58 protein-coding genes (2 of these 58 running past the window's edge) are annotated in these 56,709 nt (G+C 71.2%); 17 read left to right on the top strand and 41 right to left on the bottom strand.

Annotated elements, in window-relative coordinates:
• The 5 genes from pheA to OHB44_RS00530 all read right to left on the bottom strand — a co-directional run.
• A protein-coding gene (pheA, locus tag OHB44_RS00550) for a prephenate dehydratase (protein ID WP_238687576.1) crosses the window boundary here: on the bottom strand, positions 1–458 show its 5' portion. The gene continues 496 nt to the left of window position 1, outside the view; only the first 458 of its 954 coding nucleotides appear in the window; the start codon lies at positions 456–458; its stop codon lies off the left edge, out of view.
• 10 nt (positions 459–468) lie between these two features.
• Positions 469–963 carry a hypothetical protein gene (locus OHB44_RS00545; protein ID WP_266304135.1) on the bottom strand — a complete coding sequence of 165 codons (495 nt, stop codon included), beginning with the start codon at positions 961–963 and terminating at the stop codon, positions 469–471.
• A gap of 207 nt (positions 964–1,170) precedes the next feature.
• The gene (locus tag OHB44_RS00540) at positions 1,171–1,560 is read right to left on the bottom strand and encodes an ACT domain-containing protein (protein ID WP_238687574.1); all 390 of its coding nucleotides are present in this window, start codon (positions 1,558–1,560) and stop codon (positions 1,171–1,173) included.
• Positions 1,561–1,635: 75 nt separating this feature from the next.
• A complete protein-coding gene (locus OHB44_RS00535; RefSeq protein WP_112583869.1) occupies positions 1,636–2,094 on the bottom strand; it encodes a hypothetical protein in 459 nt (152 codons plus the stop codon).
• A 168-nt stretch (positions 2,095–2,262) separates the two neighbouring features.
• Positions 2,263–3,000: a hypothetical protein gene (locus OHB44_RS00530; protein WP_112583868.1), complete on the bottom strand. Its 738-nt coding sequence runs from the start codon at positions 2,998–3,000 to the stop codon at positions 2,263–2,265.
• Between the two features lie 163 nt (positions 3,001–3,163).
• On the opposite strand from OHB44_RS00530, the gene OHB44_RS00525 reads away from it, so the two are divergent.
• A complete protein-coding gene (locus tag OHB44_RS00525; protein ID WP_330439338.1) occupies positions 3,164–4,381 on the top strand; it encodes an arginine deiminase in 1,218 nt (405 codons plus the stop codon).
• 93 nt (positions 4,382–4,474) lie between these two features.
• Here OHB44_RS00525 and OHB44_RS00520 read toward each other — a convergent pair whose 3' ends face one another.
• The 12 genes from OHB44_RS00520 to OHB44_RS00465 form a co-directional block, all read right to left on the bottom strand.
• The gene (locus tag OHB44_RS00520; protein WP_330439337.1) at positions 4,475–5,362 is read right to left on the bottom strand and encodes a DUF5926 family protein; all 888 of its coding nucleotides are present in this window, start codon (positions 5,360–5,362) and stop codon (positions 4,475–4,477) included.
• 59 nt (positions 5,363–5,421) lie between these two features.
• Positions 5,422–5,841 carry an ATP-binding protein gene (locus OHB44_RS00515; protein ID WP_238687571.1) on the bottom strand — a complete coding sequence of 140 codons (420 nt, stop codon included), beginning with the start codon at positions 5,839–5,841 and terminating at the stop codon, positions 5,422–5,424.
• Between the two features lie 61 nt (positions 5,842–5,902).
• Complete coding sequence (locus OHB44_RS00510; RefSeq protein WP_238687570.1) at positions 5,903–7,357, bottom strand: PAS domain-containing sensor histidine kinase; 1,455 nt, start codon at positions 7,355–7,357, stop codon at positions 5,903–5,905.
• A gap of 54 nt (positions 7,358–7,411) precedes the next feature.
• Positions 7,412–8,200: a glycerophosphodiester phosphodiesterase gene (locus OHB44_RS00505; RefSeq protein ID WP_238687569.1), complete on the bottom strand. Its 789-nt coding sequence runs from the start codon at positions 8,198–8,200 to the stop codon at positions 7,412–7,414.
• Between the two features lie 10 nt (positions 8,201–8,210).
• Entirely contained in the window at positions 8,211–8,546 is a 336-nt protein-coding gene (locus OHB44_RS00500) for a rhodanese-like domain-containing protein (RefSeq protein WP_266304137.1), read from the bottom strand.
• Between the two features lie 58 nt (positions 8,547–8,604).
• Complete coding sequence (locus OHB44_RS00495; protein WP_266304138.1) at positions 8,605–9,522, bottom strand: LCP family protein; 918 nt, start codon at positions 9,520–9,522, stop codon at positions 8,605–8,607.
• Between the two features lie 220 nt (positions 9,523–9,742).
• A complete protein-coding gene (locus OHB44_RS00490) occupies positions 9,743–10,774 on the bottom strand; it encodes an LCP family protein (protein ID WP_238687697.1) in 1,032 nt (343 codons plus the stop codon).
• Positions 10,775–11,173: 399 nt separating this feature from the next.
• The gene (locus OHB44_RS00485) at positions 11,174–12,400 is read right to left on the bottom strand and encodes an LCP family protein (protein ID WP_330439332.1); all 1,227 of its coding nucleotides are present in this window, start codon (positions 12,398–12,400) and stop codon (positions 11,174–11,176) included.
• Positions 12,401–12,476: 76 nt separating this feature from the next.
• The gene (locus OHB44_RS00480; protein ID WP_238687566.1) at positions 12,477–13,454 is read right to left on the bottom strand and encodes an NAD-dependent epimerase/dehydratase family protein; all 978 of its coding nucleotides are present in this window, start codon (positions 13,452–13,454) and stop codon (positions 12,477–12,479) included.
• Between the two features lie 89 nt (positions 13,455–13,543).
• On the bottom strand, positions 13,544–15,235 hold the full coding sequence (locus OHB44_RS00475; RefSeq protein ID WP_238687565.1) for a solute symporter family protein: 1,692 nt from the start codon (positions 15,233–15,235) through the stop codon (positions 13,544–13,546).
• Positions 15,213–15,578: a DUF485 domain-containing protein gene (locus OHB44_RS00470; protein WP_088950720.1), complete on the bottom strand. Its 366-nt coding sequence runs from the start codon at positions 15,576–15,578 to the stop codon at positions 15,213–15,215. Before OHB44_RS00470 ends, OHB44_RS00475 begins: the two co-directional genes overlap by 23 nt.
• Positions 15,579–15,752: 174 nt before the next feature.
• Complete coding sequence (locus tag OHB44_RS00465; RefSeq protein WP_238687564.1) at positions 15,753–16,385, bottom strand: flavin reductase family protein; 633 nt, start codon at positions 16,383–16,385, stop codon at positions 15,753–15,755.
• 472 nt (positions 16,386–16,857) lie between these two features.
• On the opposite strand from OHB44_RS00465, the gene OHB44_RS00460 reads away from it, so the two are divergent.
• Positions 16,858–17,064, top strand: a complete 207-nt coding sequence (locus OHB44_RS00460) for a DUF397 domain-containing protein (protein WP_238687957.1) — start codon at positions 16,858–16,860, stop codon at positions 17,062–17,064.
• Here OHB44_RS00460 and OHB44_RS00455 read toward each other — a convergent pair.
• Entirely contained in the window at positions 17,061–18,764 is a 1,704-nt protein-coding gene (locus OHB44_RS00455) for an ABC transporter permease (protein WP_442932645.1), read from the bottom strand. The genes OHB44_RS00460 and OHB44_RS00455 overlap by 4 nt on opposite strands.
• Positions 18,749–19,513, bottom strand: a complete 765-nt coding sequence (locus OHB44_RS00450) for an ABC transporter ATP-binding protein (RefSeq protein ID WP_151497138.1) — start codon at positions 19,511–19,513, stop codon at positions 18,749–18,751. Before OHB44_RS00450 ends, OHB44_RS00455 begins: the two co-directional genes overlap by 16 nt.
• Positions 19,514–19,768: 255 nt before the next feature.
• On the opposite strand from OHB44_RS00450, the gene OHB44_RS00445 reads away from it, so the two are divergent.
• Both OHB44_RS00445 and OHB44_RS00440 read left to right on the top strand, forming a co-directional pair.
• Positions 19,769–20,269: a SigE family RNA polymerase sigma factor gene (locus OHB44_RS00445; RefSeq protein WP_238687562.1), complete on the top strand. Its 501-nt coding sequence runs from the start codon at positions 19,769–19,771 to the stop codon at positions 20,267–20,269.
• Positions 20,262–21,119 carry a hypothetical protein gene (locus tag OHB44_RS00440; protein ID WP_330439331.1) on the top strand — a complete coding sequence of 286 codons (858 nt, stop codon included), beginning with the start codon at positions 20,262–20,264 and terminating at the stop codon, positions 21,117–21,119. Before OHB44_RS00445 ends, OHB44_RS00440 begins: the two co-directional genes overlap by 8 nt.
• Positions 21,120–21,138: 19 nt before the next feature.
• Here the strand turns inward: OHB44_RS00440 and OHB44_RS00435 are convergent, their stop codons facing one another.
• The 11 genes from OHB44_RS00435 to OHB44_RS00385 all read right to left on the bottom strand — a co-directional run bounded on the left by OHB44_RS00435 (position 21,139) and on the right by OHB44_RS00385 (position 34,584).
• Positions 21,139–22,782, bottom strand: a complete 1,644-nt coding sequence (locus tag OHB44_RS00435; RefSeq protein ID WP_091396835.1) for a sodium/solute symporter — start codon at positions 22,780–22,782, stop codon at positions 21,139–21,141.
• Entirely contained in the window at positions 22,783–23,196 is a 414-nt protein-coding gene (locus tag OHB44_RS00430) for a hypothetical protein (RefSeq protein ID WP_330439329.1), read from the bottom strand. It abuts the gene before it with no gap.
• Positions 23,197–23,234: 38 nt separating this feature from the next.
• Positions 23,235–24,740: a DUF4153 domain-containing protein gene (locus OHB44_RS00425; RefSeq protein ID WP_330439328.1), complete on the bottom strand. Its 1,506-nt coding sequence runs from the start codon at positions 24,738–24,740 to the stop codon at positions 23,235–23,237.
• Between the two features lie 185 nt (positions 24,741–24,925).
• Entirely contained in the window at positions 24,926–26,008 is a 1,083-nt protein-coding gene (locus tag OHB44_RS00420) for a sensor histidine kinase (RefSeq protein ID WP_238687558.1), read from the bottom strand.
• The gene (locus tag OHB44_RS00415; protein ID WP_238687557.1) at positions 26,005–26,685 is read right to left on the bottom strand and encodes a response regulator transcription factor; all 681 of its coding nucleotides are present in this window, start codon (positions 26,683–26,685) and stop codon (positions 26,005–26,007) included. The genes OHB44_RS00420 and OHB44_RS00415 overlap by 4 nt, the downstream gene beginning before the upstream one ends.
• A gap of 192 nt (positions 26,686–26,877) precedes the next feature.
• On the bottom strand, positions 26,878–28,908 hold the full coding sequence (locus OHB44_RS00410) for a carboxypeptidase regulatory-like domain-containing protein (protein ID WP_330439327.1): 2,031 nt from the start codon (positions 28,906–28,908) through the stop codon (positions 26,878–26,880).
• Positions 28,909–29,106: 198 nt separating this feature from the next.
• Positions 29,107–29,769, bottom strand: a complete 663-nt coding sequence (locus tag OHB44_RS00405) for a DUF5701 family protein (protein ID WP_330439326.1) — start codon at positions 29,767–29,769, stop codon at positions 29,107–29,109.
• A gap of 67 nt (positions 29,770–29,836) precedes the next feature.
• Complete coding sequence (locus OHB44_RS00400; RefSeq protein WP_238687695.1) at positions 29,837–30,598, bottom strand: LytR/AlgR family response regulator transcription factor; 762 nt, start codon at positions 30,596–30,598, stop codon at positions 29,837–29,839.
• 23 nt (positions 30,599–30,621) lie between these two features.
• On the bottom strand, positions 30,622–31,848 hold the full coding sequence (locus OHB44_RS00395; RefSeq protein ID WP_238687554.1) for a sensor histidine kinase: 1,227 nt from the start codon (positions 31,846–31,848) through the stop codon (positions 30,622–30,624).
• Positions 31,849–31,887: 39 nt separating this feature from the next.
• Positions 31,888–33,459 (bottom strand): sugar transferase, encoded by a 1,572-nt coding sequence (locus tag OHB44_RS00390; RefSeq protein WP_238687694.1) that lies wholly within the window; start codon positions 33,457–33,459, stop codon positions 31,888–31,890.
• Positions 33,460–33,723: 264 nt separating this feature from the next.
• On the bottom strand, positions 33,724–34,584 hold the full coding sequence (locus OHB44_RS00385; protein ID WP_238687553.1) for an Fpg/Nei family DNA glycosylase: 861 nt from the start codon (positions 34,582–34,584) through the stop codon (positions 33,724–33,726).
• An 80-nt stretch (positions 34,585–34,664) separates the two neighbouring features.
• Here OHB44_RS00385 and OHB44_RS00380 point away from each other — a divergent pair, with 80 nt between their 5' ends.
• Entirely contained in the window at positions 34,665–35,936 is a 1,272-nt protein-coding gene (locus tag OHB44_RS00380; protein ID WP_330439324.1) for a glycosyltransferase, read from the top strand.
• 180 nt (positions 35,937–36,116) lie between these two features.
• On the opposite strand, the gene OHB44_RS00375 is transcribed toward OHB44_RS00380, so the two are convergent.
• From OHB44_RS00375 to OHB44_RS00355, 5 genes are all read right to left on the bottom strand, one after another.
• The gene (locus tag OHB44_RS00375) at positions 36,117–36,839 is read right to left on the bottom strand and encodes a CDP-alcohol phosphatidyltransferase family protein (protein ID WP_330439323.1); all 723 of its coding nucleotides are present in this window, start codon (positions 36,837–36,839) and stop codon (positions 36,117–36,119) included.
• The gene (locus tag OHB44_RS00370; RefSeq protein ID WP_179781433.1) at positions 36,814–37,881 is read right to left on the bottom strand and encodes an iron-containing alcohol dehydrogenase family protein; all 1,068 of its coding nucleotides are present in this window, start codon (positions 37,879–37,881) and stop codon (positions 36,814–36,816) included. The genes OHB44_RS00375 and OHB44_RS00370 overlap by 26 nt, the downstream gene beginning before the upstream one ends.
• Positions 37,869–38,600: a phosphocholine cytidylyltransferase family protein gene (locus tag OHB44_RS00365; RefSeq protein ID WP_124854040.1), complete on the bottom strand. Its 732-nt coding sequence runs from the start codon at positions 38,598–38,600 to the stop codon at positions 37,869–37,871. The genes OHB44_RS00370 and OHB44_RS00365 overlap by 13 nt, the downstream gene beginning before the upstream one ends.
• A 78-nt stretch (positions 38,601–38,678) precedes the next feature.
• Positions 38,679–39,446, bottom strand: a complete 768-nt coding sequence (locus OHB44_RS00360; RefSeq protein ID WP_330439322.1) for a hypothetical protein — start codon at positions 39,444–39,446, stop codon at positions 38,679–38,681.
• The gene (locus OHB44_RS00355; protein ID WP_238687545.1) at positions 39,443–39,895 is read right to left on the bottom strand and encodes an NUDIX domain-containing protein; all 453 of its coding nucleotides are present in this window, start codon (positions 39,893–39,895) and stop codon (positions 39,443–39,445) included. Before OHB44_RS00355 ends, OHB44_RS00360 begins: the two co-directional genes overlap by 4 nt.
• 109 nt (positions 39,896–40,004) lie before the next feature.
• Between OHB44_RS00355 and OHB44_RS00350 the strand changes: the two genes are divergently transcribed.
• The 4 genes from OHB44_RS00350 (at position 40,005) to corA (ending at position 43,618) form a co-directional block, all read left to right on the top strand.
• Positions 40,005–40,397 (top strand): CBS domain-containing protein, encoded by a 393-nt coding sequence (locus OHB44_RS00350; protein WP_030487774.1) that lies wholly within the window; start codon positions 40,005–40,007, stop codon positions 40,395–40,397.
• 83 nt (positions 40,398–40,480) lie between these two features.
• Positions 40,481–40,939, top strand: a complete 459-nt coding sequence (locus tag OHB44_RS00345; RefSeq protein WP_238687544.1) for an ester cyclase — start codon at positions 40,481–40,483, stop codon at positions 40,937–40,939.
• A 106-nt stretch (positions 40,940–41,045) separates the two neighbouring features.
• Entirely contained in the window at positions 41,046–42,140 is a 1,095-nt protein-coding gene (locus OHB44_RS00340; RefSeq protein ID WP_238687543.1) for an aminotransferase-like domain-containing protein, read from the top strand.
• A gap of 323 nt (positions 42,141–42,463) precedes the next feature.
• Complete coding sequence (gene corA / locus OHB44_RS00335) at positions 42,464–43,618, top strand: magnesium/cobalt transporter CorA (RefSeq protein WP_330439321.1); 1,155 nt, start codon at positions 42,464–42,466, stop codon at positions 43,616–43,618.
• A gap of 81 nt (positions 43,619–43,699) precedes the next feature.
• Here corA and OHB44_RS00330 read toward each other — a convergent pair whose 3' ends face one another.
• Positions 43,700–44,476 (bottom strand): hypothetical protein, encoded by a 777-nt coding sequence (locus OHB44_RS00330; protein WP_330439320.1) that lies wholly within the window; start codon positions 44,474–44,476, stop codon positions 43,700–43,702.
• 84 nt (positions 44,477–44,560) lie between these two features.
• Between OHB44_RS00330 and OHB44_RS00325 the strand changes: the two genes are divergently transcribed.
• Both OHB44_RS00325 and OHB44_RS00320 read left to right on the top strand, forming a co-directional pair.
• On the top strand, positions 44,561–45,091 hold the full coding sequence (locus OHB44_RS00325; RefSeq protein ID WP_238687540.1) for a peptidylprolyl isomerase: 531 nt from the start codon (positions 44,561–44,563) through the stop codon (positions 45,089–45,091).
• A gap of 94 nt (positions 45,092–45,185) precedes the next feature.
• Positions 45,186–46,097, top strand: a complete 912-nt coding sequence (locus OHB44_RS00320) for a rhomboid family intramembrane serine protease (RefSeq protein ID WP_238687539.1) — start codon at positions 45,186–45,188, stop codon at positions 46,095–46,097.
• On the opposite strand, the gene OHB44_RS00315 is transcribed toward OHB44_RS00320, so the two are convergent.
• Complete coding sequence (locus OHB44_RS00315; protein WP_238687538.1) at positions 46,090–46,518, bottom strand: PH domain-containing protein; 429 nt, start codon at positions 46,516–46,518, stop codon at positions 46,090–46,092. The genes OHB44_RS00320 and OHB44_RS00315 overlap by 8 nt on opposite strands.
• 112 nt (positions 46,519–46,630) lie before the next feature.
• On the opposite strand from OHB44_RS00315, the gene OHB44_RS00310 reads away from it, so the two are divergent.
• Positions 46,631–47,803 (top strand): thiolase family protein, encoded by a 1,173-nt coding sequence (locus tag OHB44_RS00310; protein WP_238687537.1) that lies wholly within the window; start codon positions 46,631–46,633, stop codon positions 47,801–47,803.
• Between the two features lie 31 nt (positions 47,804–47,834).
• Here the strand turns inward: OHB44_RS00310 and OHB44_RS00305 are convergent, their stop codons facing one another.
• Both OHB44_RS00305 and OHB44_RS00300 read right to left on the bottom strand, forming a co-directional pair.
• Positions 47,835–48,725, bottom strand: a complete 891-nt coding sequence (locus OHB44_RS00305) for a maleylpyruvate isomerase N-terminal domain-containing protein (RefSeq protein WP_330439319.1) — start codon at positions 48,723–48,725, stop codon at positions 47,835–47,837.
• Positions 48,726–48,799: 74 nt separating this feature from the next.
• Positions 48,800–49,738, bottom strand: coding sequence for a hypothetical protein (locus OHB44_RS00300; RefSeq protein ID WP_238687535.1), 939 nt, complete (start codon positions 49,736–49,738; stop codon positions 48,800–48,802).
• Positions 49,739–49,930: 192 nt separating this feature from the next.
• Here OHB44_RS00300 and OHB44_RS00295 point away from each other — a divergent pair, with 192 nt between their 5' ends.
• The 5 genes from OHB44_RS00295 to OHB44_RS00275 all read left to right on the top strand — a co-directional run bounded on the left by OHB44_RS00295 (position 49,931) and on the right by OHB44_RS00275 (position 54,452).
• A complete protein-coding gene (locus tag OHB44_RS00295; protein WP_330439318.1) occupies positions 49,931–50,938 on the top strand; it encodes an aminoglycoside phosphotransferase family protein in 1,008 nt (335 codons plus the stop codon).
• Between the two features lie 111 nt (positions 50,939–51,049).
• Positions 51,050–51,556, top strand: a complete 507-nt coding sequence (locus OHB44_RS00290; protein ID WP_112675276.1) for a hypothetical protein — start codon at positions 51,050–51,052, stop codon at positions 51,554–51,556.
• An 88-nt stretch (positions 51,557–51,644) separates the two neighbouring features.
• The gene (locus OHB44_RS00285) at positions 51,645–52,337 is read left to right on the top strand and encodes a response regulator transcription factor (RefSeq protein ID WP_330439315.1); all 693 of its coding nucleotides are present in this window, start codon (positions 51,645–51,647) and stop codon (positions 52,335–52,337) included.
• The gene (locus OHB44_RS00280) at positions 52,330–53,796 is read left to right on the top strand and encodes a HAMP domain-containing sensor histidine kinase (RefSeq protein WP_330439314.1); all 1,467 of its coding nucleotides are present in this window, start codon (positions 52,330–52,332) and stop codon (positions 53,794–53,796) included. The genes OHB44_RS00285 and OHB44_RS00280 overlap by 8 nt, the downstream gene beginning before the upstream one ends.
• Positions 53,797–53,852: 56 nt before the next feature.
• Positions 53,853–54,452, top strand: coding sequence for a hypothetical protein (locus tag OHB44_RS00275; protein ID WP_266304151.1), 600 nt, complete (start codon positions 53,853–53,855; stop codon positions 54,450–54,452).
• A gap of 39 nt (positions 54,453–54,491) precedes the next feature.
• On the opposite strand, the gene OHB44_RS00270 is transcribed toward OHB44_RS00275, so the two are convergent.
• Positions 54,492–56,087, bottom strand: coding sequence for a ricin-type beta-trefoil lectin domain protein (locus tag OHB44_RS00270; protein ID WP_330439313.1), 1,596 nt, complete (start codon positions 56,085–56,087; stop codon positions 54,492–54,494).
• Between the two features lie 246 nt (positions 56,088–56,333).
• A protein-coding gene (locus OHB44_RS00265) for a glycosyltransferase family 39 protein (RefSeq protein ID WP_330439312.1) crosses the window boundary here: on the bottom strand, positions 56,334–56,709 show its final stretch. It continues 1,841 nt past the right edge of the window; the window shows 376 of its 2,217 coding nt (coding positions 1,842–2,217); its start codon lies off the right edge, out of view — the gene reads right to left on this strand; the stop codon is at positions 56,334–56,336.

Raw genomic sequence — 56,709 nt, 5'->3', positions numbered from 1 at the left:
ATCGCCGCGTCGTACTCGCCCGTGCCGGCACCGGCGGCGGCCGCGCCGTTGGAGAGCACGTCGACCACCACGGCGTCGGGTAGGTGGTTGCGCAACCAGCCCCGGCACTGGGTGGACGCCTGTGGATGGGCCGCCACGGTGCGGATCGAGGTCAGCGGGGTGTCGGGCCGTGCGGCGAGCACGAACTGCACCGACAGGATCACCTCCCGGGTGATCACCAGCGGCTCGCCCTCGGCCATCTCGTCCAGCGTGACGCCCACCGCGCCGCCGATCGAGTTCTCCAGTGGCACCAGCGCGGCGTCGGCGTCGCCGGCGCGGACGCCGTCCAGCGCTTCTCCGACGCTGCGGGCGGGCGTTCGGGTGCCGCGCTCGGCAGCGGGTATGGAGCGCAGGGCCTGCTCGGCGAAGGTGCCCTCCGGCCCGAGGAAGACGAAACGCGTCGGCGGTGTTCCCGGCATGCCGATCAGCCTACGCACCCGGCCCGTTGGCCGGGCCGGCGTCGCAGGCGAGGGCGCGAATCCCGGCCGGGCTGGTGGCGCGTACCTCGATGGTGCAGACGTCCGTGCCGGCGGTGACCAGCGCCGGGGCACCGGGCTCGCCCCGGGTGACCACCTGGAGTTCCTCGTGCCCGGTCACCGTCAGCACTGTGAACTGCCAGTCACCGGCGCAGAGCGGCCCGGTGCGGACCTGGACCCGAACATTCGCCGGCAGCACTCCGGCCCTGCCGCGCAACAGTTGCAGCACCCGCTGGCCGGTCGGCCCGTTGCGGCAGGCCGTCGCGACCAACCCGGCGTCCGGGGTGGGCGTGACCGTACCGGGAGACGGCGCGGTGGTGGGCGGGGTGGCCGGTGCGATGCTCGGGCCGGACGGTGTCGGGGCCGCGGTGTGGGTGGGAACGCTGGTCGGCTCCCCCAGCCCGGGTGGGGCGCCACAGCCGGCCAGCGCCGCGACGGCGAGCGCCATCGGCAGGACTCGGGCGAGGCCCCGCGCTGGAGCGCGATCGGCTGCCCGGCCAGGCGCCGCCAGTGGAGGGTGGATCGTCGACCGCGGTGAGGGGGACGCGGGCGGGGGTGGGGTGAACGGCACGGGCCGATCCTCGGGACATCGGAGAATTCGTCGCGGCCGGGGTGGCCGAGCCCATCGTAGGGTGAGCGGCCGGTCGGGTGAAGGTCAGCCGGTGACGCGATGCCCGGCGCGTTGGAGCGCGGCCGTGCCCTCGGTCAGCCGGACGGTCGGCACCAGCAGATAGTCGGTGTCGAACGTGGAGAACGTGACGGCACTGACCCGTGCCTCGGCGAGCGGGTCGACCAGCGCGGCCAGGCTGCCGGTGCCGGCCAGCGCCGCCGGGGCGGTGACCCGTAGGCAGCGCCAGGTCGTCTCCACCACGGCCTGCGCCGGCGCACGCTCGGTCGGGCAGATCACGGAGATCCCGTCGGAGGTCCAGCTCACCGTCACCACGTCCGCGCCGCGCAACCCGCTCGACAGCGCGTACGGCACTGTGGTGCCGGCGGCCAGCCGGCACACAGCGTATTCCCCCGGCAGTAGAGCGATATCGAGCATGAGGGCACCCTACGGCCTTCGTGTGGACCCACCCGGGCAACGCCGCGTGCGGCGAAGGACACACTGCGCCGCTGGTCAGACCTCGGAGAAGAAGGTGAGTGAGCCGGCGACGGTGCCGTCGGTGAGCACCGGGGTGGAGATCGCGTCAACTGTCGCGTCGGAGCTGTTCGCCGAGGCGGCCTGCACCCTGAGTAGCCCACGGGCGAGTCGGCCGGAGGAGAGCGCAAGCAGGGGCGGAATCTTGTCGATCTCGGCTTCGGTCAGCTCGCCCCGGTTGGCGGTGAAGTCGAGCAGGCGCAGCCCGCCATCGAGCAACGGTCGCCCGATCAGCCCGGCCGGCTCACCGAGACAGAGCAGCTCGCAACCGGCCGTGGAGATCGCCACCACCCGGGTGTCGGCGTCGATCAGCAGGCACGGCTCGTCGGCCCGGGAGACTGTCGACGACCATTGGCCGACGTTGTCGGACTCCGGCTCTGTCGAGGCCCGCGCCGCCGGCACGAACGCTTCCGAGAGCGAAAGTTCGACGTGGGCCACCGCGCCTCCTATGTGCACCGATCGACTGTCCACGCTAGCGGGTCGCCGACGGAATCACCGAGCGCACCGGGTCACCGGGCGCGCAGCGTGAACCGAGGCGACCGGTGACGGCGCGGAGACCGGTGAGGTGAACGGGGGGACCGGAGCCGCGTGGCGTCGCCGGTGACGTTACCGGCGGTGGGCCGGCTTGTCAGCGGCCGTTCGGCCCTCGTCGTACCACCGGTAGTCGGCGGTTGGACGGTATGTGCCGTTCAGCCAGGTGCCCGGGTGCTGTGCGACCCGGGAAAGCTTCTCGGCGGTGGCGGGGCTGATCCGGCTGCCGCCGGCCACGAGCAGCCGGTCCAGTTCCCGGTGGGTGGCCATCAGACAGTCCTTCGGAAGGCCGTAGACGCTGATCACGCCCGAACCGACGAAGGTCAGCACCGGCGTCACCGGAACGGGCAGCCCCACAGCCTCGGAGAGCGCCTTGCTGGCCCGCTTGGCGTCACGGCGGGACTCGGCCACGTACGGAGGCCGCTTGCCGTTGATCTGCACCACGTCTCCGGCGACGAGCACCCTGGCTCGGCCGTGGTCGGCGATGGTCACGGCAAACAGGCCACTCGGCCCGATGGCGAGGAACCCGGCTCGTTCGTCCTGACCGCGGTCGAGGACGTCTGTCACGTCGGTGCGCGGCCACTCGATCACGTGCCAGGCAGGCCCGAGGTGGTCGAGCTGGCCCAACGCCCGTGCCCCGGCCGCCTCCAGGCGGCGTGCACCCCGCTCGGCCCGACGGCGGCGGGCCCATTCGAGCGGTGTCGGACGGACCGGTTCGAGAACCCCCGGCGCCTCGACGCGGGGGTGTGGCACCGCGACGGGCGGCAGTGCCCGAGCGGACGGTACGGCTCGTCGTGCGGGAAAGACAGTCATCGCGACCTCCGGCAAAAGGTCCCTCGAAGTTATGTCCTCACTACCCTACGTCGCCACTACCGGTGTTCTGCAAGCCGGAGCGCCGGAGTGACTGTGGATGAATGCCATATTCATCCACAGTTCTTTTCTCGGATGCCGCTAAACCCTGCCCTACGCTGCGGGAGTGACCCACTACGTCGACAGTGAAGTCGGGCGGCTCGGCACCGTACTGCTGCACCGGCCCGGCCCCGAACTGGCCCGGCTCACCCCGCGCAACAACGACTCGCTCCTGTTCGACGCGATCCCCTGGGTGGGGCGCGCCCAGGAGGAGCACGACGCGTTCGCCGCCGCCCTGCGCGAGCGCGGCGTCGAGGTGCTCTACCTGGCCACCCTGCTGGCCGAGACGCTAGCCGTCGCTGACGCCCGGGCCGAACTCACCGAGCAGGTGCTGCGCTCCCGGCGGCTCGGTGACACGCTGCGCGCCCGCGTCGCCGACCACCTCTCCTACCTGGACCCGGCCGCGCTGGCCGACGTGCTCACCGCCGGGCTGGCCCACGAGGAGTTGCGGATCAGCTCCGAGCGACCGGGTGGGCTGGTCTACACGCTGATGGACCGACACGACTTCGTCATCGACCCGTTGCCCAACCTGCTCTTCACCCGCGACTCGTCGCTGTGGATCGGCGACCGGGTCGGTGTCACCAGCCTGGCCATGCCGGCCCGCCGCCGCGAGACCACCCTGACCGACGCCATCTACCGCCACCACCCCCGGTTCGTCGGCACCGAATTCGTCTACCGTCCCAGCCTCGAGCACCTGGAGGGCGGGGACGTGCTGCTGCTCGCGCCCGGGGTGCTGGCGGTCGGGGTGGGCGAGCGGACGACCCCGGCCGGCGCGGAACGCCTCGGTCGGCAGGTCTTCGCCGCCGGCCTGGCCCACACCATCCTTGTGGTGCCGATCGCCCAGAAGCGCGCCACCATGCACCTGGACACGGTGTGCACGATGGTCGACGTGGACGCCGTCCTGATGTACCCCAACATCGCGAGCACGCTGTCGGCGTACACGGTGATCGCCGGCGGGGACGGCGAGGACCCGCGGGTGGACGGGCCGGCGCCGTTCCTGCGGGCCGCCGCCGACGCGATGGACCTCGACCTGCTCCGGGTCATCGACACCGGGCTGGATCCGGTCACCGCGGAACGCGAGCAGTGGGACGACGGCAACAACACCCTCGCGCTGGCCCCCCGGCTCTGCGTCGGCTACGAGCGCAACACGGAGACCAACGCCCAACTGGAGCGGGCCGGCATCGAGGTGATCCCGATCGCCGGCTCCGAGTTGGGCTCCGGTCGGGGCGGACCGCGCTGCATGTCCTGCCCCATCACCCGCGCCCCGCTACCCGTCGCCGGCTGAGCACGACCGGCCCGTCACCCCGCTGAGCGGGACGACCTCGGCTGAGCGAGACGCCGCCTGAGCGCGCCCAGGGCTGAGCGAGACCGCCCCGGCTCAGCGCAGGGTGAGCTGGCGGCCGAGCAGCCCCTGACGGGCCCGGCGGCCGGCGGCGTCGAGTGGGTCGGTGACGGTGAGCGCCTCGGCGTACCGCTTGGCGAACTGCGCCACCGGCTCCTCCCACTCGGCGGCCGGGGTCTCCTCCGGCAGGTCCCAGACCGGCACGAGTCGACCGTGCGCGCGGAACATGCCGGCGAACTTGGTCTGCTCGCCGAGCGTCAACGTGCCGGCCGCGCCGAGTCGGGCCAGCGCGTCCAGGGCGGCGTCCTCGTCGTCCGGCAGCACCCAGCGCACGTGGGCCTTCTCCGGGACCTGACACCAGTAGGCGGCCTTGGCCGCGGTCAGCCGGACCGTCGGGTAGATGGCCGCGTTGGCCCGCTCCAGCGACGCCTGGACGGTCGGATCGTCGGCGGCTCCGGGGTCGAGCCAGAAGTCGAAACCGTCGTGCATGGTGATGTCCAGCGGACCGTCCACGAGGATGTCCTGCAGCCGGGGCCCGGGGCCGGGCAGTGGCGGCACTGTCACCTGGCCACCCGGCTCGGCACGCAGCGCGCTGAGCAGCGCGTCGGCCAGGTCCCGCGACACGTCACCGGACTGTTGGTGGCGCTGAAGACCGATGAGCACGCGGCCGTCCGGCTTGGTGATCGCCGGGGCGGCCATGGGCAGCACCGTGGCGAGCGTCGCCGCCCGGTCGCCGAATTCCTCGACCAGGGCGGGCGCGAGGCGCAGCGGGGCGGAGGCGGCGGGCACCAACTCGCGCAGCGCGATCCACTCGGACTCGTCGACCAGCCCGTCGAACGGACGCGGCACGAAGACGTCTCGCACCTTGTCGCGACGGGGGGTGGTGTCGGCGGCGGCGCGCTGGCTCTTTCGACGCTTACTCACGGCGTCACAGCCTAGAGCCCCGAGCGGCTCGCCGTGACCGGGACCCGCCCGAGCCGTCCTCAGCTCGCCGACACCAGGTCGGGTCGAGATGTCGGCGTCGGGTCGAACTCCGCCCAGACGCGCTGGCCCATGCCGTCCTGCTCGACGCCCCAACGGGTGGCCAGGCCGGCAACGATGTGCAGCCCGCGCCCGTCCGCCGCGTCCGGGTTGGCCGTCCGCAGCCGTGGCCCGGTGCTCGCGCTGCCGCCGTCGGTGACCCGCAGCTGGATCAGTGCGCCCTCGGCCGAGGGCCGCAGCTGCCAGGCAACCCGGATCACGCCGCCGGGCAGCGGTCTGGCGTGCCGCACCGCGTTGCCCACCAGTTCCGCGAGCACCGCGATCAGGTCCGCGAGGAGCGTCGGGGGTACGACGTCGGTCAGTTCGGCGGCGAGCCGGTGTCGGGCCAGCCGTGCCCCGCCCGGGTGGTGGGGAACCACCACGCACCACGCTCGATCCCTCGTTGCCGCTGCCACCGTCGCCTCCACGTCGCGCCACCCCTGGTCAACCGCGTGGTAGCCGCACCTCTGCGACCGTACCGCCGCCGGTCCTCGGACGTAGGGATACCCATCCATTCTGCTGTTCAACGATCCGGCGGACGAGATAGAGGCCGAGCCCGGCCCCCGGGTAGCCGCGACGGTCGCCGGACTCGCCCTGCCAGAACCGGTCGAACGCCCGTTCCACGTGCTCGGGTCGGATGCCGATGCCCTGGTCGCTGACCCGGAACGCCACCAGATGGCCGTCGCCCGAGGCGGTGATCTCGATGGGAGAACCAGGCGCCGAGTATTTACCGGCGTTGGTCGTCAACTCGGTCAGCACGGTGGCCAGGCTGGGCCGGTGACCGAGCGCCTTGGGCAGATCGCTCGGGAGGCGGAGCACCAGCCGGCGGCGCAGCTCCGCCGGCAGGTCGACGACGGCGGAGCGCAGCGCCTCGCCGAGGTCGAACGGGGTGGGAGGGTCGTCGCCCGGCCCCACCTCGGCCGCCGAGCTGAGCAGACGGTCGACCAGCCGGGCCAGCTCGTTGGCACGTTGCCCGATCACCCGGGCCGCCTGCCGTCGGTCGACGTCGGTCAGCGACTCCCAGTGGTCGGTGAGGGTGTCCGCGTACCCCTTGATGACGGTGACCGGGGTGCGCAGCTCGTGGCTGGTCACCGCGACGAAAAGCTCGCGGTCGTGGTCGCGGCGCTGCTGGTCGGTGATGTCGCGGAAGGTGACCACCCGTAACGTTCCCGGGCCGGGCAGGTCGCCGGAGGTGATCCGCAGCCAGCGGCCGTCCGGCATCCGGTGGTCCCGAACCTGCCCGGAGGGCGGCAGCGGGAACGGCAGCGGGCGGCTCAGCGCCTGCTCGACCGTCCGGCCGGTGACCTGGGCGGCGGCCGGGTTCCAGAGCCGGACGTGCCCGTCGCGGTCGACGACTGCCAGCCCGTCGGCGAGTGCCGCCACCACCGGGCCGTCGCCGTGCACCGGCAGGCCACTCTGGTCGCCGTACATGTGCCCGACGCAGGAGGCGAGGTAGGCGATCACCCCCTGCTGCTCGGCGCCCGGCTCGTCGTCACCCGGGTAGAGCGCGTGCAGGCTGCCGACGGTGTGACCGCCGATCTCGGCCCGGGAGACGACCATCCAGCGCAGGCCGCTGCCGGCCAGTTCGCCGGCCAACTTGCCGTTGAGGTCACTCACCCGCGCCTCGCGTACCCGTGGCCCGGAGAGCAGGCAGACGGTGTCCGGGTCGTCGGCCGCCAGTGGTCGGCCGAGGGCCCACTCCGCCGCGCCGGTCGCGGCGATGACGCGACCGCCGGTAGGACCGAACTCGACGAATGCCATCCCGGTCGCGCCGAGCGCCGGCTGGGCCACCCGGAGCAGTTGGGTGAGGACGGGCAGGCCCGCGTCCCCAGAGTTGATCATCTCGATCACGACGGTGTGGCCGGCGAGGAGAGCGGGGAAATCGATACGCTCCGGCATGTGCCGAGTCTGCCCCGCCGACCCGGTTTTGGGCACCCCCGCCCGGTCGATGGGTCAGCGGTCCAGCCGGGCGAGGGCGTACGCGGGCCGGTCGGTGATGATCCCGTCCACCCCGGCGGCCAGCACCAGCTCCAGGTCGGTCGGCTCGTTGACCGTCCAGACGTACACCTGGTTGCCGGCAGCGCGCAGTGCGGGCAGCAACTGCGGGCGGGCCCGGACCAGGCCGACGCCCGGCCCGGCGATCCGGGTGCCGAACGGCAGCCGACCCAACCGCAGCCAGCGCGGCAGCACCTCCAGCAACAGCACGGTGGGCAGCGTCGGTGCCAGCTCGCGCACCCGACGGACCGCCAGCGGGGAGAACGACATGACGGTGACCTGCACCCTGTCGTCCGGCGCGGGGTCGGCCAGCCCGTACCGGCGCAGCAGGTTGACCAGTCGCCGTTCCACGTTCGAGCCGTAGCGGGACGGGTGCTTCGTCTCCACCAGCAGTCGGACCGGTCGCCCGGCGGCGAGCACCGCGTCCAGGAGCCGGGCCAGGGTCAGCAGCCGGGTGTGTGACTCGTCCGGTGGCAGGTCGCCGTCCGGGGCGCTGCCCGGGTGCCACGAGCCGAAGTCCAGGGCGTCCAGTTCGGCGAGGGTACGCGCGCTGACCAGACCGCGACCGTTGCTGGTGCGGTCGAGTCGTCGGTCGTGCACGCAGACCAGGTGCCCGTCCCGGGTCAGCCGGACGTCGCACTCCAGGCCGTCGGCACCCTCGTCGAGGGCGCGCAGGTACGCGGCGAGGGTGTGCTCGGGTAGGTCGAACGAGGCGCCGCGGTGCGCGAAGACCAGTGGCCCGCCCATTGCGCCGGCCTCAGATGACCCGGCCGGGCTGCCCGTTCGCGTCGACCACCGGTCGGCCGACCGCAGCCCACTGACGCATCCCGCCGTCGGCGTTGCGCACCTGCTCCCAACCGTTGTTGATCAGGTAGGCGACGACCTGGGCGGAACGCCCGCCGGAACGGCAGACGACAGCCACCTCCCGGTCGGTGGGCACCTCGGCCAGCCGGGCCGGCAACTCCATCATTGGCAGGTGGTGGGCGGTGGGCGCGTGGCCGGCCGCCCACTCGTCGTCCTCCCGCACATCCAGCAGGTAGGTCTCGTCGGCGATCTCGGTCACGGGCACGGTGGGAACCTGGGGTCCGAACACAGGAAGCAACACTAGATCCTCATGGCCCGGTTCGGCACCGACCGGGCCGTCGGCACCGTCACAACCGGGTCACCCAGCGAGGGTTGGCCTGCGCCCAGGCCGGCACCCGGGTACCGCGGAGCGCCTCGAAGAGCCCGTTGCCGCCGTTGTCCAGCACCACGTACGAGACCTCGTCGATGGTCTGCGGCGAGGAGGGCACCTGGACGCCGCGCATCGCGTCGGGCGGCAGCGCGCGCAGCGCGAGGAGCAGGTCCTCCAGGGGTACGCCGTTGGTGTCGACGGTCAACGAGCCGCCGACCGCCCGGAGCACCTGGTCGAGTTTGACGGGGTTGCTCCGCAGGTCCGCCCTGCCGGCGCTGTCCAACATCGCCCGGAGCAGCTGCTGCTGGTGGTGCTGCCGGTCGTAGTCGCCGCCGGGCAGGTCGTAGCGCTGTCGGACGTAGTCAAGCGCCTGCGCGCCGTCCATCTGGTGGCAGCCGGTGGGGAAGACCCGGTTGGTGTGGATCGAGCGGACCTCGGTGTCCACGCACATCTCCACCCCGCCGAGCAGGTCGATGACCTTCCGGAAGCCGGAGAAGTCGATCAGCGCGGCGCCGTCGAACCGGATGCCGGTGAGCCGGTGCAGGGTGGCGGAGAGCAGCTGGGCGCCGGCCTGCCCGCCGCCGCCGTGCTCGTACGCGGCATTGATCTTGTCTTGACCGCCGCCGAAGCCGTTCGCGGGCGGGATGGCGACCAGCAGGTCCCGGGGAATGGAGACCAGGTACGCCTCCCGTTGCCCGGCGGGGACGTGCACGATGAGGATGGAGTCCGAGCGTTGGTCGGGGCCGCTGCCGCCCGGACGCCGGTCGGAGCCGACCAGGAGGTAGTTGAGCGGCCCGTCCAGGTCGGTGCGCTCGGTGCGGGCGTCGGCGTCGAGCAGTTGCTCCTTGGTCACCGTGCGGTCGTAGCGGTGGCTGAGCGTCTTGAGCCCGGCCACGGCGAGCCCCGCCAGCAGGACGAGAGCCAGGCCGATGCCGAGCAGGATCCGCGGCCAACGGGCGCGAGGCGACCGGTCGGACGGGGCCGCTCCGACCCGGTCCGCTGCGTTCCGTCCCCACCTGGACGTGACCGCCTCCCCGCAGCCGATACGTGAAACCTGCTCACGTCAGGCTACGGGCGGTGAGGGGGCCGTCGCTGGCTTTCCGCGACTCCCGGCCTCACTTGCGGCTGGAGATCACCTCGGGGTGGGTGAAGACGAACTCGGCGAGTTTGTCCTGCTTGACGGCCTGGAACATCGCCATCGTCTCTTCGCTCAAGCCCTCGGTGTTGTTGTTGTTGGCGTGGAAGGTGCCGTTGTTGGTCTTGAGCATGGTCAGCTCGTTGCCGGTGACCCCGCGCATGGTGAAGATGAAGTCCTCGATCGGCACGCCGCCGGTGTCCAGCACGAACGCCTTGCCCGCCGCCTTGATCAGGTTGTTCATCTTGGCCGGGTTGGACAACATCCCGCCCTCGGTGGCCTTCTTCGCCATCGCCTTGATCAGCTGCTGCTGGTTGGCCTGCCGGTCGTAGTCGCCGTTCTTGAGGGACTTGCGCTGCCGGGAGTAGTCGAGCGCGGCCCAACCCTCCATCTCCTGGCAGCCCTTCTTGTGCACCACAGGGGTCCGCTGCTTGCCGGTCTTCTTGGCGTCCGCGTTCCACATCGGCTTGCCGTCGACGTACGACATGTGCAGCGACTTGACCTCCTGGCTGACACAGATCCGCACAGTGCCCAGGGTGTCGATGACGTTCTTGAAGCCGCCGAAGTTGATGATCGCCGCGCCGTCGAAGCTGATCCCGGTGAGCCGCTTGATCGTCTGGGCCATCAGCTGGGCGCCACCCTCCCAGCCGCCACCATTTGCGGCACCGGCCTGGAACGCGGCGTTGATCTTTCCGGAGCCGCCGCCGTAGCCGTTCTTCTTGAACGCGGGGATCTGCGCCTCGGTGTCCCGGGGGATCGAGATCAGGTACGCCTGGTCGTGCGTGGCCGGAATGTGCAGGATGATGATGCTGTCCGAGCGGACGTCGTCGGCGGCCCAGCGCTCCCGCGCGTCCACGCCGAGCAGCAGCATGTCGATCGGGCCGTCCAGGCTCGCACCGCCCTCGGCGTCGGACTTGCCGGCATCACCCAGCAGATTGCCCTTCGCGATGCCGCCGGTCGCCTGCCCGATCAACGCCTTGCTGCCGACGATGGCCACCCCGCTGCTCAGCATCAGCACGGCACCGAAGACAACTGTCAGCCTGGCCCAGAGTGGGTCCTTGCGCTTGGTCCGCTTCTTCGACCCACCGCCACCCGGGCGGTCGCCGCCACCGCCGCCACCGCCGCTGCCGGGCGGACGCGAGCCCGGCCCGCCCCCCGAGGGGCGTGCCTGCGCGGGTATGGCCGCAGCGACTCGACCGCTGGGGGCGGCGGACCCGGAGGAAGAAGGGCGACGACTGGCCTGAACCGGCATGCGTGCTCCAGCTCGTGATCAGGAGGGGGCGGCACCACTGTACGTACATCAAATCGACTTGGCGAGTTCATCCCGGGTCAATCTGGACGTCGACTTTCGCAGACTCGGTCGATCGTCGTTTCTCGATGACCCGAACGGCTGGTGCCAGCCGGGCCGCGGTCAGCCGCCGTCGTTGCTCTTCGGCGGGTTCGCCTTGACCCAGTCGGCCATCGTGTCCGCGGACATGGCCTTGTACATCGCGAGTGCCTTCTCCCGGTCCGACACCACCACCGACTCGCCGTTGATGGTGTCGCTGCCCGAGTTCGGGCTGGTCACAAAGGTGAGGTTCTGGCCGCGCAGGTTACGGAACTGCAGCGCCATGTCTGTAACCGAGAAAGTCTGGTCGACGGTTACGGCTGCGGTCACCGACTTGAGGAAATCATTGAGCTTCTTCGGGTTCGCCAGCGTGCCGGTGCTGGCCGCCTTGTCCATCAGTGCCCGAAGGAACTCCTGCTGGTGCCGCATCCGGGCGAAGTCCCCGTCCGGGAACTGCTTGCGCTGCCGGATCCAGTCCAGCGCCTCCGCGCCGTCCATGTGGTTGGTGCCCTTGGTGAAGGTCCGGTACGGCTTGTGGATCGAGGTGATGGTGCGCTCCACCTTCAGGTCCACCCCACCGAGAGCGTCGGTGACCTCCTTGAAACCGCCGAAGTCGATCGCCATCACGTGGTCGATCCGCACGTCGGTGAAGCACTCCACGGTGCGTACCGCCAGCGGAAGCCCACCGAACGCGAACGCTGCGTTGATCTTCGCGCGCGAACCGGAGCCGCAGTCCGCGCCGGCGCTCTGCGGGATCGGCACGTACAGGTCCCGGGGGATGGAGACCAGGTAGGCCTCCTGGTGGTCGGCCGGGATGTGCATGACGATGATCGTGTCGGCGCGCCACTGACTCTTGCTGTCGACAGGCGCGTCCGGGTCCCGTGAGTCGCTGCCCACCAGCAGGATGTTCAGCGCGCCATCGACGGTCTTGGCGGGCCGGCCACCGGTGATCTCCGCGAACGGGTCGGTGCGAGCCAGGTCACTGTTGAGGTTGCGCGCGTACAACCAGGCGCCGACGCTGCCGAGCAGCGCCAACACCAGCACCGCGGCCCCGGCCACCAGGGCGATCCGACCCCAGCGCGGTCGCGGGCCGCGCCGCCCCGATCCGCCGGTGCCACCCGGGCCGCCGGGCCCGGTGGGCCCCGCCGGGCCGCCGGAGGGAGGCTGCTCCTCGTCGTACGACGGGTAGAAGCGCGCCTCGGTCGGACGGGCACGCCCGGAGGCGCCCCGATCGGGGCCGGGCACCGACGCGCGCCCGGCGCTGCGGTGCAGGTACGGATGCGGGACGCCGGCTGACGAGGTCGCGGACATGTAACTCAGGGTACGTAGCGGGAGCCACTGCCGCCTTCAGGCGACACTCAGCGGCAGGCGGTACGCGAAGATCTGGTTACCCTAGCCGCGACCGGAAGTACTCGATCGTGCGTCGCAGGCCATCTTCGGGCGCTACCGACGGCTCGTATCCGAGCAGTTCACGAGCGAGCGTGAGATCCGGTCGGCGCATCTCCGGGTCATCCGAGCTGCGGGTGACATAGGTCACCTTCGAGGTGCTGTCGGAGAGCGACACGATCAACTCGGCGAGTTGCCGCATGGTCAGCTCGTGCTCGGTGCCGCAGTTGACCGGGCCGGTCTCGGTCGAGTCGAGCAGCAGCAGGATGCCGCGCACCAGATCCTCGACGAAGCAGATGGACCGGGTCTGGTTGCCAGTGCCGTGCACGGTGATCGGCTCGCCGCGCAGCGCCTGGGAGATGAAGGTGGGGATGGCGCGGCCGTCGTCCGGGCGCATCCGCGGGCCGTACGTGTTGAAGATCCGGACGATCGCCGCGTCGAGCCCGCGGTAGCGGTGGTACGCCATCGTGGCGGCCTCGGAGAAGCGTTTGGCCTCGTCGTAGACGCTGCGGACCCCGATCGGGTTGACGTTGCCCCAGTACGTTTCCCGCTGCGGGTGCTCCTTCGGGTCTCCGTACGCCTCGGAGGTGGACGCCATCAGGAACCGGGCGCCGTCGGCGGCCGCGCGCTCCAGCAGGTGCAGGGTGCCGACCGAGCCGACCCGGAGGATCTCCACAGGCAACTGGGCGAAGTCGGTGGGGCTGGCCGGCGAGGCCATGTGCAGGATCGCGTCGAACCGCTCGGCCAGCGCCGGGTGGTGGGTCGGCAGACCGTCGGAGATGTCCGCTTCGACGAGGGTGAAGGTCGGTCGGTCCAGCAGGTGGGCGACGTTCTCCTTGGAGCCGGTCACGAAGTTGTCCAGCGCCACCACAGTGCAGCCTCGGGCGATCAGCGAGTCCACCAGGTGCGACGGAACGAAGCCAGCTCCGCCGGTGACGAGGACGCGGTGACCGGACCCAAAGCGCTCAGCAACCTTCATGCGGCTCAGCCTACCGACCGCCCAATTAGCGGAAGGGGTCCCCTGTTGACGTCGTACGTCAACCGGGGACCCCTCGACAGGTGCCGCGATCAGTGGGCGCCAGAGCCGGTGAGGGCGCGCACCTCCAGCTCCGCGTACTTCTCCTCGTCGTGCTCCTTGGAGATGACGGTGCCGATCCATCCGCAGAGGAAACCGAACGGGATGGAGAGGATGCCCGGGTTGGACAGCGGGAACCACTGCCAGTCGTGGTCCGGGAACATCGAGGTCGCCGCACCGGAGACCACCGGCGAGAAGAACACCAGCAGCACGGCCGAGATCAGCCCGCCGTAGATCGCCCACACCGCGCCGGAGGTGTTGAACCGCCGCCAGAAGAGGCTGTAGAGGATCGCCGGCAGGTTGCCCGAGGCGGCGACCGCGAAGGCCAGCGCCACCAGGAACGCCACGTTGAGATTCTGCGCGTAGATCGACAGGGCGATCGACACCGCGCCGATCCCCAGGGCGGAGATCCGGGCGACCCGCACTTCCTGCCGCTCCGACGCCTCACCCTTCTTCAGCACGTTCGCGTAGAAGTCGTGCGCCAGGCTGGACGACGAGGCCAACGTCAACCCGGCGACCACCGCGAGGATGGTGGCGAAGGCGACCGCCGCGATGATCGCCAGCAGAGCTGCCCCGCCCAGTTCACCGCCGAAGAAGTCGATGCCGAGCGCCTCGGCCAACTGCGGCGCGGCGGTGTTGCCGGCCTTGTCCTGCGCCGTGATCGCCTGGCTGCCGACCAGCGCCGCCGCACCGAAGCCGAGGGCCAGGGTGAGCAGGTAGAAGGTGCCGATGATGCCGATCGCCCAGAGCACGCTCTTACGGGCCGCCTTCGCGGTCGGCACCGTGTAGAAGCGGATCAGGATGTGCGGCAGACCGGCGGTGCCGAGCACCAGGGCGATGCCCAGGGACAGCAGGTCGACCTTGTTGTAGAACGTCTGCGTCGAGTTGCCGGCGACCTCGACGCCGTACCGGAGCCCGGGTTCGAGGAACGCGCTGCCCTTGCCGGACGCGGCGGCCGCCTGGCCGAGCAGCTCCGACAGGTTGAAGTTGAACTTCGCCAGCACCAGGATGGTCATCAACAGCGCGCCGCCCATGAGCAGGAACGCCTTGACGATCTGCACGTAGGTGGTGCCCTTCATGCCACCCACGGTCACGTAGATGATCATCAGCGTGCCGACCATGATGATGGTGGCCACCTTGGCGGTGTCCGCGTCCATGCCGAGGAAGGTCGTCCCCGGCCGGATGCCGAGCAGCAGCGCGACCAGCGCGCCCGCGCCAACCATCTGGGCGAGCAAGTAGAAGATCGACACCGTGATGGTGGAGACCGCCGCCGCCGTACGCACCGGACGCTGACGCATCCGGAAGGCCAGCACGTCCGCCATCGTGTACCGGCCCGAGTTCCGCAGCAGCTCCGCGACCAGCAGCAGGGCCACCAGCCAGGCGACCAGGAAGCCGATCGAGTAGAGGAAGCCGTCGTAGCCGTACAGCGCGATGATGCCGGCGATGCCGAGGAACGAGGCGGCCGACATGTAGTCGCCGCCGATCGCCATGCCGTTCTGGAAGCCGGAGAAGGACCGGCCGCCCGCGTAGAAGTCCGTCGCCGTCTTGGTCTGCCGGCTGGCCCAGATGGTGATGCCCAGGGTCACCGCCACGAAGACCAGGAAGAGCGTGATGGTCAGGTTGCGGGCGGTGTGATCGCCCGCCTCAGCCGCGAGGAACGTCTCAACCGCGTGAACCGTCTTCACGGGTCACCTCCCCGATCTCGGCGCGGATCCGGTCCGCGATGGGGTCGATCTTCCGGTCCGCGTACCGGGAGTAGAGCCAGGCGATCAGGAACGTGGAGACGAACTGGAGCAGGCCGAAGACCAGTGCGACGTTGATGTTGCTGCCGAACAGCTTCGTGCCCATGAAGTCCCGGGCGTACGCGGAGAGAATGACGTAGAGCGCATACCACAGGAAGAACGCGACGGTCATCGGGAAGACGAAGCCGCGCAGCGCACGCCGCAGCCCGGCGAACTCGTCCGACCGTTGTACGGCCAGGTACTTGTCCGACTGGGAAGCGGCCGGAGCGGGTGTGTCCGTGGACATCTGTGGATCACCACCTTCACAGGCGTCAGAGGAGTTTCGCGCACCGTAAAGAGCGCACTCCCCGCCAGGGAAGGCTGAGATCGACGCCGGTCGGCGAGTGCGCCGAGCGGTTGACTGGCTGCGCCAAGTGACTCAGGTCACTGCGGTGATCGGTCACCCTGGCGGGGCGTCCGTTCAGCTCGGCAGCTCGTGGTAGCGACCTCGGTAGTGCAGGAGCGGAGTGGCCTCGTCGGCCAGGTCGACCGCCTCGATCGTGGCCTCGACCAGCAGGCCCCAGCCGTACTCCCGGGCGGTGTCCAGCCGGCACCCGGCCCAGCCGCCGGCATCCGTCGGAACCGGCCCGTACGGCGTCTCGTTCCATCCGCCGGTGGCGAAGAGCCCGCCCGGGGCGGGGAAGAGGCCGGCGAACCGGTCGGCGAGTTGCCGGTGCGGCGGGCCGAGCGGCGTGACAGCGAACCGCCCCGACTCCTCGACGGCCGCCCAGAGGTCGGACTCCGGGTCGATCAGCCCGAGCAGCCGGTCCGGTTCCCCCTCGGCCACCAGGGTGGACGAGACGGTCAGCCCGGCCGGGCCGGGTGCCGTCCAGAGGGTCACCGGTGCGGCGAGGCGACCACGCAGCCGGCGTACCGGCGACCGTTGCCCGGTCGGCACCGCGAACGGATCGGTGTGGTGGATCTCGGCACCCGGCTCATGATTCACGTGAAACATTGTGCCGCCCCGACCCCTCGCCCAACCAAGGAAGCGCTCGTGCAGATCGGCGGGTCGTCCGCCGAGCCGGGCGAGCTGATCACCGGCCTCCGCCATCATCGTGGCCAGGTAGACCAGCAGCCCGGCTCACCAGCCGGGCCCGGCCTTCGCGATCGGCCGACCCCGTACGGTGGTCGAAGGGTCTCTCCGGTTTGAGCGATATACCTCTGAGGCATAAATATGACTCAGAGGTATATCGCTTGTGGTGGCGTGGCGCTCCCGGCCGGCGCAGCTCACCAGCGGCCACCGTTCGCGCGCCAGGTTTGCGCCGGGGTCAGCCAACCGGCCCGGCCTGGTCGCGGCAGGGCCACCGTCGGCCCGTTCGCCCACGCGGGTAATTGATTCGGCGGGCCTACCGACCGCTCCGATCCGTTCGCGCCCGGCACGGCCGCTGGTGCCGCAACTTACTACACAGCGCAGTCACGTATTTACCGGAGAGGTAAGGATGAACGTCGAGATGTGGGTGCGGGCGTTGAAGGCCGCCCGAGCCGGTGCCGAGGTGTCCCAGGAGGCTCTGGCCACGCTGACGGCCATGACCGTTCCTCAACCCCACTGGCGGACGTCGACCAGGTCCGGCGACACGGGTGGTGCCTGTGTCGAGGTGGCGGACAATCTGCCCGGCGTCGTTCTGGTCCGGGACAGCAAGGATCGCTCCGGCCCGACCCTCAGCTTCGCGCCAGCCGCTTGGCGTGGCTTCATCGCCGACGCCGCCCAGGACCCCAGCCGACGCGCTGACTAGCGGCGCGGGGTGACTGTGGCCAGCAGCTCCGGCTGGCGCCGGTCCAGGACGTCGCCGGCCAGGTACGCGCCCAGCAGCGCCGCGCCCAGCCCGTACGCGGCGCCGACCGGCAGGGCCAGCCAGAGCCACGCGTCACCGAGCAGCGCGGCGGCCACCACCATCGGCACCGCGGCGACCACCGAGGCGAGCATGGCCAGCAGGGTGAGCAGGCCCTTCGCCAGGCCCGCACCGCTGTTCATGGCGAACGGGTTGCTCGTCTCCGGCAGTGAGTACGCCCCGAGCACCGAGATCAGGCTGTTCACCGCCAGCCCGGCGCCGTAGGTGGCGACCAGGCCGCCGATGGTGAGCCCGATCCACTCCGGTCGACTGAGCAGAAACGACAACACCACAGCGACGACGCCCAACATGGGCAGCACGTACAGCGAGAAAGCCGTCATCCGGGCCCGCAACTCGACCCGGCCGGGCACCCCGGCGACCACGTTCGCCGCGTACGCGCTGCCGTCGAAGCCGAACTGGTTGGCCAGGGTGACAGCGGCGAGCACGCCCACGAGGAGCATGGAGATGGTGACCACCACCGGTGAGCTGTCGCTGGCAGCCGCCGTGAACCCGGCGCCGTCCTCGAACGCGAAGTCCCCGCCCGTAACGTTGATCAACACCGGTACGAAGATGCCGACCACAGCGATCGTGATCAGGTTGGCCCGGCGGCGCGCGTCCCGCCACCAGTAGCGGGCCTCCCGAGCGACCAGGGCACCGAACCGGTCCCGGCCGGCCCAGGTGGCGACCCGGGGAAACAGTTGGGCGACCGCGCCGCCGGTGACCCCACGCCGCACCGGGGCCTTACCGGCGCTCGCCGCACCCACCATCGCCGACTCGATCGACCGGGACCACCAGGCCAGCAGGGCACCGAGCGCCACCACGGTGATCAGCAACTTGACCGGTGCCGCCCACACCCGCCCCTGGGCCACGTCGATGCCGACGGTCCACGGAGCTCCCAAGGGCGTCCAACCGATCACGGTCGCCACGCCGGTCAACCGGGTCCAGTCCGCCTCGCGCAGCGCGGCGAGGCCGAAGACCTGCAACGGGCCGAGCAGCGCGGCCGTCACCGCCAGCAGCACGGCCGCCAGGTCGCGGACCCGTCGGGACCGCAACATCGTGGCGAAGGCGCTGGTCACCGCCCGGCTGGCCGCCACACACAGCAGCAACCCGGCGAGCACACCCACGACGGCGACCAACCCCGCTGACCAGCCGCCCAACGACCAGGAGGTCAGCACCAGCCCGGACGACGCGATGAGCACCGCCAGCACCGGCACGCTGATGAGGGCCGCCACGAACAGGCCGGTCACCAACGTGCGCCGGGGAAGCGGCAGCAGCGCGAACCGGGCCGGGTCCAGTGTCTCGTCCACGCCGAAGAAGACGAGCGGGAGAAGGAGCCAACCCAGCACCAGCAGCCCGCCACCGGCCGCCGCGATCAGCACCGCGTACCGGCCGTCGTCGGTCAGGCCCGGCGCGGCGAAGAGGAAGAACCCGGCGGCGGCGAACCAGAGCCCGAGCAACGCGCCGCCGACGAACAGGGCGATCCGCCAACCCTGGCCCCGAAAGTTGTTGCCCATCACCCGCAGCTTGAGCCGCACGAAGTGGCGAGCGGAGACAGCGCGTACGGGTGCGGCGGGGGTGGCGTCCGCGCTCACTGGGAGAGCCACGACAGCTCCTCGCCGGTCGCGGTGCGCCCGCCGACCACCTCGACGAAGACCTGCTCCAACGAGCGACCGCCGCGGACCTCGTCGATGGTCCCGACCCGCTTGATGGTGCCGCCGGCCAGGATCGCCACGTGCGAGCAGAGCCGCTCGACGACCTCCATGACGTGGCTGGAGAAGACCACGGTGCCGCCGCCGGCCGCGTACCGGGTGAGGATGTCCCGGATCAGCGCCGCGGAGACCGGGTCGACCGCCTCGAACGGCTCGTCCAACACCAACACCCGGGGGCCGTGCAGCAGCGCGCAGGCCAGGCCGATCTTCTTCTTCATGCCCGCCGAGTAGTCCACCACCAGCGTTCGACCGGCGTCACCGAGCGCCAGCACGTCCAGCAGCTCGGCAGCCCGTTGGTCGACCACCGTCGGGTCCATCCCCCGCAACAACCCGTTGTACGCCAGCAGCTCCGCGCCGGTCAGCCGGTCGAACAACCGGACCCCGTCGGGCATCACACCGAGCAGCCGCTTGGCGGTGACCGGGTCCTGCCAGACGTCGTGCCCGAGCACCCAGGCCGAGCCGGCGTCCGGTCGCAACAGCCCGACCGCCATCGACAGGGTGGTCGTCTTGCCGGCGCCGTTCGGGCCGAGCAGGCCGTAGAAGGAGCCGGCGGGGACGTCCAGGTCGACGCCGGCCACCGCGATCGTGCCGTCGAACCGCTTGGCCAGGCCACGCAGTGCGAGCGCGGGGTGCTCAACAGTCATGCGCCGACGTTATCCGTCGATCGCCAGTTCCGCCGTCCGGCGACGGGCGGACCCGCGATCATCCCCGAGGCGGACGAAGGTTCCGGGCAACAGACCCGCCGATCTTGCGGTCTCTGTTGTCGACATGGGGGATATGCGTCCTCTGTCGCGACAGAAAGTGCAAGATCGCGGAGCAGGTCGATCCAGCGCGGCCAGCTGTGCAACCGGACACCGCGCTCGCGGGTGACAGGGGCAGGAGCGAAACGGGGAGAGACATTGGACAGAGATGACGGCTTCGAGGAGTTCTATCGAGCCAGCAGGCACCGGGTCGTCACAGTGCTGTACGCGCTCGGTGGCGACCTCCACGAGGCGCAGGACGCCGCACAGGAGGCGTACGTGCGGGCCTGGCAGCGCTGGCGGCGCATCAGCGAGTACGACGATCCGGAGGCGTGGGTGCACCACGTGGGACACCGCCTGCTTCAGAACCGTTGGCGGAAGATCCGGAACGGGATCACCGCCCATCGGCGGAATGGTCCGGTGAACGCTGTCGGACCACCGTCGGAGAACACCGTCGCGCTGGTCTCCGCGTTACGCCAGTTGCCGACTGACCAACGCGAGGCGATCGTCCTGCACCACCTCGCGGATCTCTCGGTCGCGGACATCGCGACCCGGACTGCTGTTCCGGTCGGCACGGTCAAGGCCCGACTCGCCCGAGGGCGTAAGGCCCTCGCACCTCTGCTCGGCACCACCCTCCCCGAGGAGGTCAGCAATGCCTGATCAGCCCTTCGTTGACCTGTTCCGGGACACCGAGCACCTGAGCTGGCCCCCGACCGCACAGGTGCGGGAGCGCGGCCGGCGGCGGACCCGTCAGACGAGGATCGCGGCGGCGCTCGCCGCAGTGGTGGCGGTGGCCCTGGTGGCCACCGGCGCGGTGGCGCTGGCCGGTGGCCGGGAGGGCGCGCCGACGCCGGTGCTGCCGGCGACCGGATCACCCACGCCGACACCCACCCCGACACCCACGCCGTCGGCCACCTCGGCCGCACCTCGGTCGTCGACGACCAGCACCACTCCCGCCGCACCGCCATCGAGCCCGTCACGTACGCCGTCGGCCGGTTCCACCAACCCGGCGATTCCGGCCGCAGCCATGCTGCGGCTCTCGGATCTGCCCGCCGGCTTCACGATGGCAGAGGACGACATCGACGGCGATTGGAGCCTGGAGTCAGTGTCGATCTACTGTCGCGAAGCGCCGACGGGAACGTCCAACGGCAGGCTCGCCCAGCGAACCGTGTCGTTCGACTCGCCGACCGACAGGATGATTCAACGCGTCGTCCGTTTCTCGATTCGCGATGCCGCCCGTGAGATGGACGCGGTCCGGGCACTTTTCACCGACTGCGAACCCAGGGGGGCGACCAGTTCGATGTCGGTCCTGGCCGATGGGCTGGGGGCCGGTGACGAGTCTCTGCTGGTGGGCTCGGACATCGAGGGCGTGCGGAGCCGCTGGCTCGTCGTACGGCAGGGTGACCTTGTGGCACAGGTGGCGTTGGACATGGACACCACCCCGAAGGAGGCGCTGCGGTACGCCCGCCCGGTGGCGCAGCGGCTCTGCGCCGGCACTGACACCTGCTGAGGGCATGTCGCAGCGGTGATCACTGCATGCGGAGGGCTTCCGGGGTGTGTAGGCGGAGCATGGTGGCGGCGACGTCGGCCGGGGCCCGCCGGCGGGTCGCCATCGACACGGCGACCATCACCGTGAAGGCCAGTGGCACCGTCCAGGCGGCCGGCTGCGCGATGAGCGTGGCCGGCCAGCCGGACAGCGGTGGCCCGAGCACTGTGACCAGCACCGCGCCGATCGCCGCGCCGCCGCCGGCCACCACGCCGGCGGTGGCGCCCACGTCGGTCAGCCCGCGCCACCAGATGCCGAGCACCAGCAGCGGGCAGAAGCTCGACGCGGCGACCGCGAAGGCCAGCCCGACGACCTGCGAGACGTCCAGCCCGGAGACGTGCAGCGCCAGCACCGCTGGCACACCACCGGCGATGACGGTGGCCAGCCGGAACCCGCGTACCGACCCTCGACCGAGCACGTCCGTCGAGATCACCCCGGCGACGCTGGTCAGCAGGCCGGACGAGGTGGAGAGGAACGCCGCGAAGGCGCCCGCGGCGACCAGCGCAGCGAGTAGCCGCCCGGCCAGGCCGTCACCCAGGGCCGCTTCGGGTAGCAGCACCACCACCGCGTCGGTCTGGCCGCTGAGCAGCAACTGCGGGGTGTAGATCCGGCCGAGGACCCCGTACAGGGTGGGCAGCAGGTAGAACGCGCCGACCAAGGCCAGCACCACCAGCGTGGTCCGACGGGCCGCCGCGCCGTCCGGATTGGTGTAGAAGCGGACCAGCACGTGCGGCAGGCCCATGGTGCCCAGGAAGGTGGCCAGGATCAGCGAGTACGTGGCGAACAGGCCGCGGTCGTCGTCACCGGCGGCGCTGGGCAGCAACCAGTCGTTGGCATCGGTGGCCACTCCGGAGACGTCCGGCACCGGATCACCGGCAGCGAAGGTCAACTCGTCGCCGGGGCGTACCTCCCGGATGTCACCGTCGGGCAGGGTGAGGGTCGCGCGGTGCTCGACCACGACGGTGGTCGCGGCCCGGAACGTCGGCCCGTCGGGCGGGGTCACCGCCGGGCGGCCGTCGGCCTGCCACTGCAGGGCCAGGAAGATCACCGGTACGGCGAGGGCGGTCAGCTTGAGCCAGTACTGGAACGCCTGCACGAAGGTGATCGCGCGCATGCCGCCCAGTGCCACGTTCGCGGTGACCACTGCCGCCACCAGCAGGGCGCCGAGGGGGTACGGGGAGCCGGCCACAGTGGCCAGGGTCAGCCCGGCGCCCTGGAGTTGCGGCACCAGGTACAGCCAACCGATGAAGATCACGAAGGCGGTGGCGAGGATGCGGAGCCGCCGCGAGCCCAACCGCAACTCGCAGAAGTCGGGCAGGGTGAACGCCCCGGAGCGGCGCAGTGGCGCGGCCACGAAGAGCAGCAGGGCCAGGTAGCCGGCGGCGAACCCGACCGGGTACCAGAGCACGTCCACGCCGTACTTGAGGACCAGCCCCGCGATGCCGAGGAAGCTCGCCGCTGACAGGTACTCCCCGCCGATGGCGGCGGCGTTCCAGGTGGGACTGATGGCCCTGGACGCCACCAGGAAGTCGGAAGTGGTTCGGGCCAACCGCAGCCCGTAGAAGCCGATCCCGACGGTGACCAGGGTGACCGCCACGATGGCCGGGACCACGAAGTCGTTGCCCACTCAGCGCTCCGGCCGTTGCACCAGGTCGGTGAAGTCCTGCTCGTTGCGCTCGGCCAGCCGCACGTACGCCCAGCCCACGCCGATCAGGAACGGAAAGGAGGCCACCCCGAGCAGCAGCCACGGCAGGTTGACGCCGGTGACTGTGGTCCGGCCGAGCGAGGGCGCGATCGCGAACAGCCAGGGCAGCCCACCCAGACCGATGGCCACCACCAGGGACAGCCGCAGCGCCAGCGCGAGTTGGGCCCGGACCAGGCCGCGGACCAGCGCTTCGCCGACCTGGGTCTGCTGGGCCAGCTCGGCGCGGGTCCGCTCGGCGCGGGTGTCCTGCCTGGTGATCTCGGCCAGCACGATCCGGGACCGCCGGGGCGGCGGTACCGCACCGCTCGACCCCACGTCGGGGAGTTGCTTGGCCACCCCGGCAGTCTCGCCCGCCGTACGCGATTGTCAAGCGCTCACCAGCGTTGCAACCCGAGGCAGTCGGTCAGGCTGGCGCTCACCGGGGTCGTGTCGAGAACCCGCCTGGCGCGTTCCCTGCCGAGGTTCTCCGCCCAGAACCCGTCCCGGGGCAGCTCGGAGGCGATCTGCCCCAGCGCGCAGGAGCGCATCGGCTCGGGCAGCCGGTCCAGAGCCGGTACGGCGTCGGCCGACAGCCCGGACAGGTAGCTGACGTCCAACCGGCCGGTCTCCAGATACCGGGCGACGTTCCGTTCGGCGATCAGGCGATCCGGGTTCAGAAGGGCCAACCCGAGCAGCGCCAGTACCGCGGTGCCGACCACCAGCCGAGGGAGCCATTCGGCCCGCAGCCGCACCACGGCAACCCCGACCAGGACGAAGAGCAGCCCGAGCCAGATCTCGACAGTCGACACGACGAGCCGCAGCCGGGTGGCTCCGTACGCGTCGGCGTAGACCTGCATTCGGTAGAGCGCCGAGGCGACGATCACCAGACTGAGCGCGGTGAGTGTGCCGAGCAGTACGCGGACCAGCAGGCGGTCCCTCCGGGTGGCCTTCGGCGCTCGGCGGGCGGCGATCGCGATCACCAGCAGGGTGAGTGCGGTGACGGCGAGCAGTTGCCAGAACCCGCCGCGGGCGTACTGGGCGTAGGTGAGCCCCGCCGTCCGCAGCACGTGCCCCGCCCCGCCGAACAACACTGTCAGCTGGACCAGCACGAACGCGGCGAAGAGGGCGTCGAGCAACACCAGCGGGAGGGTCCACTCCAGCCGGTGGGCCGGCCGTGACGACGCCGGTCGCAGGCCCTCCAGGTCGGGTGGGCGGGTGACCAGGTACGCGCCGCCGAGCAGGCCACCGCCGATCAGGGTCAGCCGCAGCAACCAGCCGATCACACCGGCCGGGCCGATGTCGGGCAGCAGCCCGCCGACCAGGTTGGCGAAGACCGCGTCGGCGGAGGCGAAGAGCAGCCCGAACAGCGTCAGCAGGACGGCGGAGACCGCCAGGCTGGTCACGATGCGTCCGAACCCGACCCCCGACCCCGCCGAGCGGTTGGTGCGCACTCCGCGTATCGCCCACGGAAGCGCCCGTACCGTCGCGGCGGGTGGCAGGGTCACGGCGACAAGCATTCCGAGTGGGCTTCGCCCGCCGGTCACCGCGAGCGTCCCGGCCCCCACCGCTGCGATCAGGCAGAGCGCGAAGAGCCAACCGGCGGCCCGGAACGTGCCGACGGCGATCAAGGCGACCGTCGCGGCAGCCCAGGCGACCTGCGCCACCCGTCCCGGTGCCCCCGTGGCACCGGGACGGGCGGGTTCGGCGCCGGTTGCGGTGCCGGGCTCGGTCGGCTCGGTGCGGGCCGCGAACGGGGAGGACGTCAGGGGCCTGACGACGGCGGCTGTGGTGAGGGCGGCCGTGCCGGCCAACGCGGCGACCAGCCAGCCGAGGCCCGGACGAACCGTCGTGAGCGCCGAGGCGCCGACGACCGCCGCCGCCGTCGACGCCACCAGCACCATCGGACCCGCGTCGCCGGATGGCCCCGGCCAGCGCCGCGCGATCATCGATGGTGGCCGGGGCAGGAGCGGTGCGGCCTGGGGCCGACCGGGGGCCGGCGATGCGCCCGGACCGGGCCTGACGGTTGGGGCGACCTGCGTTGGCCCGGTCGGCCCGGTGGCCGGGAGGGGGGTGCTGCCGGGGCTGGTCATGCGGCCTCTTCTCGGTATGGCCCGTCGCACGGGATGGTGACCTGGATGCGGCAGCCGGGCCGGTCACCCCGATCTGGTCCGGCGGGATCGAGGACACCGATCCGGCCGCCGTGCAGTTCGACGACCCACCGGGCGATGGCCAGGCCGAGCCCGGTCCCACCGCCGGCCGACCGGTCGCCGCGGGTGAACCGCTCGAACACCCGGGAACGCTCGTCCGGCGGTATGCCCGGGCCCTCGTCGCTCACCTCGAAGCGGAGCTGGTCGCCGTGTTCCTCGGCGCACACCCGTACCGCGCCGCCGGGTGGGCTGTGGCGGGCCGCGTTGTCCAGGAGGTTCGCGAAGACCTGGTGCAGCCGCCACGGGTCCGCGTGGACCGTCAGCGGTGTCGGCAGGTCGCGGAGCTCAAAGCGCACGTCCAGGCCGGCGCCGGACGCGCTGGCCGTGGCATGCTCCACGGCCTCGTCGAGGAAGTCCCCCACGTCGATGCGTACGCGCCGCAGCGGCACCACCCCGGCGTCGAGTCGGGACAGGTCGAGCAGGTCGGCGACGAGGTGCCCGAGCCGTTCGGTCTGGGCCAACGCCGAACGCAGCGCCGCGGGTTCGGGATCGGCGACCCCGTCGACCATGTTCTCCAGCACGCCCTGCAAAGCGGTGATCGGCGTACGCAGCTCGTGCGAGACGTTGGCGATCAGCTCACGTCGGCGCTGGTCGGCGGCGTGCAGATCCTCGGCCATCTTGTTGAACGCCTGGGCCAGCTCGCCGACCTCGTCGCGGGAGGTGGCGCGCACCCGACGCGTGTAGTCGCCGCGGGCCATCGCGCCGGCGGCCGCCGTCATGTCCCGCAACGGCGAGGTCATGCCGTGCGCGAGCACCTGCGAGGTGAGCAGGGCGACGGCGATGGCGGTGGCCGAGGTGATCGGCGGCGGCCAGCCGATGCCGTACGAGAAGTAGGCGAGCCCGGCCGCCCCGGAGGCGACCAGCAGCACACCCAGCTTCAGCTTGATCGAGCGCACCGGGTCCAGCGGTCGGGGCAGCAGCTCCAGCACCCGGTCCAGCCGGGTGAGCACTGTCGTCGTCATGACGGCAGCTCCAGGGCGTAGCCGACCCCGTGCACAGTGCGGATGAGGTCGGCACCCAGCTTGCGGCGCAGAGCCTTGATGTGGCTGTCCACCGTGCGGGTGCCGCTCCCGTCGCCCCATCCCCAGACGTCGGCGAGCAGCCGTTCCCGGGGGAGCACCGTGCGGGGTCGACCCGCGAGGTGGACCAGCAGGTCGAACTCGGTCGGGGTGAGGTGCACGTCCGCCCCGGCCCGGCGGACCCGTCGCTCCGCCTCGTTGATCTCGATGTCGCCGAGGCGGATGGCTGGCGGCGCGGGAGTGGCGGCGGCCCGCTCCATCCGACGCAGCAGGACGTGCACCCGGGCGGTGAGTTCCCGCATCGAGAACGGCTTGGTGAGGTAGTCGTCCGCGCCGACCGCCAGCCCCACGAGCAGGTCGGTCTCGTCGTCGCGGGCGGTGAGCATCAGCACCGGCACCGGCCGGTCGGCCTGGATCCGGCGGCACACCTCCAGGCCGTCGAAGCCCGGCAGCATCACGTCGAGGACGACGAGATCCGGCTGTGCGGCGTGGAACTGGGCGACCGCGCTGGGCCCGTCCGCCGCGATCTCCACTGTGAAACCCTCGGCCCGTAGTCGGGCGGCGATGGACTCGGCGATGGTCCGTTCGTCCTCGACCACCAGTACCCGGCGTGCGCTCATGGGTCCTGACTGTAGGGAGCGGCCGTGGAGATCAGTGGTTTGCGTTGTGAATAACCTGTGGAGAACCGGCCACGGCTGTGGATAACTCGGTGATCATGCCGGCTGGCGTGGGGGAACTCCGGAGGCTCGTTGTGGACAACCGACTCAGCGGGGCCGGTGGCACAGTGCCACCGGCCCCGCCGTGTCGATCCGTCAGCTGGTCGGTACGACCAGGTCCACGGACATGCTGCCGCTGGCCGGAACGGTGAACCTCTCCAACACGCGGGTGCCGTCCGGCTGCGTCACCAGGTAGCGACCGTCGACCTGGTGGTCCTCGCCGAGGTAGGCGTTGTAGGTGAAGAAGACCCGCTGCGGCCCCTTGAGTCGCATGGTGAACCGGCCGTCGGTGATCGAGCCGCTGCCCGCGATGTCGCCGGTGTCGACGCTGCGAGCAATGACCCACCCACCGGTGAACGGGGTGCCGTCGGGTGTGCGGAAGGTGCCCGTCAGCGCGACGCCCTGGTCGAGCTGGGCGTCCTGGGTGGCGGTCGTACCGGCGGTGACGGTCACCGGGGTGGCGCTGAAGCGGCTCGTCTTGTTGCCGGACCACTGGCTGGCATACGAGTAGCTGCTGAACACCAGGGGCCAGGCGTACGGACCGAGCCGCTCGATGGTGTAGACGCCGCGCTCGTCGGTGCTGGCGTCCTGGGCTCCGACCCCGGGGTGACCGGTGAGCACCGAGATGTCGACCGTGGTGAGCGGCTTGCCGTTCGTGTCGGTGACCGTGCCGGTGACCTTGCCGGCCCGATCCATCCTGACCTGGGGGCCGGTTGTCACCTGTCCCACGGTGGCGACGACGGAGACGGCCTGCCGTTCGTCGCCGGTCCCGCCGTCGGCGCCCACCCACTGGCGACCGTAGACATCCTCCTGAGGCACCGCGAAGAGCTTGTAGTCACCACCGATCAGCGGGCCCACCGTGATCCGGCCGTTGCGGTCGCTGCACTCGCCGTAGCCGTCCTTGAGCGCGGCCTGCTTGGGCAGGAACGCGTCCAGGCAGACGTCCCGCACTGGTGCGCCGGTCTGCCTGTCGACGATTGTGGAGGTGATGACCGCACCCGGTCGCATCTTCACGGTGAGCTTGGTGGTGCCGTTCGCCTCCACGCGCACGCGGGTCAGGTCGCGGGAGAAGTACAACTTGTCCGGCGCGTACAGGTAGAGGTCGTGGCGACCCTGGGGCAGGCCGGTGACGGTCACCGTGCCGCTGCCGTTGTTGCACCTCGCGTCGATGCAGAAGTTGGCGACGGGCGCGCCGGTCACCGAATCGACGGCAGAGATGGCGACAGACCCGGTGCCGACGAGGCTGTCCGCGATGGTTGTCTGCCGCCCGCCACGGACCTGGACCACGTTCGCGTCCTCGGCGGTCAGCTTGCCCTTGTAGTACTGCTGCCGCTCACCGGCGATCACGCCGACCTTGTACGAGCCCTGGAGCACCTGGACGCTGAACTCGCCCTCGGCGTCGGTCTCCGTCCACGCTCCGCCGTACATGTTCGCGGTGGTGATGTCGACCTGAGCGTTGGCGAGCGGCGCGCCGGTGGCGGTGGTGAACCGACCGGTGAGCCCGCCCACCGGCAGCACCGTTTCGTTCACCTCGGTCGTCGTGTCCACCTTCACCTCGAAGACGGTCGCGCCCACCTCGTCGAGCTGCCCCGGGACGTACTGGCTCTGGTAGGAGCCCTCGATCGGGTTGAAGCTCACCCGGTAGCGGCCTGGCAACGCGTAGATGGTGAACTGGCCGTCCCCGTCGGTGCGACCACCGGCCCAGCTGTAGGTGTCGACCTCATTGGCATTGATGCTCAGGTCGGGCACCGGGTCGCCGGCGCTGTCGACGATCCGGCCGGTGATAGCGCCGGTGGCGAAGAGTTCCTCGTCGACGGTGGTGGTGGCTCCGGCGGAGACGGTCACCGGGTCGGCGTCCGACAACTGCGTCTTCTGGTGGTGGTACTGCTCGGGTCGGGGCCACGGGACGAAACCTACGGTGTACGAGCCGGCAGCCAAGCCCGCGATGCTGTAGTTGCCGTCGGCGTCGGTGGTGGTGGAGCCGACGCTCTCGTAGTCGCCCGCGGGATATACCTGCACGAAGACGTCGCCGGCGGCGGTGCCGGAGCTGAGGGTCACTCGTCCGTTGACCGCGCCTGTCTCCGCGGCCTGGGCCGGGGTGGCGCCGGGCAGCACAAGTGCTGCCACGACGGCACCGGCCAGCAAAGTGCGGCGGGCTCGGAATAATTGCATTGATGTCCCAATGTGAAGGCGGGTGGGGCGGCCTGAGCAGGCTCCGCCCGCACCGGCCCGGCGCCCCGTACGGATCGGCACCCGGAGAATAGGTCACCGGCTATGGCTGTGGAACTGCCCGGGTGGTCGGACCTCCGATGTGGACCGTTTGTGTTACTCCAGGCCGATGCGCTCCGGCCGGGCCGAGGCGGAGCCGAGCCAGGTGTGCGGGTTGCCGTACCAGCACCAGCCCAGCTTGGGCGCGCCCTGGCTGATCCACAGCGCCGGCACCCGCTTGTCACCGCACCGGGAGCCGACCAGCGAGAAGCACCGGTTGCTGGCCAGCGCGGCCGGGTGCAGCGTGATGAAGGCGAGCCCCTCGTCGATGCTCAGCGGCAACCGGCCCTGAGCGGTGATCCCCTCCATGGCCGTGGCGGGTGCCAGATTGCGGTACTCCTCGCCGCGGTCGACGTCGAAGAGCAGGTACGCCGGACCGGCCGGCACCTCCAGTTCCTTGATCGGGTCGAAGCGGGGCAGGTCGTCCTCGGCGTAGTTCCGGTCGACGACGCCGGGCTTGCGCTTGCCGGCCAGGGTGGTCAGCTCCACCCGTTCCGGCACACCGATCAGGTCCCGGGTGGTGACCAGCAGGAACGGCACCCGGGCGTCGGTGGGGGCGGGCAGCCCGGCGGTGCCCTCGACCGCCCTGGCCCGCAGTGGCGCGACCAGGTCGCGGAAGGTGCTCTCGGTCATCCCGGCGAGGGCGGGGTAGCCGAGCTGCACCAGTCGGTCGAGTTGACTGTCGAACTCGGATTCGGCGTCGAACGGGGTCTCGGTCACGGCAGGGCCTCCCGGAAGTCGTACGGACTAGCGTACAACGTACGGTAGGGCTCCATCCATTCCCGGCTCAGCGATTCCAATCCTGCTTCGCGGCCCTGACCAGCTTGTCCTTCAGCTCCCGGGTGTGCCGCCGGCTCACCGGCAGCTCGGTCGAGTCGATGACCACCACGTAGCCGGAGTTGACCAGCCGCAACTCCGCGATCAACTTCAACTGCACCAGGTACGACCGGTGCACCCTGACGAAACCGGCATCGGCCCAGCGCTCCGCCAGCGTGGCCAGCGAGACCCGCACCAGGTGCGACCCCTCCGCGGTGTGCAACCGGGCGTAGTCGCCCTGCGCCTCCACCCAACGCACCGCCGAACGGGGCAGCATCCGGGTGGTGCCGGCCAACTCGATGGGGATGGTCGGGTCCTCCTCCGCGCGGGCCAGCGCCGCCGGGTGCGACGGCACCACCCGCGAGCCGATCACCCGGCGCAGCGACTCGGCCAGGCGATCGGCGCGCACCGGTTTCCGCACGTAGTCGGTGGCGCCCAGATCGAAGGCGTCCACCGCGCCGTCGTCGTACGCGGTGACGAACACGATCGCCGGTGGCCGGGCGAAGCGGCGCAACACCCGGGCCAGCTCCATGCCGTCCAGACCGGGCATTCGGATGTCCAGGAAGACCACGTCCACGTCGCCGTCGCGCAGCAGCCGCAGGGCCTCGGTGGCGTCGCCGGCCGTGTGCAGCCGGGCCACCCGGGGGTCGGCCCGCAGGTGGTACGCCAGCTCGTCGAGCGCGGGCGGCTCGTCGTCCACCGCGAGGACGCGCAGGAAACCGGACGCGTTCACCGCACCCGTCCCGGTCCGCTCGCTCACGAGCCTGCCCGCACGCCGGGGTGGAACTTCGGCACCCGCATGCTCACCTTCGTGCCCGAGCCCAACCCGGTCTCCACGACCAGGCCGAACCGGTCCCCGAAGACCGAGCGCAACCGCTCGTCGACGTTGGAGAGGCCGACGTGCTGGCCCGTGTCGTCGCCCGGGTCGCCGGTGCCGCGGGCCAGCTCGGCGATGCCGGCGGTCAGCGTCGTCGGATCCATTCCCACTCCGTCGTCCTCCACCGTGATGTGGCATTCGGCTCCCGCGTCCCGGGCCTCGATGCTCACCATGCCCGTGCCCGGCTTGCGGGACAACCCGTGGCGAACCGCGTTCTCCACGAGCGGCTGGAGGCAGAGGAACGGCAGCGTCACCGGCAGCACCTCCGGGGCGATCTGCAACCGCACCTGCAACCGGTCGCCGAACCGGGCTCGCTCGATGGTCAGGTAGCGGTCGATCGACCGCAGCTCCTCGGCCAGCGTGGTGAACTCCCCGTGCGCCCGGAACGAGTAGCGGGTGAACTCCGCGAACTCCAGGATCAGCTCCCGGGCCCGCTCCGGGTCGGTGCGGACGAACGAGCCGATCGCGGTCAGCGCGTTGTAGATGAAGTGCGGGCTGATCTGCGCCCGCAACGCACGGATCTCGGCGCGGGCCAGCCGCTCCCGCGACGAGTCCAGCTCGGCCAGGGCGAGCTGGTTGCCAGCCCAGTGCGCCGTCTCCAGGGTGGCCTGCACCAACCCCGGAGGCGGCGGGCTGTCGGCGACCGCCACCAGCGCGCCCACCACCCGGCCGTCCGCCGCCAACAACGGCGCGACCACCGCCCCGCGGACCGGGCAGTCGACCCGGTCGCAGTGCAGTTCCTGCTCACCCAGCACCGTCGAGCGGCCGCTGTCCACCGTCCCCTGGGCCGCCGCGAGCAGTTGATCTCCGTGGTGCGTGCCGCGCCCGTCGAGGGCCAGCAGCCGGTCGGCGTCGGTGAGCGCCAGCCCGACCGCGCCCACCAGCGCCCGCAGATGCCGTACGGCCTTCGCCGCGCCCGCCTCGCTCAACCCCGCTCGCAGCGGCTCGGCGGCCAGCCCGGCGGTGTGCAGCACCTCGTAGGTGGCCCGCTGGGTGGCCGTCGCGATGCCACGGCGGGCCCGCAACCGCAGCACCGCCAGCAGGGCTGCGGTCAGCGCGGTGACGAGTGAGACGACGCCGACCACGGCGGAGAGGTTGGCAGCCACGCAGCGATCCTCGCCCCTACGAGCCGAAGCGCCAACCCTCTAGTACGCGCCCTTGCGGGCGAGCACCACCCCGACGGTCCGCCACAGGATGCTCAGGTCGTACGCGAGCGACCAGTTGTCGACGTAGTAGAGGTCCAGTCGGACCGACTCGTCCCAGGACAAATCGGAGCGGCCAGAGACCTGCCACAACCCGGTCATGCCGGGGCGGACCAGCAGTCGGCGCCGCACGTCGCCCAGGAAGTCACCGTCGTCGGCCGGTAGCGGGCGGGGCCCGACCAGCGACATCTCGCCCCACAGCACGTTGATCAGCTGCGGCAGCTCGTCCAGCGACGTGGCCCGCAGGAAGCGGCCGACCGGGAAGACCCGAGGGTCCTCCTTCATCTTGAACAGCATGCCGTCGGTCTCGTTCCGATCGACAAGGCTGGCCAGCCGGTCCTCGGCGTTGACGTACATGGTCCGGAACTTCCACACCCGGAACGTGCGCCCCTCGTGCCCCACCCGGGGCTGGCGGAAGAAGACCGACCCTGGGTCGGAGATCCGGATCGCCACGCCGATGGCCAGGAAGAGCGGGACCAGCAGCAGCAGGCCGAGACCGGCCGCGACCCGGTCCATCAGGTTCTTGGCCAGCAGCGCCGGCCCGGAGAGGGTCGGCTCCTCGACGTGCAGCAGCGGCAGACCCTCGATCGGCCGGATGTGCACCCGAGGGCCGGCGATGTCGGTGAGCTGCGGGGCGACCACCAGGTCGACGCCGGAGCCCTCCAACTGCCAGGCCAGCCGGCGCAACTCGCCCGGCTCGGCGCTCGCCGACCCGCAGACGGCGATCGTGTCCCCACCGACCTCACGGACCAGGGCCAGGACGTCGCGTCCGGCGTACACCGGAACCGGGGTCGGCATGCCTCTGGCCGCCGCGTACCCGTCGGTGATGTGGATGGCGACGGGCATCAGCCCGGCGGCCGGGCTGCGGGTGACCGCCGCATAGACCTCCAGGCATTCGGGCAGGGTGCCGACAAGCACCATCCGGTGAGCAGCCTGGCCGGCCCGCCGCCGGATGTAGTGCAGCGCCCAGCGGGCCACGAAACGGCCCCACAGGATCAACAGCAGCGCGCCGAGCAGGGCCGTGCCGACCGTCCAGCGGGACAACTCGGTCTTGGTGGCGAACGCGAGGAACGAGACGCTCGCGGCGACGGTCACCCCGGCCCGGATGACCCGCTTGAACTCGTCCGGGCCGAGCCCCAGATAGCGCCTGTCGTAGGCCCGGTTGCTCCAGAGGATGACCACCCAGCCGAGCGGGAGCAGCAGGTAGGAGACGGTGTGGAACCACGTCGGGTCCTGCTGGGTGCCGGAGAACCCGGAGGCGGCCTGGTCGAACAGCTGGATCGCGATCCAACTGGCGAACGCCGCCGCGCCGAAGTCGAGAAGCAGCAGGATCGCGATGTAGGGGCGGTGCCAGCGGGAGACACGGCGTCGCGCCCTCGTCCAAGCCGACCGAGGGACGCCGTTGTGGGACGGCGGCGTCGGCGGCTGGATCTCGAAGCTGTCGACGTGCCGCACGAGTCTGCTCCGGCCTTCGTTGGTTACCGGGCGCTGGAGGCTTGCCGTCACCTCACCCATGTCCTCCCGCATGACACGGGCCGCTCACTCGGCGTGAAGGCCCGGGTCGCCCACCGTCCCAGTCTCCCACGCGGCCTCCGACCGGTCGTCGCCCCGAAGGAGATTGGCGACCGCCGGTGCTGGCGGGATCTGGCCGGCTCCGCACCATTTCAGAAGCCGGGGACCGGGCCACTATACCGATGGATGCGCGCGTGGCGAGAAGGGCGGACCGGAGCTTCCGCTCACTGAGGGCGATTCCGCTCCGTAGTCCTGAAGTGCAATTACTCACCGTACGAGGCGAGACAACCGACGGTCAGCGAGTGGCTTGCCGCCGGTCTGACAGGTGGGGCAGTACTGCAAGCTGGAGTCGGCGAACGACACCTCGCGCACTGTGTCCCCACAGACCGGGCAGGGCAGCCCGGTGCGGGCGTGCACCTTCAGCCCGGAGCGCTTCTCGCCCTTGAGTTCCGCGGCCCGCTGACCGAGGGACCGCTCGACCGCGTCGCCGAGGACCTGTCGGGTCGCGGCGTGCAGTGTGGCGATCTGGGCGTCGGTGAGCCGATCGGTGATCGCGAACGGGGACAGCTTCGCGGCGTGCAGGATCTCGTCGGAGTACGCGTTGCCCACCCCGGACAGCACCGACTGGTCGGTCAGCACCCCCTTGACCTGCCCCCGCCTGCTCCGCAGCCGCTCGGCGAAGAGAGGCAGATCCGCGGCGAGCGCGTCCGGGCCCAGCTTGGCCACCCCGGGGACCGTCGCGAGGTCGGTGACCAGATACGCGGCCAGCTTCTTCTGGGTGCCGGCCTCGGTGAGGTCGAAGCCGGAACCGTCGTCCAGGCGTACCCGCACCGCGATCGGGCCTTTGCCCGGACGCAGCGGGGTGGTGGCGGGGAACGCCTCCCGGTAGTGCAGCCAGCCTGCTCGCGCCAAATGCACCACCAGGTGCAGGCCGCCCTCGAAGAGGACGTCGAGGAACTTTCCGTGCCGACTGGCGTCGACCACCGCCCGGCCGGCGACCTCGGTCGGCGCCGGCTCGTACGTTTTCAGGGCGCTGATCGCGGCGATCTCCAGCCGATCGACGCGCCGCCCCACCGCGCGCTGACGCAGGTAACCCGCGAGCGCCTCAACCTCCGGTAGTTCGGGCACGACACAACGGTAGCCTTCTTTCCCGTGAGCGTGAGGAATGAGCTTGCGAGTCCCGCAATCGCGAACGAGAGGCAAGCTCCGTGAGAATCGTGGTGGCACACAACCGGTACCGGGAAGCCCAGCCTTCCGGTGAGAACACGATCGTCGACTCGGAGATCGCTCAGCTCACCGCCGCCGGCGTGGAGGTGCTGCCCTTCATTCGCAGCTCGGACGAGATCCCGTCGATGTCGAAGGCGGCGAAGGCGCTGCTGCCGATCTCGCCGATCTGGGCGCCGCGCGCCCAGCATGACCTGAGCCGGCTGCTCACCGAGCACCGACCGGACGTCCTGCACCTGCACAACCCGTACCCCCTGATCTCGCCGTGGGTGGTGCGGACCGCGCACCGGCACGGCGTGCCGGTGGTGCAGACGGTGCACAACTACCGGCAGGTCTGCTCGTCGGGGATCTACTTCCGCGACGGCGTGATCTGTCAGGACTGCAAGGGTCGGGCGTTGGGTGTGCCGGCGATCAAGCACCGCTGCTACCGCGACTCGGCCGTGCAGAGCGCGCTGATGGCGACCACCCTGGCCGTGCACCGGGGCACCTGGCGCTCGGTGGACCGGTACATCGCGCTCACCTCGGCGATCGCCGATCACCTCCGCGACTACGGCATTTCGGACGAACGCATCGTGGTGAAGCCGAACTCCGTCCCCGACCCGGGTCGGCCGGCGCCGCTGGGTGACGGGTTCCTCTACATGGCCCGGCTCTCTCCGGAGAAGGGCGTCGACCTGCTGCTGGACGCCTGGCGTCGGCACCCGGTGGGTTCGTTGGGCACACTGCGGGTGGCCGGTGACGGCGAGCTGCGCCCGCTCGTGGAGGCAGCCGCCGCCGAGCGACCCGACGTGGTCTACCTCGGTCAGCTCGACCGGGCCGGCGTGCAGGCCGCGGTCGAGGCGAGCGCTGTGGTGATCGCCGCCGCGATGTGGCACGACGTGCTGCCCACCGTGATCATCGAGGCGTTGGCGAACGGCCGGCCGGTGCTCGGTACGGCGTTGGGCGGCATTCCGTACCTGGTCGGGGCCGACGCCCCGCACGAGCCCGCCGGCACCGGGCCCGCCGAGAACGCCTCCGCGGTCGCCGGGGGCGGCGGCGGGTCAGCCATGCCGGCGGGGATCGGTCTGGGCGAGGCCGGTTGGGTGGTCGCCCCGGAGCCGGCCGCGCTCGCGGCCGCCCTGCCGGTCGCCCGCGCGGGAGCGTCCGGGCTGACCCTGGGCGCCCGCGCCCGCTACGAGCGCACCTTCCACCCCGACGTGGTCACCAAGCGGCTCATCGACATCTACGCAAGCCTGGCCCGAACCCCCAACCCCGTCTAACCCCGCGCCCCCGCGCCCCCGCGCCCCGCGCCCACGCGCCCGCCCCGCGCGCCCCGCGCGCCCCGCCCCGCGCGCCCCGCCCCCACCCCGCCGATCTTGCAGTTTCGGTCGTCGATATCGGGTGAGATGCCCCTTGTGTCGCGACAGCAAGTGCAAGATCGCGGAGCAGGGACTGGTTGGTTAGCGCACGGAGGCTCGGGCGGAGAAGGCGATGCTGGCCAGTAGGAAGCCGCCGTTGACGATTGTGAAGGCGACCATCACCCAGAGGACCAGAGCGGGGGCCACCGCGAGCACCACGGCGGCCACGAAGACCACAGCGCCGTAGTCGCGGACCAGCTTCACCAGGCGCACCGGCAGCGAGGTCGAGGTGACCATGCTGGCCGCGTTCGGGCCGGCCTGCATCACCGACGTCACCAGGTTGACCATCCAGGTGCCCGCGAAGGTCGCCACGAGCCAGGTCGGCGTGCCCGGCTCCTGCGCCACGGCGGTGGCGCCCAGCGCTGCCACCAGGGCGATCTGCGCGGCCACGTCGCAGAGCACGTCGACGCGCGCACCGGCCGCGCTGCCCTGGCCGGTCACCCGGGCCAGCTGCCCGTCCGCGCAGTCCAGGGAGTACGCCACCTGCCAGCCGACCAGGGCGAGCAGGCCGACCACCCAGGCCGGTACGTCCCCGGCGGCGACCGGGCCGGCGAGCGCCACCACGGTGACCGAGGTGGCCAGCCCGAGCACCAGGTTGGTGATTGTCAACGCTGTCGGTCGCAGCCCGAGCCGCTGGGCGACGAGCGCGAACACGGCCCCCAGCCACTGGCTGATCGACTCGCTGAACAGGCCGCCGCCCCGGTTTACCCGGTGGAAGTCGGCGACGGTGGGACGGGGGTCAGCCAAGCTGGTCGCGGATTGCACCGGCGTAGTCTGCCAGCCGCTCCCGGGTCTCGGTAGGCGACAGTGCCAGGTGTTCGAGGATGGTGTACCGGTCCGGCCGGGTACGCGGCGCGAACTGCACCGCCTCGATGAACTGGTCGTCGGTGAGCGCCACCTCGGCGGGGAGCCGGGGCAGGCCGTGCCGGGCGAGGCAGGCCGACATCTCCCCGAAGCGGCGGAGATCTCCGCGCAGCCAGGTGCAGAACAGCGCACCCAGCCCGGCCAGCTCGCCGTGCGAGGCGGTCCCGGGAAAGAGCGAGTCGACAGCGTGCATGATCTCGTGGCAGCCGCCGCTGCACGGACGGCTGGTGCCGTCGACAGCCATCGCCAGACCGCTGGAGATCAACGCCTCGGCGAGGACGATCACGAAGGCGTCGTCGCTCATGTCGCCGGGGTGGTTGAGCACCGCTTCGGCGCCCGCCCGCGAGAGCGACGCGGCCAGCCCGTCGACTGGCTCACCGCGTACCTGTCGGGACAGCTCCCAGTCGGCCAGCGCGCTGATGTTGCTGATCACGTCGCCGATGCCGGCCCGGTTGTGCCGGTCCGGGCCGCTCTCCACGAAGTCCAGGTCGACGATCACCCCGATCGGGATGTGGACGCCGTAGGAGCCCTTGATCCCGTCGGTGATCAGGCTGGCCACCGGAGAGGCGATCCCGTCGTTGGCGAGGCTGGTCGCCACCGACACCATCGGCAGCCCTCGGCGGGTCGCCGCGTACTTGGCCACGTCGATGGTCTTGCCGCCGCCGATGCCGACCACCGCGTCGTAGGACCGGGCGCGGAGTTTGCCGCCCAGGTCGTCGGCGGCGTCCAGCGTCCCGCCGGAGACGGTGAACACGTCCGCCGAGCGCAGCGACGGTCGGATCAGCTCCGCGATCTGGGCACCCTGACCCGGGCCGACCACCACCGCGACGTCGCCCCCGGAGGAGATCCGCCCGTCGGCCAGGATCGCGCCCAGGTCGGCGACCGCCCCGCGTCGCACGTCGATGTGCAGCGGGGTGAGGACGCTCCGAGCTAGTAGAGGCACGCGATCTCCCGCGCGCGGGCCAGGTCGGCGTGGTTGTCGACCTCGACCCAGGGGACGTCACCGATCGGCGCCGCCCGCACCTCCCCGCCCCGGTCGGAGAACTCCTGGTAGCCGTCCTCGTAGTAGAGGTTCGGGTCCCGTCGCCAGGTCGCCTCCAGCGCGTCGGCGAGGGCGTCGGCGACCTGTGGCTCGATCAGCGTCGCGCCGATGTACTCCCCGTACGCCTCGCCCGGGTCCATGATCTTGGTGATCCGGGTGAGCTGGCCGGCGGCGTCGAAGGTGGTCTTCATCTCCTCCTCGGCCAGCGGCTTGAGGGTGTCCACCGCCAGCAGGATGCCGGGGCCACGCTCGGCGAGCAGGGTCTTCTCCACGCTCACCGGGTGCACGGTGTCCCCGTTGACAAGCAGCACCCCGCGCGCGAAGTACTCCCGGGCGAGCCAGAGCGAGTAGGCGTTGTTCCACTCCTCGGCCTTGTCGTTGTGCACAAGGGTGAGCGTGACCCCGTACCGCTTCTCCAGGTCGGCCTGCCGCTCGCGGACCGCGTCCGCCGCGTAGCCGACGACGATCACGATGTCGGTGAGCCCGACCTCGGCGAGGTTGCCCAGCGCGATGTCCAGGATCGTCGTCTCGCCGTCCACCGGCACCAACGCCTTGGGCAGGGTGTCGGTGTACGGGCGCAGCCGTCGTCCCGCTCCGGCCGCGAGCACCATTCCGATCATCGCGACATCCTCCCTAGTCCTGCTCCCGTCACCGGTGGAGGATAGCGCCGGCCGGGTGCGCCGCTCCGGCCAACCGGGTCAGCCGGGCAATGCCGCCAGGTCGGCGAGCATGGTCAGGCGCTCCTCCGCGCTGAGTACGGCGTACGGGCCGGCGGCCCGCCGGTCGGTCTCCAGTTCGATGGCGAGCCGCTCGGGGCCGGCCGGCAGAACGGCGATGCTCGACGCGGTGTGCCCGGCGGCGGTCCAGGCGGCGGCGTGCGCATCGGCCCGGTGGTGTCGCAGCGTGCCGAGCCGGTTGAGCAGCAGTACGCCCGACGGGGTGCCGTCCGGCTCGTACGGGGGCGCCAGCGCGGCGAAGGCCGAGGCGGCCGGGTTCGCCTCCTCGTCGGCCAGCACCAGGGCGTACGACAGCAGTCGGCCGAGCATGGCCACCAGCCGCGCCACCCGGTCGTCGTGGCCGGCCCACAACTCCTCGGTGACCTCGGCGTGCACCTGGTACAGCTCGGCGAGGAAGGCGGCGCCCCGCTCGGTGGCGGACAGCGCGCCGTCCGGGCCGCGGTAGATCATTCCGTGGGCCACCTGCTTGTCCACCGTCCGCCGGCAGGCGACCGGGTCCTGGTAGCGGGTGATCGCCGCGAACCCGGGCCCGTCGACACTGCCACCGGGTGCGGCCAGTCGGGTGCGCAGGTCGACCAGGAAGCCGGTGGCGGTGATTCCGCCGTAGCGCTGGGACAACTCGGCGCCACCACCGTCCCGGCCGGCCAGGATGCCGGCGCGGAAGGTCCGGTCCACTGCCGGTGCGAGCAGCCCGGCGATCCGGTGGGGCGCCAGCTCGACGGTGTTCACAGACCGATCGACCGCAGGACGGCGAAGCCCTCCTCCGCGATCCGCCGGATCAGCCCGTCGTTGACGTCGCGGTGCTCGTCGAGCACTGTCACCTCGTGCTCGGCCAGCCAGCGGTACTCGGTGTGCTTGCCGGCCTCGAGCATCGGGCGGTCGAGGTCGCCGTCGACGCGGACCAGGAAGTCGTGCTCGGTCCGGGCCAGGCCGTCGTCGCCGACGTAGCTGTACTCGCCCACCTGACCCAGGACGTGGGAGAGGACCCAGCCGGTCTCCTCGGTGATCTCCCGGCGCAGTGCCTCGTCGATGTCCTCGCCCGGCTCCACGTGGCCACCGACGATGTCCCAACAGTTGGGAAACAGGCGTCGGTGTGGTGAGCGGCGCTGAAAGAAGATTCGGCCGTCATGGTCGACGATCAGCGCGCCGGCGCAGCGCAGGGGCTCGGTGGACACCATCCGACAGTAGCCAGCGTCCGCAGCTTGTGCGATGCCGCTCTTGTCCCGGAAACATCCACCGACCACCATGTCCGTACCGAATGCCACCGTCCCAAAGGGGTGATGTGTGATGCAGGTACGGGATGCGATGTCCAGCCAGGTCCTCGTCGTCGGTCCGGAGCACACGCTCCGCCAGGCGGCCCGGATGATGTCGGCCCGCGGTGTCGGGTCGGCGGTCGTGATCGACCCGGATTCCGAGGGCGTCGGGATCATGACCGAACGCGACGTGTTGAAGGCCATTGGCGCCGGCCTCGACTGCGACGTGGAACGCACCGGCGCCCACCTGACCTGGGACGTGGTCTACGCGGGGCCGGAGTGGACGGTGGCCGAGGCCGCCGCCGCGATGGCCCGGGGTGGATTTCGGCACCTGGTGGTGCTGGACGGCCGGGAGGTGGCCGGCGTGATCTCCGTGCGGGACATCATGCGGGTCTGGTCGGAGAGCCAGGCGGTCGCCACTACCTGACCGACTGTGGTGTGCGGGGCCGGATCGATGGGTAGACATCCCTTGCGGGCGCGGAGATGCCGTGGCCCGTGGGGGAGGTCCCGATGCGCGACGCGGAGCGGCTGGTCGAGCAGCAGTACGCGATGCTCCTGCGGCGGGACGTGGCCCGTTTGCCGGATCTCTACGCACCGGAGGCGTTCTACGCCATGCCGGGCGTGACGGTCCGTCCGATCGAGCTGCCCGCGCTGCTGCGCACTTGGACGGGCGCCTTTCCGGATCTGCGGGTCGACCCGATGGGCGCGGTCCGCACGGGCGGTGGGGCCGCTGTCGAGCTGCGGCTGACCGGCACCCACACCGGCACCCTGCATTCGCCGTACGGCACCGTCGCGCCCACCGGCCGGCTGGTGAGCTGGGAGGTGGCCGACGTGGTCCGGGCCCGCAAGGGTCTGATCACCGCTTGGCGCTCCTACTTCGACTGGAGTCAGCTCCTCGACGCGCTCGGCGTGCGGCTGGAGGGACTTTCCCGGGCCGCGCAGCACGACGCGCTCGCCCTTCCGGTTTGATCTGCCGCCGACCGGTGGAGTCGGGTCACCCGACCCGGTGGCTCAGGATGCGGACATCGCCGTGCCGACCGCGCGTCCCCCGCCGCCGCCCGTACGCTCAACATCCATGACCGCCGAGCAGTTGATCTCCTTTGCCCGTGGGGCTCCCTCGCTGGACATCGTCGATGTCGAGGGGCTCAAGGCCGCCGCCGTCCGCGCCTTCGACGCCGACCCCGCAGGGGTGACGGCGTACGGCACCTCAGTCGGGTACCTTCCGCTGCGAAAGTGGATCGCCGAGAAGCACGGGGTCGAGGCCGACCAGGTGCTGGTCACCAATGGGTCGCTCCAGGCCGACGCGTTCCTCTTCGACCACCTGGTCCGCCCTGGCGACGCGGTGGTGGTGGAGCGCCCGACGTACGACCGGACGTTGCTCAACCTCCAGCGGATGGGCAGTGAGCTGCACAGCATCGCCGTCCAGCCGGATGGTCTGGACACTGCCGAGCTGCGCAAGCTGCTGGAGTCCGGGGTCCGCCCCCGGCTCGCGCACGTCATCCCGAACTACCAGAACCCGGCCGGCATGACGCTGTCCCTGGAGAAGCGCCGGGAGTTGCTCGACCTGGCCGCCGAGTACGAGTTCACGATCTTCGAGGACGACCCGTACGCGGACATCCGCTTCCGTGGCGAGGCGTTGCCATCGATGCTCTCGCTGGACACCCGCAACGTGGTGGTGCACGCGTCGAGCTTCACCAAGACGGTCTGCCCGGGTGTGCGGGTCGGTTACCTGGTCGGCCCGGCCGACCTGATCGCCTCCATCGCGAAGAACGCGACAAGCCTCTACATCTCTCCCGGGATGGTGTCCCAGGCGATCGTTCACCAGTTCTGCGTCTCCGGCGACATCGACCGCTCGATCGAGACGGTCCGGGCAGCGCTGGGCGAGCGGGCCCAGGTGCTCGCCGAGTCGTTGCGCCGGCACCTGCCGCAGGCGCGGTTCGTGGAGCCCGACGGCGGCTACTTCCTCTGGGTGGAGTTCCCGGAGGACGTGCTGGTCGACCGGCTCGCCCCGGCGGCGGCCGAGCGCGGGGTCGCCGTGGTCAAGGGCAGTGACTTCGTGCTGGACGGCGGGCGGCACGCTCTCCGACTGGCCTTCTCGGCGGTGACCGCCGACAAGATCGACGAGGGTGTTCGGCGGCTCGCCTCGGCCGTCGAGGCCGTCCGCAGCTGACGTAACTGTCGGGTTCCTGACAGAACGACGATGCCGGCCGTCCCGGGGCTCCCCTCCGGGCGGCCGGCTGGCCCACAATGCTGCGAGCGTCACCCCGCCAGCTGCGGAATGCACCGCCCGGCCTCCGGGCCGGCCCCGCCGGGTTGACGCGGCAGCACAACCTCCCGCCCCCACAGGTGCCGGGTGGGCCGTGTCGTTCCCCCGCACACCCCCCGATGCGGCCCGGCCCGCCCGGCGCCGCCCTCAGGCGACCGCCGTCACACCGGTCCTCGACCGCGATCGGCGTAGCCTGCAAGCCGCAGCCGAGCGCGGGAGGTGACGCGATGACGGATCGGACAGAGCGGGACCGGACGGCACCGTCGACCACCGGTCGGGTGCTACGACCTCGGGCGTGGCCCTCCCCGGTCCGGGCGATGACCCGGATCCTCAACGCCGACGGCTCGCCGCCCGTTGCGGCCCCGACCGGCACGGGCACCGGTCGCAGCGCGGTGGTCGACTGCGCGCTGTACGTCGACGGCAAGCGGCAGCCCGGCGACTGGACCTACGCGGAGGCGTTGGCCGCTGCCCGCCGTGAGGAGCACGGCTTCGTCTGGATCGGCCTGCACCAGCCGGAGCTGGCCGAGATGACCGCCATCGCGGAGACCTACGGCCTGCACGAGCTGGCCGTCGAGGACGCCGTCAAGGCCGAGCAGCGCCCCAAGCTGGAGCGGTTCGGCGACGTCGTCTTCCTGGTGCTGCGCACCGCTCGCTACTGCGAGCACACCGAGCTGACCGAGAACTCCGAGGTGGTGGAGACCGGGCAGGTGATGCTCTTCATCGGCCCGAACTTCGTGATCAGTGTCCGGCACGGGGATGCCTGCCGGCTCGCCCCGATCCGCGCCGACCTGGAGACCAAGCAGGAGTTGCTGTTGCACGGCCCGTGGGCGGTGGCGTACGGGGTGACGGACCGGGTGGTCGACCTCTATCTGGAGGTGGCCGACCAGATCGAGGACGACCTGGACATGCTGGAGGCCGAGGTCTTCGACCGCCACGGCCACGGGCGGATCCAGCGGATCTACCAGATGAAGCGGGAACTGGTGGAGTTCAAGCGGGCGGTGGTGCCGTTGCAACGGCCGCTGATGACGCTGACCTCCCAGGTCAACCGGGACGTGCCAAAGGAGATCCGCAAGTACTTCCGGGACGTACAGGACCACCTGAGCCGCACCGTGGAGCAGGTGAACTCCTACGACGACCTGCTGAACTCGATCCTCCAGGCGCGGCTGGCCCAGGTCACCGTCGACCAGAACAACGACATGCGCAAGATCGCTGCCTGGGCCGGTATCGCCGCGGTCTGGACCGCCATCGCCGGCATCTACGGGATGAACTTCGACAACATGCCCGAGCTGAAGATGACCTACGGCTATCCGGTGGTGTTGGCCCTCATGCTCGGCGTCTCGCTGGCCCTCTACCGCTGGTTCCGCCGCAACGGCTGGCTCTGATCTCGCGGTAGCGCCGCTCACACGGAAGCGCCGACGAGTGGGTCCACCCACTCGCCGGCGCCCGATGCGCTGCTGTTGACGTCAGCGGCGGCCGTTGGTGCGGGCCGTGTCCTTGCCCAGCGCCTTGGTGAGATCGTCGGTCGGACGACCGGAGACGTCGGTGGCGCCCTCGGCGACCGACGGGACCTTGTCGGTCGGGCGGACACCGGTCTGCTTGGCCGGGGCGGTGGTGCTGGCGCTGGAGCCGCCGGCCACCGCCGAGCTGCCCGCGCCGGTCATCGCCGCGCCGGACATGGCGGACCCGTCGGACCCGCGGGCGGCGGAGGGCGTACGTACCTCGATCGAGTCGACTTCGTCGCGCATCGGCTCCAGGGTGCTGCGGGTCGGGTCGTACTCGGCCCACTCCTGCTGCTCCCGGCGGCGACGCAGCGCGACCGCGCCGGCCACGCCGACGATGGCACCCGCCGCCAACAGGCCGGTCATCATCGAGCCGCGACGACGCGGCTGCTTCTTCTTACCGGTGATCCGCATGGTCTTCGACTTGGCCTTCCTGGTCAGCGGCCCTGCCTGCGCGGCGCCGTCACGAGCAGCCGCCGCCAGCGGTGCCAGCGTGGTGAGAGTCGTCCCCCAGCCGGTCGACGCGCGGTCGCGTACCTTCGCGGCGGTCGGTGCGACGTAACCCCGGGCCACCTGGACCCGCGGGCCGACGGTCGCGCCGGCGCCCTTCGCGGCGTGGTTGGCTGCCAGCATCAGGTGGCTGATGCTCTGGTTCAGCTCGGCCTTTGCCAGCTGCCCCTGGGACTTACGCCGCCCGAATCCAAACACGGTCCTACCTCCTGGGAGTTGTTCCTTCGTCATCCTCCACCTTCGGATGCCTCCGCGATGCCAGATCGGGCACATGGGAGGATCCGCATGGAACTGACCAACGAGTGAGGAGTACCCGTGGCCGAGGCTATCTACGCCACCCTGCACACCAACGCTGGCCCGATCCGGCTGGAGCTCTTCCCCAACCACGCGCCGAAGACCGTCCGCAACTTCGTCGACCTGGCCGAGGGCAACCGTGAGTACACCGACCCGCGCACCGGTCAGCCGGGCAGTGGTCCGTACTACGACGGCACCATCTCGCACCGGGTGATCAGCGGTTTCATGGTCCAGATGGGCGACCCGACCGGCACCGGCCGGGGCGGACCGGGCTACAAGTTCGCCGACGAGTTCCACCCGGAGCTGCGGTTCGACCGTCCGTACCTGCTGGCGATGGCGAACGCCGGACCGGGCACCAACGGTTCGCAGTTCTTCATCACGGTGTCCCAGACGCCGCACCTCAACAACCGGCACACCATCTTCGGCCAGGTCGCCGACGAGCAGTCGGTGAAGATCGTGGATTCGATCGCGAGCACCCCGACCGGTCCGAGCGACCGTCCGCTCCAGGACGTCGTCATCGAGCGGGTCGAGATCGAGCGGTCCGCTTCCTGAGCGACTGGCGAGGTACCTTTGCTCGCATGATTGAGCGCTCCGGAGCACGGCCGGTGCCAGCAGACCGTGTGGTGTTGGACGGAGGGTCGGCCCGGTGAGCGAGTCTCCGCCGACCACCCCGGTCTGCTACCGGCACCCCGGCCGGGAGACCTACGTCCGGTGCTCCCGCTGTGACCGGCCGATCTGCCCGGACTGCATGCGGGATGCCGCGGTCGGGCACCAGTGCCCGGAATGCGTCAACGAGGGGCGTCGCAGTGTCCGGCCGGCGCGTACCGCCTTCGGCGGCGGTACGGCCGGCCGGCACGGCTATGTCACAAAGGCGCTGATCGCCGTGAACGTGCTGTTCCTGCTGGTGTCCATCGCCTCCGCACGGGGCGGGGACGCGGCGGTGGGCGGCTCCGGCTTCGGCGGCCTGATGGGTGGCAGCACGCCGCTGACCGAGTGGGGTGCGGTGCTCGGCCGGGCCTACCTCTCCGACTACACGCTCGGCGGGATCGCCGAGGGCCAGTGGTACCGGCTGGTCACGGCGATGTTCCTGCACTACGGCGTGCTCCACCTGCTGCTCAACATGTGGGCGCTGTGGGTGCTCGGCCGGTCGTTGGAGGCCAACCTCGGGCGGGTGCGGTTCGCCGCGCTCTACCTGATCGCCGGCCTCGGCGGCAACGTGGCCGCCTACCTGTTCAGCAGCCCGCGGGCGGCCACCGTCGGCGCGTCGACCGCCGTGTTCGGTCTCTTCGCCGCGCTGATCATCATCGAGCGCAGGTTGGGCCGGGACATTTCCCGGATCATCCCGATCCTGGTGATCAACCTGGTGTTCACGCTGGCCGTGCCGGGCATCTCGATCCCCGGGCACCTGGGCGGGCTCGTGGTCGGCGCGCTGATGGCGTTGGTGCTCGCGTACGCGCCGCGCGGTCGGCGGACGCTGGTGCAGGTCACCGGTGGGGCACTGATCCTGCTGATCCTGCTCGCGCTGGTGCTCTTCCGGACCGCCGCGCTGCTCACCTGACAGGGCGGGCGGCGCGCAGGACGGAGGCCACCTCTTCCGGGGTGGCCCCCAGGTCGTACCGGCCGAACAGATGCAGCGAGTTGCCCGCGTCGATCTCCAGGGTCTCGCTGGTCAGCCCCAGCCGGGGCCGCCGGTCGACGGCGATCGCCTCGACCGCCGACCAGGGCAGCAGCCGTCGGCTGGCGAAGCCGTGGATGACGGTGAGCCCGGCCGGGTCCACCGCCAATCGGACCGGCGCGACCAGGTCACGTACCGACCAGCCGGCCAGCGCGGCGGCAGCCAGGACGGCCAGTGCCAGGCGGACCGGGTCGCCGTCGGCGAAGAGCAGCCCGAGCGCGACGAGCAGGACGGCGCCAGCCAGCTTCGCCGCCGGCAGGCTCGATGGCACCCGCCACTGCTGTGCCGGGGAGGTCTCATTCACCCGCCCAGCATGCCAGCGGACGTCGGATTCCGGCACCTCGTGCGGGTGTGGCCCGACGACCGGTCGATCGACGACGTAGGATCGGGGCAGCCCAAGTTACCGGGGAGTAAACATGAGTGACGCGGTCATCGTCGGCGCGGTACGTACCCCGGTCGGGCGGCGCAAGGGCAGCCTCGCCAGCGTCCACCCGGTCGACCTCTCGGCGCACGTGCTGCGCTCCCTCGCCGAGCGCACCGGGCTCGACCCGGCCCAGGTCGACGACGTCTTCTGGGGCTGTGTGTCCCAGGTCGGCGAGCAGTCGTGGAACATCGCCCGCAACGGCGTGCTCGCCGCCGGCTGGCCGGAGACGGTGCCGGGCACGACCCTGGACCGGCAGTGCGGCTCCAGCCAGCAGGCCCTGCACTTCGCCGCCGCGACGGTGCTCTCCGGTCAGGCCGACCTGGTGGTCGCCGGCGGCGTCGAGTCGATGACGAGGGTGCCGATGGGTTCCAGCGTGGCCGGCGGCATGCCGTTCAGTGACCAGCTTCGCGCCCGTTACCGGGGCGTCGAGGGCTTCGCCGACGACGCGCCGCTGCCGTTCAACCAGGGGGTCGGGGCCGAGCTGATCGCCCAACGGTGGCGCCTCTCGCGTACCCAACTGGACGAGTTCGCGCTGGCCAGCCACGAGAAGGCGGCCGCCGCGCAGGACGCCGGCGCGTTCGACCCGGAGCTGACAGCGGTGCCGCTCGCCGACGGTGGCAAGTTCGCCGCCGACGAGGGCATCCGCCGGGAGACCTCCCTGGAAAAGCTGGGTGAGCTGGCCACCCCGTTCCGCGCCGACGGCGTGGTGACCGCCGGGTCCGCGTCCCAGATCTCCGACGGCGCCGCAGCCCTCGCGGTGACCACCTCCGACTGGGCCAGCCGGCACGGCCTGCGCCCGCTGGCCCGGATCCACACCGCAGTGGTCGCCGCCGACGATCCGGTCGCCATGCTCACCGCGCCCATCCCGGCCACAGCGAAGGCGCTGCGCCGTGCGGGGCTGGGCATCGAGGAGATCGGCGTGTACGAGGTGAACGAGGCGTTCGCCCCGGTGCCGCTGGCCTGGCTGGCGGAGACCGAGGCGGACCCGGAGCGGCTCAACCCGCGCGGCGGGGCGATCGCCCTCGGCCACCCGCTCGGCGGCTCCGGTGCCCGGATCATGACCACAATGCTTCAGCACATGCGGGACAACGGCATCCGCTACGGCCTGCAGACCATGTGCGAGGGCGGCGGGATGGCCAACGCCACCATCGTCGAGCTGATCTGAGGACACCGCCGCCCGCCGGTCCGGGCGGCGCTCACGTCTGGTGGGCCCCGGATGCTGGTGGGGGCGCGAGCCGTCCGTTGGGCATGTGCACGACCCGGAGGAACGCGGGCAGCCGCCACGGCCTCGGCCCGCCGATGACGACGTCGCGCCGCAGCACCGCCTGCGCGATGCTGATCCGGCCGAACATCATCAGGTTGAACCGGGCGGGGCGGAACGTCACGCTCGCGTCGAACGGGGCGTCGGGTGGCGCGATCCACACCCGGCGGTCGCCCAGGGTCAGCGTCGTCGTCGGCGCGTACCGCGAGCGGAACTGCACCGACACGTGGTGCCGGGGCATCGGCAGGTCGGTGTTGAGCAGCACCCCGTACGTGTCGCGCAGCATGTCGAACATGAACAGGTCCCAGTAGAGCGCGGCGTGCTCGTCCGGCATCGGCCACGCCCGGCGGAGCGCCCGCGCGACGTCCCAGCCGTGCACGAGCAGCTCGTTTGTCAGATGGGCGAACAGGCCGGCGACCGTCACCCGCGCGTTGCCCAGCCAACTCACCGTCGAGCGCGGATCGGCCGACGTCGTCAGGAGGCGGCCGACCAGGTTGTTCAGCTGCGTCAGCAGCACCTCCGGGTCGCGCTCGGTGAAGTGGGCGAGCACCTGGGTGTTGACGTCGGCGACCGTGTCCACATTCGTGCTGGCCAGCATGTCCTCCAGCCCTGGCACCCGGATGGGGACCTCGGTGCCCTCCAGCCTCGACACGTACAGCACCGCGATCGACACCACGTGCGCGAGGGTGTCGGCCACTGTCCAGTCGGCAGTCGCCATGACTGTGGGTGAGGGCGCGGCGGCCACCAGATCGGTGAACCGGTCGGTGGCCGTTCGCAGTGCCGTGTTGGCCACACTCCACCGGTCCTGATCTGCCGCGCCAGTCACACGAACAGCTTCGAGCATCCAGCGCGCCGGAACATCTTCGAACGTGCCCTTCTTCCGCAGCGGCAGGACCGGCGTCAGTTGTTGTAGAACATGGTGGGGAACCAGCCGAAGCCGAAGATCGAGGGCACCCGGACGTCCCAGTACACGACTGTGAAGACGCCCAGGGCGATGAGCAGCGCGCCGCTGATCACCATGCTGCGTCGTACGTCGGCGGCGAGCCAGCCGATGAACCGGCCGCGGGTGAGCATGATCAGCAGTGCGAACAGCGCGGTGACCACGACGATGTTGCCGAGGGACTGCAGCACGAACGCGGCCGAACCGTACAGCGGGTTGCCGCTGTCGACAGCCCAGTGGAACAGCTTGTTGAACAACGGGTACGGCCGGCCGATGAGGAAGCCGCCGATGAGCGCGCCGAGGGTGATCACCCGTGCGACCGGCCGGTCGGCGAACACGTCCGGCACCGCCCGGATCGCGGCCAGCCCGAGATAGATGAGGGCCAGTCCGATGACGCCGAACACCACCGACGACTGGATGATGCGTACCGGCACCCCACCGGCGGTGTCGGTGGACAGCTGGGGGAGCCGGTCACCCAGCAGGACCCCGACGAACCCGTACACCGCTGCGACGGCGACCATGCCAAGGGTGAGGTACCCGACCGGCCGCAGCAGCAGCCGGAGCCGGTCACCGTTGGCAGAGCTTGCCGCGCCGAGCGGCCCGATGGACGCGAGCATCGCGATGTTGCACGCGGTGAACGTGCCGGCGAGGCCGGACACGAATGCGAACACCAGGCCGGCGGCGGTACCGGAGATCGCCGTCGCCTTCGCATCGTGACCGAGGATCCCGCTGGCGACGCTGTCACCGATGACCGAGTCGACGAACTCGTAGGACCAGAGCACCGCCAGGAGGACCCCGGCGGCCACGCTGACCGCGATGATGACGCCGTTGCGCGGTGGACGATCGGCGACGGAGGGGCGCGCGACGTTTCGAGTGGCTGTGGTTGGCGTTCCCGTCATAGCTCTACTCCCCGAGCCGATTCGAGCACTAATAACTGTGCGCAGCGATGATTTCGCTCTGAGCTTCCTCGGCGCATCTCCCAGGGTGCGGAGTCGGCAGATGTCACGGCCTCCGGTGGGACGTCGTGCCGTGCCCGGCGGCGGTGGAATAAGCGGTCCCCAAGTTCGGGAAGACGGCCTAGGGTGCCCAGCGTGACGACGATCGAGCGTGCCCCGGACTGGTCCGGCGAGCAGTGGCAGACGCAGGCCCGGTCCTGGGTCGACGAGCAGTTGACTCGCGCGGGTCGGCGAGTGACCGGGTCGGTGGAGCCGCGGGTCCGCCCGTGGTCGTTGGTGTGGCGGGTGCCGACCGACGATGGTCCGGTCTGGTTCAAGGCCAACAATCCGGGCACGACGCACGAGGCCGCCCTGATCGCGACGCTGGCCCGGTTCGCGCCGGAGCGGGTGCTGACCCCGATCGCGGTGGACCCGACACGGGGCTGGTCGTTGCTGCCCGACGGCGGCGAGTCACTGCGCGACCTGCTGGCCCGCGACCCGGACCTGACGCACTGGGAGCGGGCGCTGCCCGGGTACGCCGCCCTCCAGTTGGCCACCGCTGCGCAGGCCGACGAGCTGGTCACCTCCGGCGTACCGGACCATCGGCCCGAGGTGCTGGCCGGTCTCTTCGCCGAGCTGCTCGACGATCACGAGGCCCTGCTGATCGGCGTCGAGGGCGGGCTCAACCCCGAGGTGTACGACCGGCTGCGGGCGGAGGTGCCGTCGTACGCCGAGCGGTGCCGTCGGCTCGCCGAATTCGGCATTCCGGCCACCGTGCAGCACGACGACCTGCACGACGGCAACGTCTTCGCCGGCGCGGCCGGGTACCGGTACTTCGACTGGGGCGACGCCTCCGTGGCGCACCCGTTCGGCACGCTGCTGGTGACCCTTCGCTCCATCGGGCACGCCGGGAACCTCGCCGCCGACGACGCCCAGCTGGTGCGGTTGCGCGACGCGTACCTGGAGGTGTGGACCGACCGGTACGACCGGCGGACCCTCGTGGAGGCGGCCGACCTCGCGATCGCCCTGGGGCCGGTGAGCCGGTCGCTCTCCTGGCGTCGGGCACTGGACACCCACGAGGAGTCCCGCGCCGAGTACGCCGAGGCGGTTCCGGGCTGGCTGGAGGAGCTGTTCGCCGCCAGTCCACTTCAGCCGAACTCCTGACCATGATCCGTCCGAGTCGGAAGTCGGACAGGCAGTGCGACAGGCGGCGTGGAACTTCCAAAAATCCCGCGTGACCCACGTCACCCTGCTGGGGACGTCGTTGGGCAGGTCATGGACGTCTTCTCCCGAACGTTCCTCCCGGCCGCCGCTGAGGCTGGCCTGGCCGTGCAGACGGTGAGCCGGCACATGCCGGTCTTCCGGCGCTGCGTCGGCTCCGGTGACGCCACCATCCTGGTCACCCGTTGCAGCCGCCCCGACCGCCCGGTCACCGGCGACTACCTGTTGCTACTCACCCACCGCCGCCTGGTGGTGACCCAGCAGACCCGGCTCCTGCACCGGCTGCGCCTGCACCTCAACACCGAGTTGCGCGAGCTGAGCAACGTCACCTGGAGCCCGGACCCGCGGCTGCAGTCGGTGGAGATGGCGGCCACCGCTATCGACGGGATCCGTGAGCGGTTCCTGATCCGGACCAGTCACCCGAAGCAGGTCTGGCAGCTCGACGCGTTGCTCAACCAGGCGTTCCGGACCCGCCTGCGGCCGCCCGGCGCGCGGGTCGTCGCCAGCATCGGCGACGCACCGGCCGCCGCCCGGCCCGGGATGTTCGCTCCGTCCTGGTGAGCTGACCCCGACCGGCGTCGCTCCGCCTTTACCGAACTCGAACACACACCGATCGCGTCGAGCCTTCCCAGTCGGCAATCATGGGCCGGTGACAGTCGAACCACCGCATCGCGGGCTCGTCCTCGTCGTGGAGGACGAGCCGGCCATCGCCGACCTGGTCCGGCTCTACCTGACCCGGGACGGGTTCGGCGTCCACCTGGAACGTGACGGCGACGCCGGTCTGAGCGCGGCCCGCCGGTTGCGCCCGGTGGCCTGCGTCCTGGACATCGCGCTGCCGGGTCTGCCCGGCACCGAGATCTGCCGCCGGCTGCGCGAGGCCGGCGACTGGACCCCGGTCATCTTCCTCACCGCCCGGGACGACGAGGTGGACCGGATCGTCGGGCTGGAGTTGGGCGCCGACGACTACGTCACCAAGCCGTTCAGCCCCAGAGAGCTGGTTGCCCGGGTCCGGGCGGTGCTGCGCCGATCCGCCGGTGGCCCGGAGGGCGCGGACCGGCCACGTGTCGTCGGCCCGGTGACGCTCGACCCGGCCCGCCGCACGGTCACCGCCGCCGGTGCCCCGGTGCAGCTCACCTCCACCGAGTTCGACCTGCTGGCCCACCTGATGGCCCGGCCCGGTCGGGTCTTCACCCGGGAGGAGCTGCTGGCCGGAGTCTGGGGCTACGCGGCGCACGCCGGCACCCGGACGGTGGACGTGCACGTCGCCCAGGTGCGGGCGAAGCTCGGCCCGGTGAGTGTGATCCGGACCCATCGCGGCGTCGGGTACGCGGTCGATGCCTGACCACCCCGGGCACGTCGAGTCGCCGACAATGGCCCTACCGGTGGTCGGCGCCGCCCCACCCACCGCACCCCGACGAGGCCGACTCGGCCGTACGCTGACCGCCCGCGCGGTGCTCGTCACCTGCGCGGTAGCGCTGGTGTCGGTGCTGGTCACCGCCATCGTCGCGGTGCCGTTGGCGATCCGTGGCGCGGAGCGCAGCGAGCAGGAGGCGCTCGCCGCCCAGGCCCGACTCGCCGCCGAGGTGCTGCGGACCCGCCTCGACCGGGGTCGCAGCGCCGACGAGGAACGGCTCATCCAGCAACTGCGCGACCAGGGCATCGACGCGTACCTGATCCGCCGTGGGGCTGTCGACCGGACGGGTCTGCCACCCCGGGTGGTGCAGCGGATCGGGCAGGGCCGCAACGTGTCGGCCCGCCGTTCGGTAAACGGTGGGCGGGCCCTGGTCGAAGGCCGGGCCCTGCCCGGCGGCAACGGGGTGGTGCTCTCCCGTCCGCTGGCCAACGGGCTGTGGGCCCAGGTGCTGCTCAGTCTCTGGTTACCGCTGCTGGCCGGGTTGACCGCCGGTGTGGTGGCCGGGTTGCTGCTGGCCCGTCGGCTGGCCCGGCCGATCCGGGTCGCGGCCACCGCCGCCGCCCGGCTGCGCGCGGGTGACCGCGCCGTCCGGGTGCCGGTCGAGTCGCCGGACGAGGTCGCCGACCTGGCCGAGGCGTTGAACGGTCTGGCTACCGCGCTGGCGACCAGCGAGGGCCGACAGCGGGAGTTCCTGCTCTCCGTCTCGCACGAGCTGCGCACCCCGCTGACAGCGATCCGGGGGTACGCCGAGGCGCTCGCCGACGGGGTGCTCGGCGCGGACGACACGGTGGACACCGGTCGGACGATGCTGGCCGAGGCCCAACACCTGGACCGTCTGATCGGCGACCTGTTGGCACTGGCCCGGCTGGAGGCTGCCGACTTCCCCCTGGAACCGGTGCCGGTGGACCTGACCCAACTGGCAGTGGACGCGGAACCGACCTGGTCCGGTCGGTGCGCGGCGGTGGGCGTGCCGTTCCGGGTGGAGACGCCCGGTCAGCCGGTGCCCGCGTACACCGATCCGGGGAGGATCCGGCAGGTGCTGGACGGGCTGCTGGAGAACGCGCTGCGGGTCGTACCCCCGGGGTCGCCGGTGGTGCTCGCGGTCCGGCCGGCCGGCGCGGACCCGGCGCACGGCGGCGTGTTGGAGGTTCGCGACGGCGGGCCCGGCTTCACCGACGACGACCTGGCGGTGGCCTTCGAACGCGGTGCGCTTCACGAGCGTTACCGGGGGGTGCGCAAGGTGGGCAGCGGACTGGGGTTGGCGCTGGCCGCCGGGCTGGTCCGCCGGTTGGGCGGGGAGATCGCCGCGGGGCACGCGCCGGAGGGCGGTGCCGCCTTCACCGTCCGGCTGCCGGGTGATCCTTACCTGACCCGAACATCGGCCTGACGCTCCGCTCGTCGTTCCCGGGAAGGCTGGGGGCTCCACTGACGAGAGGGAGAGTCATGCCACGTTGGGGTATCGCCACCGGCACCACGGCACTGCTCGCGGCGGTCGCGCTCGGCGTCAGCGGGTGCGGCGCGGCCGAGGTGGCCAGCCAGCCTGCCCGGGATGTCGCCGTCGAGGTCGCCGCCGCCATGGGAGTCGAGGGTCAGGCACTGACCGCGATGGGCTTCGACGCCGACGACCTGGACGTGCGGACCGTTGCCGCACCGGCCACGCCGACGCCGGGTGCGTCCCCCAGCGCCCAGGAGAAGGCCCGGGAGAAGCGCGGTGAGGAGTGGCGCAAACGTCGCCAGGCCCGCGTGCTGCTGCGCAAGAACACACTGCACGGCGAGGCGGTGGTGAAGACCAAGGACGGCGGTACGCAGACCGTCGCCGTGCAGCGCGGCGAGGTGACAGCGATCGACGGCGACTCGATGACCGTCAAGTCCACCGACGGCTTCACCATGACCTGGACCTTCGGCGACGATCTGCGGGTCGTCGAGCGGCGGGCCACAGTGCAGCCGAGCGAGGTGACTGTCGGCGCGACGGTCGGCGTCGCCGGCGCGAAGGACGGCGACAAGGGTGTGGCCCGCCTCGTCCTCCTTCCCCGCGCCACGTGAGCGAAGGGGCCCTGGCCGACGCCAGGGCCCCTTCCCTGCTCAGTAGACGCGGGAGCCGATGAAGTCGTCGTGACCGTAGCCGACCGGGTTGGCGGCGGTACGGGCCTCGAACGACCACTGCTGCCGGGTGCTGGTGGAGCAGTTCGCCAACCGCAGCCGAGAGCTGCCCAGCAGCGGGTTGTCGAACGCCACGCAGAGGTTGTTGGTGCTCGCCGGCCTGATCTGGTTGCCCACGAAGACGAACTGCTGCGCGCCGGTGCCGTTGCAGTCGTAGATGTTGACAGCGGTGCCGGCGGTCATCGAGCTGTTGGCGACGTCCAGGCACCGGTCGTGGGACAGCTCCGAGTGCAGCGACCGTCGGGCCGAGTCGTACCAGAAGCCCTGGTTGCGCCCGCCGTGGCAGGAGTACGGCTGCTGCGCGGTGCCGTTGCGGGAGTCGTACCCCTTGCCGTCGACACAGGTGCCGGTGGCCAGGTTGCGCAGTTGCTTGAACTCCAACAGACCCGGGTAGAGCACGCCACCGCCGGTGCTGGCCGGGTCGACGCAACTGGCCCGCGTCTGCCCCGAGTTCCAGAACTGGGTGATGCACTGGGCGAACATGCCGTGTCCGCGGGCGTTGGGGTGGAACGACTGCCGGGCGGCGTTCTCGTTCCAGATGCCGACCTCGATGAAGAGGCCACGGACCGAGGTGTTGTCGGTGCACACCTCGTGCCCGTGGAAGAGCCGGCTGGCGTCCAGGTAGCGGGTGCCGGTGTTCGCGGCGGCCGAGCGCAGCGCCGACTCGAACATCGGTACCGCCTTGTTCCGGGCGAACGCCGCGTCGGCCAGGTAGAGCAGACAACCGCCGGAGTACCAGCCGGGGAAGTTCGGGTTGTCCTCAACGTCCGGGCTGCCGGGGCTCGGGTACGACATCAGCACCAGTTCGTAGTCCGACAGTAGGTAGCCGGCGTTGGTCATGGTCCGCCGGATGTCGGTCAGCGCCGACTCCACGGCCTGCCGGCTGCCGTCGGTGCGGATCGTCCACTGGTCGGTGTAGGTGGGGTAGCAGGCGCCCTGGAAGAAGACCCGGCGGACGGCGCAGTCGGTCGCGACCGGACCGAACTGGATGGTGCCGTCACCGTTCGCGCCGACCACCACCCAGATCAGCTTCACGTGCGTGTTGCGCGCCTTGATACCCAGGTGGTCGCCCTGGTTCAGCTCGTTGTGCTGGGTCGGGCCGCCGGCGATCAGGTTCCAGGGGGTGGCACCGGAGCAGGCGATGTTGTACTGCGCGTCCGACGTGATGCCGGTGCGGAAGACCGCCTGGTCGTACGAGCGGTCGCACCAGTTGCCGTCCTGGTGGGTGCCCGGGACGTAGTTGCCGACCCCCTCACCGGAGATCTCGCTGTCGCCCATGGTGATCAACGCGGTCCGGCGTTGCTCGATCGGGCGGATCGCCGGGCTGCCGTAGAGGGCGGTCGCCTCGGCGGCCCGGATGGCTTCGAGGTTGGCGGGGAGTGGTTGGACGGTTGGTCGATCGGCGGCGGCGGCGGGGGTGGCCGGTCCGGCGAGCATCGGTAGGACGAGAGCGGCGACGGCGACGGTGATGGCCCGTCGTCGGGTCGCGCGTCCGGGCCTGGCGGGGATTGCAGGCATCGACGCACTCCTTTCGGCTCAATCGCGGGACGTCGATTGAGTTACCAGACGGTAACGTGCGGATCGGTAGATGTGAATGCCCTTCAGATCCTTGCGCGCGGGATGCCGAACCGCCCGGATCGGACTATCCGGGCCCGCGCGCCCAGCGCCACGGCGCAGCGGGGCCGGCTTTGGTTCAGCGGCCCGGCGGCGGTGCGGCCGGCTTCTAGCTTCACTGGCCTGGCGGCGGTGCGGTGGACCTCTGGTTCAGCGGCCCGGCGGCAGGGCATAGCCGACGTAGCCGCGGAACTCCAGCCGCCAGCCGGCCGGGACGAGTTTGGCGCAGGCCGCCTCGTTGCCGGTGCAGACGATCGCGTCGACCGATGAGGGGTCGGCCGGCGGTCGTTCCGGCAGGACCGACTGCAACGCCACCAGGTCCGGTGAGCGGCCGTCGGGCTGCCGCAACAGCAGCCACCACGGGTACTCCCAGTTGTCGTTCTGCTGCACCAGCCCGATCCGTCGCGCACCGCTGTCCTGGACCGCGGTCGCCGCCCAGCGGAACTCGTCGGCCCACTGGGGGCGGCGCAGGAACCGGGTGTCCCAGTCCGAGGTGGTGAAGACCGAGCCGGCGCCGACCAGCCGG

It is taken from the genome of Micromonospora sp. NBC_00821, from assembly GCF_036347035.1.
Lineage (GTDB): Bacteria > Actinomycetota > Actinomycetes > Mycobacteriales > Micromonosporaceae > Micromonospora > Micromonospora hortensis.
This window is presented reverse-complemented; position numbering and strand designations above follow the sequence as displayed.

Bases quoted from the DNA above. Each gene is read 5' to 3' on its own strand.
- OHB44_RS00310 (WP_238687537.1), top strand. From the start codon at position 46,631: ATGAGTGACGCGGTCATCGTCGGCGCGGTACGTACCCCGGTCGGGCGG.
- OHB44_RS00365 (WP_124854040.1), bottom strand. From the start codon at position 38,600: ATGATCGGAATGGTGCTCGCGGCCGGAGCGGGACGACGGCTGCGCCCG.
- OHB44_RS00275 (WP_266304151.1), top strand. From the start codon at position 53,853: ATGCCACGTTGGGGTATCGCCACCGGCACCACGGCACTGCTCGCGGCG.
- OHB44_RS00270 (WP_330439313.1), bottom strand. From the start codon at position 56,087: ATGCCTGCAATCCCCGCCAGGCCCGGACGCGCGACCCGACGACGGGCC.
- OHB44_RS00440 (WP_330439331.1), top strand. From the start codon at position 20,262: ATGCCTGATCAGCCCTTCGTTGACCTGTTCCGGGACACCGAGCACCTG.
- OHB44_RS00300 (WP_238687535.1), bottom strand. From the start codon at position 49,738: ATGACGGGAACGCCAACCACAGCCACTCGAAACGTCGCGCGCCCCTCC.
- OHB44_RS00540 (WP_238687574.1), bottom strand. From the start codon at position 1,560: ATGCTCGATATCGCTCTACTGCCGGGGGAATACGCTGTGTGCCGGCTG.
- OHB44_RS00450 (WP_151497138.1), bottom strand. From the start codon at position 19,513: ATGACTGTTGAGCACCCCGCGCTCGCACTGCGTGGCCTGGCCAAGCGG.
- OHB44_RS00510 (WP_238687570.1), bottom strand. From the start codon at position 7,357: ATGCCGGAGCGTATCGATTTCCCCGCTCTCCTCGCCGGCCACACCGTC.
- OHB44_RS00425 (WP_330439328.1), bottom strand. From the start codon at position 24,740: ATGGTGCTGGTGGCGTCGACGGCGGCGGCGGTCGTCGGCGCCTCGGCG.
- OHB44_RS00345 (WP_238687544.1), top strand. From the start codon at position 40,481: ATGCGCGACGCGGAGCGGCTGGTCGAGCAGCAGTACGCGATGCTCCTG.
- OHB44_RS00485 (WP_330439332.1), bottom strand. From the start codon at position 12,400: ATGTCCGCGACCTCGTCAGCCGGCGTCCCGCATCCGTACCTGCACCGC.
- OHB44_RS00480 (WP_238687566.1), bottom strand. From the start codon at position 13,454: ATGAAGGTTGCTGAGCGCTTTGGGTCCGGTCACCGCGTCCTCGTCACC.
- OHB44_RS00530 (WP_112583868.1), bottom strand. From the start codon at position 3,000: ATGACTGTCTTTCCCGCACGACGAGCCGTACCGTCCGCTCGGGCACTG.
- OHB44_RS00470 (WP_088950720.1), bottom strand. From the start codon at position 15,578: ATGTCCACGGACACACCCGCTCCGGCCGCTTCCCAGTCGGACAAGTAC.
- OHB44_RS00280 (WP_330439314.1), top strand. From the start codon at position 52,330: ATGCCTGACCACCCCGGGCACGTCGAGTCGCCGACAATGGCCCTACCG.
- OHB44_RS00330 (WP_330439320.1), bottom strand. From the start codon at position 44,476: ATGACGAAGGAACAACTCCCAGGAGGTAGGACCGTGTTTGGATTCGGG.
- OHB44_RS00350 (WP_030487774.1), top strand. From the start codon at position 40,005: ATGCAGGTACGGGATGCGATGTCCAGCCAGGTCCTCGTCGTCGGTCCG.
- OHB44_RS00340 (WP_238687543.1), top strand. From the start codon at position 41,046: ATGACCGCCGAGCAGTTGATCTCCTTTGCCCGTGGGGCTCCCTCGCTG.
- OHB44_RS00390 (WP_238687694.1), bottom strand. From the start codon at position 33,459: ATGGGTGAGGTGACGGCAAGCCTCCAGCGCCCGGTAACCAACGAAGGC.
- OHB44_RS00415 (WP_238687557.1), bottom strand. From the start codon at position 26,685: ATGAGCGCACGCCGGGTACTGGTGGTCGAGGACGAACGGACCATCGCC.
- OHB44_RS00355 (WP_238687545.1), bottom strand. From the start codon at position 39,895: ATGGTGTCCACCGAGCCCCTGCGCTGCGCCGGCGCGCTGATCGTCGAC.
- OHB44_RS00465 (WP_238687564.1), bottom strand. From the start codon at position 16,385: ATGATGGCGGAGGCCGGTGATCAGCTCGCCCGGCTCGGCGGACGACCC.
- OHB44_RS00420 (WP_238687558.1), bottom strand. From the start codon at position 26,008: ATGACGACGACAGTGCTCACCCGGCTGGACCGGGTGCTGGAGCTGCTG.
- OHB44_RS00460 (WP_238687957.1), top strand. From the start codon at position 16,858: ATGACCGTTCCTCAACCCCACTGGCGGACGTCGACCAGGTCCGGCGAC.
- OHB44_RS00505 (WP_238687569.1), bottom strand. From the start codon at position 8,200: ATGGGCGGGCCACTGGTCTTCGCGCACCGCGGCGCCTCGTTCGACCTA.
- OHB44_RS00545 (WP_266304135.1), bottom strand. From the start codon at position 963: ATGGCGCTCGCCGTCGCGGCGCTGGCCGGCTGTGGCGCCCCACCCGGG.
- OHB44_RS00490 (WP_238687697.1), bottom strand. From the start codon at position 10,774: ATGCTGAGCAGCGGGGTGGCCATCGTCGGCAGCAAGGCGTTGATCGGG.
- OHB44_RS00290 (WP_112675276.1), top strand. From the start codon at position 51,050: ATGGACGTCTTCTCCCGAACGTTCCTCCCGGCCGCCGCTGAGGCTGGC.
- corA (WP_330439321.1), top strand. From the start codon at position 42,464: ATGACGGATCGGACAGAGCGGGACCGGACGGCACCGTCGACCACCGGT.